The following is a 57,671-nucleotide window of genomic DNA, read 5'->3' as shown; positions in this document are numbered from 1 at the left end:
CGACCATGTCGACATCCCGCAGTTCACCGAGCTCGCGCAGCTCGAGCGGGGTGAACTTGACCTGCGCGGGTCCGCGGCGGCCGAAGACGTGGACGTCGGTCACGGGCGAGGCCTTGAGACCCTCGTAGACGTTCGCGGGAATCTCGGTGGGCAGCAGATCATCGGCGTGCTTGGCGAGGATGCGGGTGATGTCGAGCGCGACGTTGCCGTTGCCGACGACGGCTACCGACTGCGCGGTCAGCGGCCAGGTGCGGGGCACGTCGGGGTGCCCGTCGAACCAGCTCACGAAGTCGGCAGCACCGTAGGACCCCTCGGCGTCGATTCCCGGGATGTCGAGGGTCGCGTCGCGGACGGCGCCGGTGGCGAAGATGACGGCGTTGTAGTGGCGCTTGAGGTCGTCGAGGGTGATGTCGCGACCGAACTCGACGTTGCCGAAGATGCGGATGTCGCCCCTGTCGAGCACTTCGCGCAGGGCCGTGATGACGCCCTTGATGCGAGGGTGGTCGGGAGCTACGCCGTATCGGACGAGGCCGTACGGCGCAGGCAGCTGCTCGAACAGGTCGATCGACACGTCGAACGCGCGCTCCGCCTTCAGCAGGATGTCAGCAGCGTAGATGCCCGCCGGGCCTGCGCCGACGATGGCCAACCTCAGAGTGGTCATGTGTTCCTTTCGGGACGCGAGAGCACGGTGATTCGGCGCAAGAGCGCCGGGACGGCCTCAGCTCGAGCGGTCGGCGACGGCCTGCGCAAACCTCGTGAGGGCTTCGCGGACCGGGCCGTCAGGGATGGGATCGAGTGCCGCGATCGCATCACGCGACCAAGCGTTGGCGAGTTCCACAGTCTCGCGCGTTGACCTGTCAGACCGAAGCATCGCAAGAGGCTCGTCCAGCAACGCGGGGTCCTCGCCGTCAGCGATCCGGGCGACGCCCTCGTCGATCCGGTCGCGAAGAGCGCGAGCCTCGGGGTCGTCACGGCGCGCGAGAAGCAGATAGGGCATCGTCGGGACGCCAGCGCGGAGGTCCGTCCCCGGCACCTTGCCGGTCTCATCGGGATCTGCCGAGAGATCGATGACGTCATCCAGCAGCTGGAAAGCAACGCCGGCTGCCTCACCGAAGGTGCGTACCGGCTCTTCGTACTCGGTGGGAGCGTTGCTGAAGATGATGCCCGACTGCGCTGCCGCGGCAATCAGCGATCCGGTCTTGTCTGCGAGAACCTGCAGGTAGAACGCGACGCGGTCATCGGCATCCGTCGGCCCGACAGTCTCGTGCATCTGACCGAGGACGAGCCGCTCGAAGGTGTTCGCCTGCAGTCGGATGGCTCCCTCTCCCAGCCGCGCCATGATCTGGCTCGCACGAGCGAAGAGGAGGTCGCCGGTCAGGATGGCGATGTTGTTGCCCCACACCGAGTGAGCGCTCGGCACCCCGCGACGCTTGTCGGCATCATCCATCACGTCGTCGTGGTAAAGCGAACCGAGGTGGGTGAGCTCGAGCGCCGTGGCAGCCTCGACAACGTCCTCGGTGACGCCGTCACCGAGGTGTGCGGTCAGCAGAGCAAGCATCGGACGCACGCGCTTGCCGCCGGCATCGAACAGGTACCGGCTTGTCGCATCAGCCAGCGCGTCCGAGACGTGAAGCTCCCGCTCGAGATTTGCATCGACCCGATCCAGCCCGGCTTCGACACCGTCGATGAGACGGCGCGCACGAGGGCCCGCGAAGATCCGTTCCGCGAGACCCAGCTGGCTCGCGATTCGGGAACTTGACGCGGAGGGGGTCACACCACAAGCCTACCGGGGCTGGGAGCCACCATCCCCGACGGGCTTGCGCGCACGGTGCAGCGCCACGACGCCGAGCGTCAGATTTCGCCACGCCACATCCGTCCATCCCGCAGCCCGAATGCGCCCCGCAAGGGCCGGTTGATCCGACCACGCGCGGATTGATTCGTTGAGGTAGTCGTACGCGTCGCCGTTCGAACTGACCAGCCGCGCGACCGGGGGGAGGATGCGGTCGTTGTAGAACCGATACAGAGCGGAGATAGCCGGAGAGGTCGGGTGCGAGAACTCGCAGATCACCAGTCGCCCACCCGGTTTGGTCACCCGCAGCATTTCGCGCAGGCCGGCGTCGGCATCCTGGACGTTCCGAAGTCCGAACGAGATCGTGACGGCGTCGAACTCTTCGTCCTCGAACGGCAGTGCCGTTGCGTCTGCTTCCACGAAGCTCACGCCAGAGACGCCGGCGTGGCGACGGCGCCCCTCGGCGATCATGCCCGGGGAGAAGTCAGCGGCGACGACGTCGGCGCCCGTGCGCGCGATCGCGACGCTCGAGGTGCCGGTCCCTGCCGCGAGATCGAGGATGCGCTGCCCCGGGCGCGGTGACAGCGCACGGGTCGTCGCACGTCGCCACAGACGGTCGTTACCGACGCTCAGGATGGTGTTCGTCCGGTCGTAGCCTGCCGCGACCTCGTCGAACATTCCGCTGACGCGGGCCGGGTCCTTCTGGAGATCTGCGCGATGGGACTGGGTCACGCGTCGAGTCTAGGACGCCACGTGAGGGGCGAGTCCGGGGCGTTTCGACTCGCTGCGCTCGCTCAACGATCAAGACCCTGGGGGGCCAGTCCACGGGCGGCGAGGCGCTCAAGCCAGGCATCCGCCGTGGCGTCGTTGAAGGGAGCCTCCGCGGCGCGCACCCGCCGTTCCAGGTCGACAGCCAACGTTTCGAGCCGCTCGACCACGTCGCGCGGGTAGCCGTAGTGGACGCGGTGCTCGTCCCACTCGTCGCGGTCGTCGATCCAGATCCCGCGCTCGTCGAGGGCTCGCACGACATCCAGATCCATGTCGATGCCCTCCGCGACGCCGGGAGCGCTCTGCGACCAGCCGATGTCCCAGCCGAGGTCGATATAGATGCGGGTCCGCGACGGTGCTGCGTTCACCGTCATCGCGTACTCGCCGCTCGGGGGCATGAGGGTGACGTTGGGGCCGGCGGTCACGACGTTCCGGCCGGGACGGATGCTGCGCCATCCCGCCGGCTGCCCGAACCACTCGCCCCAGCTGTCGTGGCCGAGATAGACGCAGTCGTGCACCCAATGGACGCCGTCGTCCCACTTGCGCCACCGGAACTGGGTAACCGTGCCAGGCGCGGGGCGCCCGAGTCGATCCGCATCCACGCCGGAAGTCTAGGCTGGTGAGGTGACCCGTACTTCCCGTCTCCCACCGCTGGTGGTCGAGACCAGGGAGATCGAGCCGGTCGACGACCTGCTGTCGCTGACCGATCCGCATAATCCGCTGGCGTGGTTGCGTCGGGGTGAGGGCATCGTCGGCTCCGGCGCGGCGATCGTAACAATCGGCGGGCCGGGTTCGCCCCCGTTGTCCCGGCCGATTGCCGCAATCTGGCGCGACCTGGCGGCAAACGCTCGAGTGTCCGATCCCGTGCAACTGCCCGGCACCGGGCTGGTCGCGTTCGGCGCGCTCGGGTTCGACCCGGCCTCGACGGCGCTGCCGTTCCTGGTCGTTCCGCAGACCATCACCGGCGTGCACGGCGGTCGGGCGTGGGTCACAACGATCCGTCACGAGAGCGATCCTGAGCCGCCGCAGCCTACGTCCGTTCCCCACGGCCCCCACTGGTCCGCAACCCTCGGACCCGGCTCGCTCGACCCCGACGGTTACCAACACGCTGTGCGCTCCGGGATCGAGGCGATCACGGCGGGCGAGGTCGAGAAGGTCGTTCTCGCACGGGACCTCGTCGGGACGATTCCGGCGGGCGCAGATCTGCGTCGGCTGGTGCGCGCGCTTGCCACGAGCTACCCCGACACCTGGACCTTCGCCGTCGACGGCCTCATCGGCGCGAGTCCCGAAACCCTCATCACGGTGAACCAGGGCGCCGTGACCGCGCGCGTGCTCGCCGGAACCACGGCGCGCGGCGCCGATGCCGACGAGGACGTCGCCGCAGCGAAGGCACTCGGGACGAGCCGCAAAGACCTCGACGAACACCGGTTCGCGGTCACGAGCGTGGTTGACGCACTGGCACCGCTCACCCGTGACCTCGTCGCTCCCGGCGAGCCGCACCTGCTCGAGCTTCCGAATCTGTGGCACTTGGCAACCGATGTCTCCGGACGACTGTCGAACGGGGCTTCCGCGCTCGACCTCGTCACGGTGCTGCATCCGACGGCTGCGGTCGCGGGCACCCCGACGGATGCCGCACTCGACGTCATCCGTCGACTCGAGCCGTTCGACAGGGGCCGGTACGCCGGACCCGTCGGCTGGATCGACGCCAACGGCGACGGCGAGTGGGCGATCGCCCTGCGCTGCGCCCAGATCGGCGCCGAGCCGCAGCGGGACGCCGCCAGCTACAGCGACACGATTCCGGTCATCGCGCACGCCGGCGCCGGCATCGTGGCAGCAAGCGACCCCGAGGCCGAGCTTCTCGAGACGCGCGTGAAGTTCCGGCCCATCGTCGACGCCCTCGCCTGAGCCCTGCGGGCGGACTCAGCCCAACTGCAGGATCCAGGTCGCGACGGCGAAGTAGATGATAAGGCTCGTCGCGTCACAGAACGTCGAGATGAACGGCGTGCTGAACACCGCCGGATCTGCCCGCACCGCCATCGCAAGGATCGGCATGAGACCACCCACCGTCGCTGCGAGCGTGCAGATGAACAGCAGCGTCAGGCCGATCACGGCCCCCAGGGCGAGATCGAACACGAGGCTCGCCAAAGCGAAGCCGAGGATGCCCAGAAGGCCTCCGAGGAAGGCGCCGACCCGCACCTCGCGCCACATCACCGTGAGTGCATCCCGTTTTCGCACCTCCCCCATCGCGAGGGCACGGGTGACTGTCGTCGCCGCCTGAGAGCCGGTGTTACCCGCCGTGCCCGTCAGCAACGGGATGAACAGGGCGAGAGTGACGACCTGCTCAAGCGTCGCCTCGAAGATCCCGAGCACCTGAACCGTGAGCAGCGCCGAGACGGCGAGCACCAGGAGCCACACCACACGGGCACGCACGATGCGCAGCACTGGGGTCGTGAGATAGGGGCGACCGAGCGGCTCAGAGGCACCCTGGCGTGCGGCATCCGTGTCTTCTGCCTCCTCGAGGATGCGGGCCGCGTCGTCGACGGTGAGGATGCCGAGCAGGCGGTCTTCGCTGTCGACGATCGGCATGGCGAGCAGTCCGGAGTCGACCAGCGATCGCGCGGCGGTCTCTGCGGCATCCGTTGCCCGAGCAGTCCGCGCCTCGGTCATGAGCTCCTCGACCGTGACGTCGGAGCGCCCCATCACGAGCTCCCGCAAACCGACGACGCCCAGCAAGCGACGGTGCGGTGAGGTCACCGGGAGCATGTAGACGGTCTCGGCATCCACACCGCGGTGACGCACGTGGCTGAGCGCGTCCCCGACCGTGAGCTGGGGCGAAAGCCGGACATACTCCGTGCTCATGAAGCGGCCCACGCTGTTCTTCGGGTACCCGAGCATCGGGGCCGTCAGCTCGCGCTCGGCGGGTGAGAGGCCCCGCATGAGCTGCCGTGCGACGCCCGCCGGGAGTTCGTCGATCAGCTGCGCACGATCGTCGGGGTCGAGTTCCTCGAAGACCTTCGCGACGTCGTCCTCCCGCAGGCCGCCGATGAGCTCAGCCCGCATCCCCGGATCGAGCAGTTCGAAGGCCTCGAGCGCCTGGTCGCGGCGCAGCAGTCGATACAGCACCGCGCGGTCGCGCGCATCCTCCCGCTCCAGGAGCTGAGCGATATCGGCGGCATCCTGCTCGGCCAGCAACTCGCGCAGCTCATCGAGCCGGCGGTCCCGCAGAAGCGGAGTCACTGTCTCGAGGAATCCCTCAAACTCGTCATCCATGGAGCGCATCCTTGCAGACGGTGGGGGCGCGTCAGTTAACACTCACCGCGCGGTCGACGGGGAGGACAACTCGGCTGAACCAAGGACAACTCGGCTGAACCAAGGACAACTCGGCTGAACCAGGGACAACTCGGCTGAGGGAAGGACAACTCGGCGGAGGGGGTCAGGTTGCGGCGAGGCGTTCGCGTTCGAGGGCGACGTCGTAGCTGGCGGTGGGCCACTGGGGATCGATGCTCTCCAGCGCTTCCAGCAGCAGGTGCTGGATGGCCAGGCGGGCGTACCACTTGCGATTGGCGGGCACCACGTACCACGGTGCATGCTCGGTGGACGTCCGCTCGAAGACCGTCTGATACGCGGCCATGTAGTGCGGCCACCGCATCCGCTCGTCGACGTCACTGGGGGTGAACTTCCAGTGCTTCTCGGGACGATCCAGGCGCTCCATCAGACGCGCCTTCTGCTCGGCGTACGAGATGTGCAGCATGACCTTGATGATCCGCGTTCCGGATGCCGCGACCTGACGCTCGAACTCGTTGATCGCTCCATACCTGCGCTCGATCTCATCGGCATCCGCGAGCTCCCGGACCCGTCCGATCAGAACGTCCTCGTAGTGCGACCGGTCGAACACACCGATCCGGCCGGCGGCCGGCAGCTTGCGCTGGATGCGCCACAGGAAGTCTTGCGAGCGCTCCTCCTCGGTCGGCGCGCCGAAGGATGCGAGCGAAACACCCTGCGGGTCGACCGAGCCGACGACGTGACGCACGATCCCGCCCTTGCCCGACGAGTCCATCCCTTGCAGGACAAGTAGCACCGAAGCGTCCGTGGCGCCCACCCGGCTCTGGGCGAAAAGCTTCTCTTGCAAGAGGTCGAGCTCCGCAACGCCCGCAGCAAGGTCCTGCGCTGCCTGCTGCTTGTCGCTGCCATAGCCGGGTGTCGAGCCGGGGTCGACCCCCGAAAGGACGAAGCCCTCCCGGACTCGCAGCAGTTCGGCAACGTCGCCGGTCCAATAGGTCTGACTTCTCGCGGTCACCCGTCCATCATGGACCCGGCCCGTCGCTCAGCGCGGGAGCGGCACTTCGATCAGTTGCGGGCCCACCACCGGCGAGGTGAGCGCTTGGTCGAGCGCGGCTCGGGTCTCGATGCGCGCATAGGTCCAGCCGTAGGCGGTCGCCAGCGCCTCGAGATCGGCATCCTGGGGTGTGTAGAGCACGCGATCGCGCTGCTGCGAGGAGCCGAGCGCGGCGACCTCAAGGCCGTCGAAGATCGTGCCGCCGGAATCGTTCCCGACGATCACCTGGATCCGCGGCGCCGTCTCCCCCGGCGCGAGCAACAGGGCTCCGACGTCGTGCAGCAAGGCCAGATCACCCAGCAGCACGCGGGTCACTCCTGCAGCACCCTCGGCCTGGCTCGCGATGGCGACCCCGAAGGCCGTCGCCACTGTTCCGTCGATTCCAGCCAAACCCCGATTGGCGTGCACGGTCACCTTCTTGCCCGGCAGCACGGCGTCGGCCACCCGAACCAGGCGCGAAGAGCCGAACACGAGCCGGTCGTGTGGCCACGTCGCCCGCCACGCCGCATCGACGAGAGCCACGCGGTCGAGCTTCTCTCGCAGCACCGCAAGCTCCGCCGAGATCGCCCCCAGCCGCGTCTGCGGGTCGGCCGACGCGAGCGCCTCACCGTCGGGGGCCGGCACTGACAGGTCGACGGATGCCGCACGCGAGGCCCGCATCCATTCTCCGAGCCATGCGCGATCAGCCGCGATCGCCTCTGTCGTCGACGCGGCGGTTGGGGCCGGGGCCACGGCTGCAACGGCGACTGTCGCGCCGTTGAGGTTGACCGTCTCTCCGGGACCGCGCAGCGCAATCACCTCGACGTCGTCGCGGGAGAGAAGCGCGCTGGTCTCGCGCGCGAGCGTGGGGTGACCCAGCACGACGACGCGCTCGATCGGGTCGCTGAGCTCCGGCCGACGCAGCAGCTCCCGGTAGGAATGGACGAGCTGACGGCCGAAACGGGCGCCACTGACGATCTCAGCGACAAGCGGCCATCCGCCCTCCCACGCCAGCGCCTCGGCGCGTGGCCCCGCTCCTTCGCCTGCCAGAACGATCGTCCGGATGCCGCGAGGCAGCACGAGCGGCTCCTCGTCGGCTGCGAGAGCCTCGTCGGCATCACCGATGCCGCCCCCGCCCTGATACAGCGCGCCCGACTGGTCGTTCTCGAGCGGCGCATCGACCGTGTGGGCTCCCTCTCCGGCATCCGCGCCCCACCACGGCGGGAGCGATCCGGCCAGCGGCTCGCGAAACGGCAGGTTGAGATGGACGGGACCGGCCGGACGCACCGCGTCACCGAGCGCCGCGCTCACTGCCTGGTCGGCGATATCGCGCAGCATCACGGATTGGTCGCCCTCACCGGTGTCGTCGATCTCGGTCGGCGTCGGCACGTCGAGCTCGAACCGCGTGTTGGGGGCGAAGATGCCAGGTTGACGCGTCGTCTGGTTCGCCCCGACTCCCCGCAGCTCCGGGGGTCGGTCGGCGGTCAGCAGAAGCAGGGGCACCCCGGAGTGGTGGGCCTCAAGGACGGCGGGCGCGAGGTTTGCCACCGCAGTGCCGGAGGTGCAGACGATAGCTGCCGGCATCCGTGTCTCGCGACCGATTCCCAGGGCGGTGAACCCGGCGACCCGCTCGTCGATGCGCACGTGCAACCGCAGGAGGCCCCGTTCCTCGGCGTCGGCAACGGCGAGCGCCAGAGCCTGCGAGCGCGAACCCGGGCTGAGAACGACATCGCGCACTCCCCGCGCGATCAGCTGATCGAGCAGGGCCGCTGCAGCATCCGTCGCGGGCGAACGGGTGCCCCCACCGACCAGGTCGCTCACGGGATGCCCGTCAGGCGGCGCCGCGAGACCCGCGGGGCTCGTCGTCGTCATCGCGGGGCGCGGATGCCGCTTCGTGATCGGTCACGGTGTCAGCATCCGTCGGACCGTCCAACGCATCTTCGGCATCCAGCAGTGCGAGCTCTTCCTCGAGCCGGCGAATTCGTTCGTCTTGATCCGAGATCGTGCCGATGCGGCCCAGGAACTCGGGGTCATCATCCGGGGCGCGCGTGGCGTGAACCGCGGACCGTCGTGCGCGACCGACCAGCAACCACAGCACCCCGCCGATCACGGGAAGCACGAGGACGATGACGATCCACAGCGGCTTGCTCACGCCGCGGTGCCGCGTCGGCGGCTGCACAGCGCAATCGACGATGGTGTAGACCCAGAACGCGGTCGCCACCAACGCCAGAATCAACAGCACGCGGGGCACACCTCCATCCTAGGTCGGTTCGACACGCCGGGGCTGGTTGCGGGCGCTGACCGGGGCGGACGGCGGCAGGGCGCCCGACGCCTACGATGGAGGGGTGAACGCGCGCTCCTTCTGGCTCTATACGGTGCTGCGCATCCTGTTCTTCCTCGTCCCGTTCGGCATCCTGATGCTGTTGCCCATCGGCCGCGAGTTCTACTGGCTGTCGGCGATCTTCGCCGCGCTCATCGGACTGAGCCTCTCGGTGATCTTCCTGCGCCGCCCCCTCGATGAGGTGTCGGCATCGCTTGCCGAGCGCAGGGCGCGCCGTACTGACCCGACCGACGAGCAGGTTGAGGATGCCACCCTCGAAGACGCACCGGCTGCCGACGAAGCACCCGCGCCGTCAGCCGGCGAAGGCCCAGAAGAGGAAAGCTCCGAAAGCGAGCGACGTTCCTGACGTCAACGCCAGGGCGATGACGAGCTCGCGCGGCTGCCGGTAGGTCCACACGATGAGGATCGCGGGAAGCGCGAGCAGCAACGCCATCGCGGTCAACCACGCGATCGGGTAGAAGACCGCAAGGTAGCCCGCGATCCCGAACGGGACCAGCACGAACACGGTGTACAGCACCTGCGTGGCGCGGCGCCCGATCAGAACACTGAGCGTGCGCTTACCGGCGACGCGATCCTGATCGATGTCGCGCAGGTTGTTTGCGAGCAGCACGGCGCACGCGAGCAGGCCCGCCCCGACCGCACCGAACCAGGCCTCCTGCGGCAGCGCGAACACCTGCACCCACGTCGTGCCGAGCGTTGCTACGAGGCCGAAGAAGACGAACACGAACAGTTCACCGAGGCCCGCATAGCCATAGGGGCGCTTGCCGCCCGTGTAGAACCAAGCAGCGAGGATGCAGGCGGTACCGACCGCGAGGAACCACCACTGTTCGGTGCGGATCGTGATGGCGAGGCCCGCAAGACCGGCAATCGCGAAGTACACGAGCGCGACGATCAGCACCGTCCGGGGCTTCGCCTTGCCGGCTCCGGTCAGGCGAGCCGGCCCCACCCGGTAGGCATCCGTGCCGCGCACGCCATCGCTGTAGTCATTGGCGTAGTTCACCCCGATCTGCAGGCTCACCGACACCACGAGGCACGCCAGAGCGATGACCCAGTGCATCGGACGCTCGATCAGAAGTGCTGCTCCTGTGCCGATGAGGATCGGGGTGACTGCCAGCGGGAGCGTCCGCAGGCGGGCTGCACCGATCCAGTCACGCAGCGTCGCAGGCTTGGGGGCGGCGACGGGCGAACGGTGGTCGCGACGAGCGTGATTGGTCGAACCCGGATGCGGCTTCGTGCGAGACCGCGAGCGCTTCTTCTTGGAGGGTGCTGCCACGGGGAGCAATCCTAGAGCGTCGTGATCTGCTCGCGGAGCCGGACGCGGTCAGGCTTGCCCGAGGGCAGGAGCGGCATCCGTTCGACCCTGACGATGGCGCGGGGCCGCGCCGGGGCACCGATCTCGCACTCCACCCGCGTGCGTGCCTCGGCGAGCGCGTCATCCACGGCCGCGCCGCTCCCTTCGACGACGATGACGGAGGCCTGTCCCCAGCGGGCATCCGTCACGGGAACCACCACCGCAGCTTCGAGTCCCGGGACTGTGCGCACGACGCGCTCCACGCGGTCGAGCGACACGTTGATGCCACCGCTGACAATGACGTTGTCGCGGCGCCCGGTCACCCGGAGGGTGCCGTCGAACGTGCCCGTATCGCCGGTGCGGTACCAGCGGGTGCCGTCGGCATCCGTGACGAAGGCCTTCGCGGTTCGCTCGTCATCGTCGAGGTACCCGGACGCGAGAACCGGTCCCGCGATCTGCACCTCGCCGCCCTCGACACGTATGCTCACTCCGGCCAGCGGCACGCCGTCGTACACACATCCGCCGCTGGTCTCGCTGGAGCCGTACGTGCGCACGATCCGGATGCCGAGAGCGGCGCTACGCTGCAACTCCGCCGCTGGCAGCGCTTGGCCGCCGACGAGGATCGCTTCGAACCCGCGCAGGCAGTCTGCGACCGCGGGATCGCGGGCTGCGGCATCCAGGAGCCGGGTGAGTTGGGCGGGCACGAGCGACGTGTACCGGGGAGCGTCGAGTCCCGCGGCGGCCTCGAAGAACTGCTCGGGCGTGAACGAGGCAGGGATGACGGCCGGGTCGGTCCCCGCCAGGATGCTGCGCACGAGCACCTGGAGACCGGCGACATACGTCGGTTCGAGCGCGAGCACCCAGGACCCGGACCCGATCCGTTCTGCCGTCGCTGTGGCGCTGGCGCGCAGCGCGCCGATCGGAAGCACGACCGACTTGGGGTAGCCCGACGAGCCGGAGGTCTCGACGATCACCGCCGGCTCGAGATCTGACCCCGGAACCTCGGCGAGCGCGTCGCGCACTGTTTCCACGAGCGCCTGCGCGTCCCGATTGCAGGAGGAACTCAGCCGGATGAGCCGCCAGGGCGTCGGCTGCGGCGTGTCATCCTGCAATCGGTTCGTCACGACGGCGGTCCGGGCCCGGGTTCAGTAGTGCCAGGGATACGGCGACCAGTCGGGGTCACGCTTCTGCAGGAACGCGTCCTTGCCCTCGACGGCCTCATCGGTGCCGTATGCGAGCCGGGTCGCTTCCCCCGCGAACACCTGCTGGCCCACGAGCCCGTCATCGACGGCGTTGAACGCGAACTTCAGCATCCGGATCGCGGTCGGCGACTTGGTGAGGATCGTGCGGGCCATCGCGATGGCCTCGCGCTCGAGCTGCGCATGCTCGACGACGCGGTTGACCGCGCCCATCTCGTACGCCCGCTGCGCCGCGTACTCCTCCGCGAGGAAGAACACCTCGCGCGCGAACTTCTGGCCGATCTGGCGGGCGAAGTACGCCGAGCCGTAGCCCGCGTCGAAGGAGCCGACGTCGGCATCCGTCTGTTTGAACCTGCCGTGCTCGCGGCTCGCGATCGACAGGTCGCACACGACGTGCAGCGAGTGTCCGCCGCCCGCAGCCCAGCCCGGGATCACCGCGATCACGACCTTCGGCATGAACCGGATGAGCCGTTGCACCTCAAGGATGTGCAGGCGCCCCGAGCGGGCCGGGTCCGGTGCCGTCGCGTCGTCGGCCGCATAGGTGTAGCCATCGCGACCACGGATGCGCTGGTCGCCGCCGGAGCAGAACGCCCAGCCGCCGTCCTTCGGACTCGGGCCGTTGCCGGTCAGGAGCACGACGCCGATCTTCGAGTCCTGCCGTGCGATGTCGAGGGCGCGGTACAGCTCGTCGACGGTGTGTGGGCGGAACGCGTTGCGAACCTCGGGCCGGTCGAACGCGATCCGGGCGATCCGGCCGTCCGGCGAGACGTGGGAGGTGATGTCGGTGTACCCCTCAGCACCGGGGGCAAGAACCCAGGCATCCGGATCGAACAGCTCGGAAACGCTCACGGCACCAGCCTACGCGGGCGCTTAGCCCGTCTGGCGGGCCACACCTTCACGCGAGTTGTCCCTCCTTCACGCGAGTTGTCCTTGCCCGGCGCGAGTTGTCCTTGCCTAGCGCAAGGGACAACTCGACGCAGCAAGGGACAACTCAGCACAGCGAAGGACAACTCGGCGGGGAGAGGGACAACTCGGCGGGAGGAAGGACAACTCGGCGGAGAGAGGGACAACTCGGCGGAGAGAGGGACAACTCGGCGCGGGTAGCCTGGAGGAGAGGACAGGGAGATATACGGATGCAGATCAGGACATCGTCGGACTGGCGGGACGCGCTCCCGTTCGAGACCCCCGTCCTGGCCTCCGAGGCGATGCCCGGTGAGGCGAGTCGCTGCGCCCGATGCCCTGCAGACGAGCCGCTGAAAGAGCGGACCGAGCTGTGGGCGGTCAAGCACCGGCACCCGAACAACCACGCCGGGTTCGTGCGCCTCTACTGCCTCGAACACCGCCCGGCCGTCGCACCGCCCCCTCCGGTCTCGGCTCCCCCGGCTGCCCGGGCACGCAAGAGCACGACGCCCCGCGCACCCCGTACATCCCGCCCAACGCCGTCGAAGCCCGAGCGGGTCGCAGCGGTGTGCCCGAACTGCTTCGTCGAGGTCCCGACGAGCGGCATCTGCGGTGTCTGCGGCGAATCGGTCAGCTGACCGGTCCGCGCGCGACCATCACGCCGCGTTCTTGGCGTCGCGCCACGCCACCCACTGCTTGACGGCGTCGAAGTTCCAGTCGGGGCCATCGATCCCCAGCGTGAACAGCCGCACTCCCGCGCCATAGAGCGCCTCGACCTCGTCGACGTTTCGCGCCCCGATCTCGTTCGAGACCACGAGGTTCGACAGGTCCCGCTCTTCCTTCTGCGCCCACCGCTCGAGAACGTCGAGCTTGCTGGTGACGGCATCCGGCTTCACGAAGCTGTGCCAGATGTCGGCGTGGCGGGCAACCAGACGCAGGGTCTTCTGTTCGCCCGCGCCGCCGATCATGACGGGGATCTTGCGCGTCGGCGCCGGATTGAGCTGCTCCCACCGGGCCTCGACCCGGCGGAGCCCTTCGGCCAGGTCATCCAGCCGAGAACCCGCGGTACCGAACTCATAGCCGTATTCGACGTAGTCCTTCTCGAACCACCCCGAGCCGGTGCCGAAGATGAACCGGCCGGCAGCGCCGCCCTTGGCGCTGATGTGGTCGACCGTCCGCGCCATATCTGCCTGCAGGTCGGCGTTGCGGTAGCTGTTGCAGTTGACAAGAGCGCCGAACTCGATGCGCTCGGTCTGCTCAGCCCACGCGCCGAGCATCGTCCACGACTCGAAGTGCGCGCCATCCGGGTCACCGCTGAGCGGGTAGAAATGATCCCAGTTGAAGGCGATGTCGACGCCGAAGTCCTCGAGCCAGAGCACTGCCTCACGGATCTGGGGATAGCTCACGTGCTGGGGGCGCACCTGCACGCCGAGTCGGACGGGAGTATCGAGAAGAACCATGTCTTCAGCGTACGGACGTCCACACCCCCAGGGCCCGCGCGCCGGGATGCCGAGCGGCAGTGCGGCGGGCAGGATGAGAGCATGGTCGCCGCCTTGCACCTGCCGTCACTCCCGCCCCTGGACGAACTCCTCGAGAGCGCCCACGTTGTCGCACTACCGCTCGCAACACGGTTCCGCGGCATCGAGCACCGAGAAGCGATGCTGCTGCGCGGGCCCGCGGGATGGACGGAGTTCTCACCGTTCCTCGAGTACGACGACGCCGAGGCGAGCACCTGGCTTGCCGCAACCATCGACTTCGGCTGGCACAGCACCCCCGCGGCCCGTCGCAGCGAGATCCGCGTGAACGCGACAGTTCCCGCGGTTGCACCGGATGCCGTATCCGACGTGCTCGCCCGTTTCGATGGATGCCGCACGGTGAAGGTCAAGGTGGCAGAGTCCGGCGGGACACTCGCCGATGATGTGGCCCGCGTGCGAGCGGTCCGGGAGGCCATGGGGCCGCTCGGCCGCATCCGGGTCGACGCAAACGGAGCGTGGAACCTGGACGAGGCGGAGCACGCGGTGCGTGCGCTCGCCGAGTTCGATCTGGAGTACGTCGAACAACCCTGCGGAAGCCTGGAGGAGCTCCGGGAGCTGCGGCGCCGCATCCGGTACATGGGTGTTCCGGTTGCCGCCGACGAGAGTGTACGCAAGGCCGAAGACCCGCTCGCTGTGGCACGTTCCGGCGCCGCAGATCTGCTGGTGATCAAGGCGCAGCCCCTGGGCGGCGTCCACCGGGCCCTCGCGATCGTCGCCGAGGCGGGGCTGCCCGTCGTCGTCTCGAGCGCGCTTGACACTTCGGTGGGGCTGGCAATGGGCGCTTCGCTGGCCGCGGCCCTTCCCGATCTCGACTACGACTGCGGCCTGGGCACCGCTTCTTTGCTGGCTGCCGACGTCACGACGCAGCCGGTGCGGCCGGAGCACGGCACCATTCCTGTTCGCAGACCCGCGGTCGACGAGTCAGCGCTTGAATTCCAGGCAGCACCGCCGGACCGCAGACGGTGGTGGCGCGAGCGACTAACCAGGTGCCACGCCCTCCTGGCGGTGTCCCAGGGCTGAAACGGTCGCGCTGGGCCTAGCGCGCGATCAGGATGCCGCGTCGACGAGCGCGAGCGCGAGCTGTTGCGTCTGCGACTCTGCGCGTCGACGCAGCCCGTCGTCATCGATCCGCTCGATCGCTGCCGTGATGAGCGCGTCTTCCCAGACTGTCAAGACGAGGCGAGCTACGTCGCGGGCTGGGAGGCGCAGCCGCAGACCGTAGGAGGTGACAAGCGATTCGATCATCCGCTGCACCCGATCGATGAGGCTCGAAGCCCACGCAAGGTACGCCCGCGCCGTCTCGTCGTCGCGCATCGCACGCAATCGGATCTCGCTCATCAGCACAACGTCAAAGAGACCTTCTACGGTGCCATCGAGCACGCTCTGAACGAGCTCGTTCGGGGTCAGCGCGGCATCCTGGGCGCGCAAGCCATCCACCCGCTGGGAGACCGCTTCGAGCTTGCGATCGGTCACCGCGCGCACCAGCTCGAAGAACAGCTCTTCCTTTGTGGAGAAGTTGGAATAGAACGCACCGCGCGTGTATCCGGCACGTTCGCAGATCGCCTCGACCGAGGCTCCGTCGAGCCCGACTTCGGCAAACACCTCGTAGGCGGCGCGCATCAGCCGCGCTTTAGTGCGCTCGCGACCACGCGCCCCGTCAGGGGTGATGCCGTCGATCGCCTGCAGCACATGCCGGGTGGCGTCAGCGTCATCTGCCGACATCACGCCCTCCCCTCACCGGTGTTCACACCGAGCCTTCAGCCTGCTGGTCTCAGCAATCGTCTACGATACACATGCGTATCGGATACACCGGTGTATCGAGACTCCCCTTGACGACTCCCGGAGGAAGACCCGTGTCCACCGTTCTCTATGCCCTCGGACGATGGGCGTATCGGCACCCGTGGCGGGTGCTCGCGTCTTGGCTTCTCGTGCTGGTCCTCGCGGGCGGCGGAGCTGTGCTCTTCCAGCAGGGCACCGACAACACCTTCTCGATTCCCGGAACCGAGTCACAGGCGGGCCTCGAGGAGCTGCAGCGGACCTTTCCTGAAGTCTCGGGAACCAGTGCGCAGTTCATCGTCGTCGCCCCCGAGGGCATGACTGTTGAGGACGCACCGTTCCCTGAAGACATCGCCCAGACGATCGACGAGATCGAGGGCATTGACGGGGTCCTCGCCGTCAGCGACCCGTACGACGAGGCGATCTCGGGTCTCATCTCCGATGACGGATCGGCAGCCCTGGTGCGTTTCCAGTTCGAGGGACAGGCGTCGTCGGTCTCCGCGGAGACGAAGGATCAGCTCTTCGAGATCACCGACGCCCTGCAGGCTGAACTTCCGGCCGGCACCACCGTGGCCCTCGGCGGCGACCTCTTCTCCCAGTCACTGCCGACACTTTCGATCGTCGAGCTGTTCGGCGTGATCCTTGCCCTGGTCGTGCTGATCGTCACCTTCCGCTCATTCGTCGTCGCCGGGCTCCCCCTCATCACGGCGCTGCTGGGTGTCGGACTGTCGATGGCGCTCATCTTCATTTCCACGGCCTTCGCCACGATCTCGTCGACGACGCCGATGCTCGCCCTCATGCTGGGGCTTGCGGTCGGTATCGACTACGCCCTCTTCATCATTTCCCGCCAGCAGGATGCCGTCCGCGAAGGGGTGGACCCGGAGGAGGCCGCAGCCCGCGCCACCGGAACCGCGGGCTCCGCAGTCGTGTTCGCCGGCGCGACAGTGCTCATCGCGCTGATCGGCCTCTCGTTCGCGAACATCCCCTTCCTGACGACGATGGGCATCGCGGCATCCGTCGCCGTGGCGATAGCCGTTGCCATCGCCGTGACCCTCACTCCGGCCTTCCTCGGATTCGTCAAGGGCCGGGTTGCCGGGTGGCCCCGGCGCGCGCCGCGCGCCTCGCGGCGCCGACGCGGCACATCAGCCCGCGAGGATGCCGCGGCAGTTGCCACTGCCACTGCCACTGCCACTGCCACTGCCGAGGCAGCGTCAGCAGCCGATGCCGAACCCGCACCCACCATCACGCACGGAAAGAAGACGAATCCGTGGGTGAAGCTCGTGACCCGGCATCCGATCGTCACGACCGTCTCGGTGGTCGCGCTCCTCGGAGCGCTCGCGATACCGGCCGGCAGCCTCGCGCTCGCCCTTCCCAACGCCGGGATGCTGCCCGAAGACAACGAGGCGCGGCAGAGCTACGACCTTGTCGCCGAGCACTTCGGGGCCGGCGCCAACGGACCGCTCATCATGACCGGCACGATCGTCACCTCGACCGACCCGCTGACGCTCATGCAGGATCTCGGCGATGAGATCGCCACGATTCCCGGCGTGAAGGAGGTAGCGCTCGCGACCCCGAACCGCACCGCCGACACCGGGATCGTGCAGATCGTTCCCGAGACCGCACCGGATGACCCCGCCACGGCGGAGCTCGTGCGAGAGCTCAGGGCACAGCACGATCGGCTCTTGGACGAATACGGCGTCGACCTGAAGGTCACGGGCTTCACCGCGGTCGCCATCGACATCTCCGACAGACTCGGCGGGGCGCTCCTGCCCTTCGGCGTCTTCGTCGTGGGTCTCTCGCTCGTGCTGCTCACGATCGTCTTCCGATCGATCTGGGTTCCCCTCAAGGCAGCAGCGGGGTACCTCCTCTCGGTAGCTGCCGCGTTCGGTATCGTCGCGCTCGTCTTCGAGTGGGGGGTGTTCGCCGACGCCCTTCACGTGTCCAAGACCGGTCCCGTCATCAGCTTCATGCCGATCATCCTCATGGGGGTCCTTTTCGGCCTCGCAATGGATTACGAGGTCTTCCTCGTGTCGCGGATGCGCGAGGACTACGTCCACCTGCGGCGCGCTCGCGGTGGGCGAGCCGACCGCGCGACGGCGATCAGCGCCGTCCGGTCAGGATTCACGGCATCCGCCCGCGTGGTCACAGCCGCCGCGGTCATCATGTTCGCGGTGTTCGCCGCGTTCGTCCCCGAAGGCGACATCAACATCAAACCCATCGCGCTGGGCCTTGCCGCGGGTATCGCGATCGACGCGTTCCTCGTGCGCATGACCCTGGTTCCCGCGGTCATGGCGCTCCTCGGCGAAAAGGCGTGGTGGATGCCGCGATGGATGCATCGGGTGCTCCCCCACTTCGACATCGAAGGCGAAGCAGTGGAGCGGGAGCTCTCGCTGCGGGATTGGCCCGAACCGAGGACGACGGCGGCTGTCGTTGCCGAGGACCTGGCCGTGCACGCCTTCGGTTCACGACACGGAACCGACACCGACCTGTTCACCGGGGTCGGCATCCGTGTCGAATACGGCGACACCGTCGTCGTCACCGGTGACCCCCGCGCTGCCCGGGCATTCCTGATGACGATCGCGGGAAGGCTCGCGCCGACGGACGGGCGACTGCGAGTTGCCGGGCACCTGCTCCCCGAGCGCGCCGCGTGGGTGCGCTCGCACGTGGGTGTCGCGCTCCTCGCCGACACTGACGAACCCCTCACCGAACTCACACAGGCCCTGCGCGGATCGGCGCGGATCATCGTGATCGACGGCCTCGACCGACTGGAGGGAGAAGCCGTCCGAGACCAGGCGGCAGCTCTCCTGCGAGATGCGGCGCTTGTTCGCCGCGAGCGCGCCGGCGACGCGGACCCTCCCCTCACGATCCTGGCTTCGGCCCAGCACGAGGGACCGGCCCTGGGCCTGATGGCTGACGCCCACCGGCCCGACCTGCGCTCGATCACCGTGTCGACTCGATCCGATATGACAGTTTCCGCATCCGCGGAGGAGCACTCATGAGCATTCCCCTCGAACGCGCCCGCACTCGGCGGCCGATCACCTGGTTGACGATCCTCGGCGTCATCCTGCTTCCTGCCCTCATCGGCGGCATCCTTGTCGTTGCGCTCTACAACCCGACCACGCGCCTGGATGCCATGAACGCGGCCATCGTGAACGACGACGAGCCCGTCACGATCAATGGACAGACCGTGCCGCTCGGGCGGCAGCTCACGGCGGGCCTGGTCGAAGGCTCCGACGACACCGACAGCAACCTCACGTGGACGATCTCCAACGCCGAGGATGCCGCGGCAGGCCTTGCCGACGGCACCTACGCCGCGGTCGTGACGATCCCCGAGAACTTCTCGGCCGCCGCGACATCCACTCAACCTGGCGAGACGCCCGAGAAGGCAACGATCGAGGTCACCACACCCCCCGACAGCCGCATCGTGGATGACGCCATCACCGCACAGATCACCTCGACAGCGGCATCCTTGACCGGCGAGCAGATCTCGACCGCCTACCTCGAGAACGTCTTCCTCGGTTTCACGACCCTCGGTGAGCAGCTCGGTGAGGCCGCGGATGGCGCCGATCAGATCGCTGACGGGATCCAGCAGTCGGCCGACGGATCCGCCGAGCTCGCGAGCGGCATCGACCAACTCGCTTCTGGCGCGGGTGCGCTCGGTTCCGGTCTCGGGACGATCGCGAGCTCGACGTCGCAGGCGGCTGGGGGTGCAGCGCAGCTTGCTGCCGCGCAGAACCAGATCGCCGACGGGCTGGATGCGGCGCCGCTCCCTGCGGCCGCGAACACGATGTACGGCTACATGCAGTCGGCTGCCACAGGAACGGTCACTGTCGCGCAGGGCGCCGGCGCCCTCGCGCAAACACTCGGAACACTCGCCGCGACCTGTGACGGGTCGCCCTCCTACTGCCAGAGCGTTGCCTCTGCTGCCGACGCGGCCGCGACGGTCGCGCAGAATGCTGGATCCGCGGCCACCGCGGCAGGAACCGCAGCCGGCTACGGCGGGCAGGTCGTTCCGGGCATCTCGACCCTGATCTCGCAGACGAGCGGCGGCCTTCGTCAGGTCGCCGCGCAGACGCAGAGTCTCTCCGACGGTCTTACACAGCTCGCCCAGGGAACAACGCAGTCGCAGTCCGGTGCGCAGAGCCTGCAGAGCGGCGCCTCCCAGGCCGCAACCGGCGCGACAAGCCTCACCGACGGCCTGACCCAACTCGCGAGCGGAACGACCGACCTCGCCAACGGACTGCACACGGCTGTCGACCAGCTTCCGTCGTACACGGATGCCGAGGCCGCAAGCCTCGCGGAGGTCGTCGCCGATCCGGTGCAGGCCGAGGGCGTCGGATCCGACCTGTTCGGCGCCTCCGCGATTCCGCTGCTGACCGCGCTCGCGCTGTGGTTCGGCGCGCTCGGTACGTTCATCGCGCTGCGCGCGTTCCCCGCACGCACTCTCGCCTCCCGGTCGCCGTCGGCGCTTCTCGCCCTTCGCTCCTTGGCGCCGGCAGCAGCGATCGGGGCCATCCAAGGTCTGCTCGTGGCAGGGATCGTGCAGATCTCTGCGGGCTACGACTGGGGTGACTGGTCGATCTTCGCGGGTGTCAGCATCCTGGCCGGTGTCGCCTTCGCCGCCGTGAACCAGGCACTGGTTGCCGTATTCGGCGGCGCGGGCCGCTGGATCGCGGCGCTTATCGGTGTGCTCGCGGTCGCGGCCGGAATCGTGTCCACGGTGCCGGGGGTCCTCCTGGCGATCGACGGATTGATGCCGACCTCACCCGCGTATACCGCGATGCTCGGCGCGCTCACCGATTCCGGTGGTGTGGGTGCCGGGATCGCGGGCCTTGCGATCTGGGGAGGCCTCGGCCTGGTGGCGACCATCCTCGCGATAGCCAGGAAGCGAACGACATCAGCCCGCGCCATCCTCGCCTCCCCGGTCGTGAGCTAGCTAACCCACCCGCCATCACCGTTCGGTCGCGCGTTGGTGCGGGTCTCACGTCCCGACACCCGCGTCACGGCGCGACCGAAAGCTGACGAGCACCATGCGCAGCATCCGTGCGGCCTGTTCGGTCGCGCCGTGATGTGGGTCAGATCCGCGCACACCCGCGCGAAGGCGCGACCGAAGTACCTTGCCCGCCCCTGAGGGCCGCGAACGATCAGCTCAGTCGTGGCTTGGTGTGGGTCTCACGTCTCGGCACCCGGGTCAAGGCGCGACTGAAATGTCTGGCCAGCCCAGAACGAGCCGGCGCGGACTCAGCCACGGATGTCGCACCCACCCCCGGAGATCGGGAGAACCGAGCCTCAGCTCAGGCCGCTGTAGGCGTGCAGCCCCTTGAAGAACATGTTCACGATCGTGAAGTTGAAGATCACGGCAGTGAACCCGACGATCGACAGCCACGCCGATCGCGAACCGCGCCAACCGCGCGTCGCGCGGGCGTGGATGTAGCCGGCGTAGAGGACCCAGATCACGAAGGTCCACACTTCCTTCGTGTCAAAGCCCCAGTAGCGACCCCACGCGTCGTTCGCCCAGATCGATCCGGCGATCAGCGTGAACGTCCAGAACACGAAGCCCATGATCGCGAAGCGGTACGCGAGTGACTCGAGGGCCTCCGAGCCGGGAAGGGTCCGCAGGAACCCAGGGCCCGTGCGAACCGTCGCGCCGGTGCCGACCGCGGCGATCGCCCGCTGCTCGCGGCGCGCCTGCATCAGCTGTAGCACCGACAGACCGAAGGCGATGGCGAACAGCGCGGTTGCGAGCGACGCGACGAACACGTGGATGACGAGCCACACGCTCTTGAGGGGGTCAGCCAGGGGCACGACCTCGACGTAGAAGGTGAAGGGCAGCGATGCCCCACCGAGCATGAGCACAACCATGCCCGTGATGAGCGACCCGAGGAAGCGCAGGTCGTAGCGGAAGAGCACCCCGAGATAGACCGCGACGATGAGCACCGTGCCCGTCAGAGCGAACTCGTACATGTTCGACCACGGCACGTGGCCAGCGACGATCCCGCGGGTGATGACGCCGCCGACGTGGAAGAGAAACGCAAGCCACGTGAGGCTCGTCCCGATGCGCGCCCACAGCAGGCGGGTGCGACGGCCGGGCGCCGCGTTGAGGTTCTTCTCCGCTGCCAGCCCTTCGGCTCGCAACTCGTCCACGGCGGATGCAGCATCCGTTGTGGCATCCCCGGATGCCGCCCCTGCGCCGACCGAGACGAGCTCACGCTGCGCAGAGCGCTCGACGGCTACCGCGGAGCGACGGGAAAGATCGACGACGTAGGCGATGAACGCGAGCGCGTAAATCGAGATGGCGGTCCACACCAGGAGGAACGAGACCGACTCGAGGGACAACGCGGAATCGACGGGCATGGTGCCAGTTTACGTGGGCTGGCTGGCGCCGCGCCCCGCGAGGGAAGCGCCGTGTTCGCCGGCGAACCGCTCGACCGTGGCATCCAGCGTCGGGTCCTCGCCGCGCGCGAGTCCCGCGTACTCGAGCCGCACGGCAGAGCCCTGCACTGTCGCCTTCACCCACACCCGCCGGCGGGGTACGAACAGGGCAGCGAGCAGCCCCGCGACGGCGATCGAGGCGAACACCAGCACCCAGGTAGCCGCGACATCCCGGTGGATCGACAGTGAGACGAAGCGCTTGACCGGCTCTCCCGTGGGAGTGAGAGCCGAATCGTCTTCGAAGGTGATCGTGCCGCGGCCGCCCGGGATCTCGGCGGTCTCGCCCGGCAGCAACCGGATCGAGTCGACGCCGGTGTCCCCGCCCGTGAGCTGGGTCATGTCGGTCGTATCAAGCGCGTACACCGAGCGCGGGATGCCGCCATCGATACCCAGGTCTCCCTCGAACACGTTGAAGGTCAACTCCGGGTAGACCAGCGCCGGCCATCCCGAGGTCAAAGCACCGCTCTCGAGCTCCGCCACTGTCGGGTAGAAGAAGCCGACGAGTCCGAGCTGCTCGGGCAGCCCATCGGGGACCTTGACGACACCGAGCGAGGTGAGGTTGCGATCCTGTGGCAGGAACGGAACGGATGCCGAGTACACGACCTCGCCGTCGGGACCTCGAACCGTGATGGTCGGCGCGTATCCGTTGCCCATGAGGAAGATCCGATCGCCGGCGACATCCAACGGATGATTCACCCGCACCTCACCGACAGTCGGCTCCTCGCCCGCGCGTTGGGTGGTGAGGCGCGCGACGAAGTCTCCGGCCTGACCCGCCCCGCTCTCATCGGGCGCGACGTAGCTGACGCTGAACTCGTCGAGGGTCATCGCGTAGGGGACGAGAGAGTTCTCGTCGACGAAGCGCCCCGGATTGAACGAGGAGTAGTCCACGAGAGCGTTCGTGAAAGTGTCGCCCTGGATGATGACGGTCTGTCCGGTGTACGTGAATCCCCCGCCGACCCCCACGGCGATGAGCACACCCACGAGCGCCCCATGGAAGATGAGGTTCCCGGTCTCTTTCAGGTAGCCGCGCTCTGCCGAGACGCTGAAGCTCGGGGCGCCCCGACGCGCGGTGTCGTAGCGCTCGGTTCGGTAGCCGCCGCGGCGCAGTTGCTGCTCGGCGAGGGCGACAGCATCGCCTGCGTAGGCTGCGGGATCGACATCCTCCGTTTCGACCAGCGTTTCGCGGTGGGTCGAGAGCCGCTCAAGCCTGGCGGGAGTGCGCGGGGGCCTGGCGCGCAGCGCCTTCCAGTGGTGTTGGGTGCGCGGGATGACGCAGCCGATGAGCGAGATGAACAGCAGGATGTAGATGGCCGAGAACCAGGCCGACGTGTAGACATCGAACAGCTGGAGTCCGTCGAGGATCGGCGCGAGGTCCGGGTTGTCGGTGAAGTACTGACTCACGCCGTTGGGGTCGGCGCTGCGCTGAGGAACCAACGACCCGGGGATTGCCGCGATGGCCAAGAGCAGGAGCAGCAGTAGTGCCGTGCGCATGCTCGTCAGCTGGCGCCATCCCCACCGCGCCCATCCCACGGGCCCGAGCGCCGGAGATGTCACGGCATCGTCCGAAGACGGCCGACCGGCATCCGTGCTGTCTGCTGACGTATCGGCGTAGTCAGCTGGTCTGAGCGGATCGACTGTGACGTCGTCAGAGCGGGAGGGGGACACTGGCGAGCACCCCCTGGAGCGAAATCATGAGCGTCGTCCAGACGCCGGTGAGCATAAGGACCCCCAGCAGCACCAGAAGGATGCCGCCGGCGATGTTGATGACGCGAATGTGGCGCCGCAGGAAGGTGACGGCGCTGGTCGCCCAGCCGAGGCCGAGCGCGAGCAGGACGAACGGGATGCCGAGTCCGAGCGAGTAGGTGAGGCCGAGGATGGCCGCACGCCCGGGGTCGCCGAGATTCCACGACAACGAGGTGATCGCTGCGAGGGTGGGGCCGATACAGGGAGCCCACCCGAGACCGAGCGCCAGTCCCAGAAGCGGTGCCCCGATGAGGCCGATGTTGCCCCGGACCTGCGGCTTGACCGTGCGCTGCGCAAAGCCGAACAGGCCGATGAAAACAAGGCCGAGGAAGATGATCACGCCGCCGAGGATCCGGGTGATGAGATCTCCATAGCGGACGAAGAACTGGCCGAGCGCACCACCGAGGATGGTGATCGCCAAGAACACGACGGTGAAGCCTGCAATGAACAGCGCCACGCCACCCAGCAGCCTGCCGCGGCTCGGAACCGGAACGCCGTCGGCGTTGCGGGCCGACGTCACCGAGCCACCGATGAACCCGAGGTAGCCGGGCACCAGAGGCAGCACGCACGGCGAGAGGAACGACAGGAGGCCGGCCGCCAACGCGATCGGGACGGCAACCCAGAGGGCTCCCCCTCCGATCAGGTCGGTGACGTTCATCCGTTCTCCGCGAGCGTTTCCTTCACGAGAGTCGTGAGGATGGACGAGCTCGAGAGCGCGCCGATGACCCGAGCAGCGACGCGGCCTTCGGGGTCGATGACAAGCGTGACGGGGGTCGCGTTCAAGGGGGTCGCGTCCGCGAACGCGAGCTTGAGTTCGCGGTCGCCGACCGAGATGAGGCTCGGATAGCTGACGCCGTTGTCTTCGGCGAACGATCGCGCCGTCGGCGCCTCGTCGGCAGTGTTCAGACCGAGGAACGCGACATCGGCCCCGCCGACCTCCTCGTAGGCGGCCTCGAGTTCGGGCGCCTCGACGATGCACGGCGCGCATGCGGCGTACCAGAAGTTCACCACGAGCACCTGACCGCGGTAGTCATCGCTCGTCACCGTCTCGCCGGTATCGGTGACGCCCGAGAAGTTCAGCGGCGCGGAGCGTTGGTCGATGGGAATCGCGACGGCTTCCATTCCGTTCTGCGCGATGAAGCCCTTGTTGTCACCCGCCCGGTACTGGTCGGCGAGCGGATCGGCGGTGCACCCGGCGAGCACTCCGCCCACCGCGAGGGCGCCAACCAGCGCGAGAGCGACGGATGCCGACCTGCGTCCACGGCGAATCGTCACGTCACACCGCCCCGACGTCGATGGCGCCCGATGTCGCTGCGGGCTCGACATAGTCGACCTCGACCCACCCGTCGGCTGACCGCTCGAAACTCGTCACGCTCGACAGCGCGCACCGGCGGTGCCGCGGATCGTGCTGCGTCGGAAGCCCGGCAACTGCAAGGTGGGTCACCCAGATAGGGAGCTGATGGGAGACCACGACCACGTCGCCGTCGTCTGCCTCACCCCAGGCATCCGTCATCGCGGCATCCATGCGGGCGACGACCTGCGCGTAGGGCTCACCCCAGCTGGGCACCGCGGGGCGAGCGAGGTACCGCCAGTTCAGCGGGTTCATCAGGGCGCGCTTCATGCGCTTTCCCTCGAAGACGTTGGTCGGCTCGATGACGCGCTCGTCGGTGGTGGCCCGGAGGCCGAACCTGTCGATGAAGGGCTGGGCCGACTCCTGCGCCCGCTGCAGCGGGGACACGATGAGGGATGCCAGCGGGCGCTCGAGCCCGCCGATCCAGGCCGCAGCCTGCTCGGCCATCTGGCGCCCGTCGTCGCTCAGCCCGTACCCGGGGAGACGTCCGTACAGGACCCGATTCGGGTTGAAGACCTCCCCGTGACGCACGAGATGGACACGGCCAGCGGGCACTCCCCCAGTCTACGTGGGGGTTCGCTTTGCGCGGGCTGAGAGCGCTCGCTGCTCTGCGACCGAGGGCTCAGTCCGCGGAGGGCTTGGGATCCCCTGCGCGCCGGTCGGCCACAAGCGTACGGATGCGAACGACGAGGAACCACGCAATCCCGACCACTACGGCGGCGATGACGACGTACTGGAGGATGTCGGCGTACCGCTCGATCACGGGCCAGGCCTCGCCGAGGAGGAAACCGGCAAGCACGAAGATGGTGTTCCACAAGGCACTGCCTGCGACGGTCAACAGGCCGAACTTCCACAGCGGCATGCGGGTCACGCCCGCCGGGATCGAGATCAGACTGCGGAAGATCGGCACCATCCGCCCGAAGAAGACCGCCTTGCCACCGTGACGGTGAAACCACGCGACAGTGCGATCAATGTCATCCGGACGCAGTAGCGGGACCTTGGCCGCGATCGTGCGCAGTCTGTCCACGCCGAGCCAGGCGCCGATCCCGTAGAGCAGGAAGGCCCCCACTACCGAGCCGAGGGTCGTCCAGATCAGGGCCTCCGCAAGAGAGAACGACCCGCGGCTGGCCGAGAGACCCGCCATCGGCAGGATCACCTCGCTCGGCAGCGGCGGGAAGATGTTCTCGAGCGCGATCGCAAGACCTGCACCTGCGGGCCCGATGATCTCCATGAGCGAGACCGACCAGTCGATGAGGTGCGTCATCCAGGAGCCGTCTGGTGTCGCGGTGTGCACCCCACCACGGTACGGCCGCGAGGTTACAGCGGGCTGGACGCCGCCTGTGTAGGGCGGCTCGGGTCAGGTGCCCGCCCAGACCAGAACGGCACCGATCAGCCACAGCGCAACGATCAGGACGAACGCCGTGATCGGAATCCAGAACGAGATCCGGCGCAGCACGATCATGACGATCGAGCCGGCGAGCGCGACGAGGAAGACGACCCACGGGGAGAGCACCGCGACCCAGATACCGATGGTCATGACGTTGAAGTTGCACCCGGTCGCCGAGCACGAGTCCGACGCAAAGGTCAGGAACGCCCCGAAAATGGATGCCGTCACCGCCGCTGCAGCCAAGAGAAGAAACAGCACGATCGAGACGATCAGATCCGCCCAGCGCAGGGGGCGGCGCGGCTTACGCGGGCGAGGGGCGACCGGCGCCTCGGACTCTGCCGCGTCGCCCTCCGGCGCCTCGGCTGCGGCATCCGTCTCACTCGGCACGTCGGCGTGCTCGGCCCGCGGGGGATCCTGCACGCGGAACGTGCTCGGATCCATGCGGAAGACGGGCTCTTTCGGGTCGCTCACGGGCCCATCCTAGGGCGCAGGCGGTTCGCAGCGCACCGGCCCGTAGACTGGGCGCTCGTGAGTGAACGCGTCCTGGTGAACCAGCTGAAGCAACTGCCCGCGGGCTCCGTCTCCGTTTCCGGATGGGTCGAGACGGTGCGCGACCAGAAGAAGGTGCAGTTCGTCATCCTGCGCGATGAGACAGGCGCCGTCCAGTTGGTCAATCCCGCGACCCGCGAACTTCCCGAGGATGCCGACGATACGGCTCACGCGGCACTTGCGTTGACGGAGACCATCTCGGCTCTGTCGACCGGCACCTTCCTCACGGTGACCGGAGAACTCAAGCACGACGAGCGCGTCAAGCTCGGAGGTGTCGAGATCAAGATCCACACTCTCGAGATCGCCGCGGCATCCGACCCCGAGACACCCATCGCCGCCGACAGCGGGCTCGACAAGCGCATGGACTGGCGCTTCATCGATCTGCGTCAGGCCCGCAACAACCTGATCTTCCGCGTGCAGACCACCCTCGAGCACGCGATGCGCAGCTACTGGATCGAGCGCGACTACATCGAGATCCACTCCCCCAAGCTCATGTCGAGCCCCGCCGAATCGCGTGCGGAGCTGTTCCAGCTGGAGTACTTCGGAGACCAGACCGCCTACCTCGCGCAGAGCCCCCAACACTTCAAGCAGATGGCGCAGGCCGCGGGCTTTGGCAAGGTGTTCGAGATCGCCGACGCCTTCCGCGCGGACCCCAGCTTCACGAGCCGCCACGCCACCGAGTTCACCTCCATCGACGCGGAGATCAGCTGGGTCGAGTCCCACGAAGACGTCGCGCGGATGCAAGAAGAGCTGCTTCAGACCGCGATCGCCGCCGTCAAAGAGAAGCACGGCGCCGAGATCGAGGAGCTCTTCGGACTCGAGGTCACGGTTCCGACCCTGCCGTTCCCACGCATTCCGCTTGCCGAGGCCCGGTCGATCGTCGCATCCCGCGGCTACGAGATCCCCCGCGCTGACGGCGACCTCGACCCCGAGGGCGAACGCCAGCTGTCGGCGTACGTGAAGGAAACGTACGACCACGACTTCGTGTTCGTCACCGACTACCACCCCGAGATCCGGCCGTTCTACCACATGCGCGATCCCAGGACCGGGATGACCAAGAGCTACGACCTGCTCTACCGCGGCACCGAGATCACCACCGGCGCGCAGCGCGAGCACCGCGTCGAGGTCCTCGAGGCGCAGGCCACCGAGAAGGGCCTGGATGTCGCGGGGCTCGAGCACTATCTCGACTTCTTCCGCTACGGCGTTCCCCCGCACGGTGGTTTCGGGATGGGGCTCGCGCGCCTTCTCATGCTGCTGCTGGGCGAATCCTCCATCCGCGAAGTGACCTTCCTCTTCCGCGGCCCCACGCGCCTCGCGCCCTGAGCCGGTCACCGGTCACGCCTACGCTGGAGACATGACCGCGGCTTCGGCATCCGAGCTCACTCCCTCGAGCCCCGAGGGGACCCACAACTTTCGCGACGTCGGCGGTCTGCCCGTCGTGTCGGGCGATCGTACGCGCGTCGGGGTTCTCTACAGGTCGGATGCCCTGAGCGACCTGACGCCTCGCGGCCTGGATCAACTGGCCGCGAGCGACATCGAGGTCGTCATCGACTTCCGTACCGACACCGAGAGGCAGATGGCGCCCGACCGGCTTCCCGCATCGCCGCCGCCGCGCGTTGTGCAACTGGGCGTGCTCGAAGGCGCAATGGCCGGGATGGCTCAAGAGGTCATGAAGTCCGCCTCGCAAGCGAGCGACCCGGAGGCGGTATCCCGCATCATCGAACGAGCGCTAGCCCAGATCCCCTCGCTGCCGGAACTGTACGTCTCGATGCTGCAACACGGCGCGAGCGCTTTCGCCGAGACTGCCCGGGCGGTAGCGCAGTCTGAGGCAGCAGTCCTCGTCCACTGCACCGCCGGCAAGGATCGCACCGGCGTCGCGATCGCGCTGATCCTCGAGGCGGTCGGAGTCGAGCGCCCGGCGATCGTCGAGGACTATGCGTCGTCGGAGCGTAACCTCGCCGGCCCCTGGACCGAGCGCATGTTCGGGATGCTGCAGGCGATGGGCATTCCGCGCACGCCGGCTCTCGACGATCTCGTCGCCGCGACACCGCCCGCAGCGATCGTCACCGCCCTGGAGTGGGTGGATTCCACCCATGGCGGCGCGGCAGGCTACCTACGCTCAGGGGGGCTGACTGATGCCGAACTCGACGCCCTGCGGCGGCGCCTGGTCTGAGGCCGTGAGCGCCGCGCCTAGATGACGAAGTCGACGGCGTGGCGGGAAGCCACGACGCTGCGGATGTAGGCTGCCACCTCCTGGTGCGCCGGATGCACCTGGTAGGCCTCGAGTGAGTCGAGATCATCGACATCCATGATGAGCACGACGTCCGCGTTGACGTCCGGATACTCGCTGTTGGCACCGGCCGATAGCGAGCGGATCTCGGGAACGACACCGACTAGGGCGCTCAGCCGCCGCGCGACCTCGCCGGCGTGCTCGGCGCGCGTGGCAGCGTCGCCTGCAGCCATCGTCCACATGACCACGTGGCGCAGGGTCATCGTGACACCTCCTGGGCTCGCGATGCGGCATCCGCATCGCGCAGCGCGGCGGACAGCCGTGCAGCGTCCAGACGCCAATGCGCGTGCAGGTCGCCGTCGATGAGCACGACCGGGATCTTCTCCCACCACAGCTCTGAGAGGGCCGGATCGTCTTGGATCGAGAGCTCCTCGACAGTTACCGCGTCGGCCTGGTCGTCGGGGAGGTTGGCGAGGACGTGGTCGATGACGCCACGCGCGACATCGCACAGGTGGCACCCGTCGCGGCCGATGAGAGTCACTGTCGTCACGGTGCCATCGTACGGGGGCGGGATCCTCCGAGGCTCCTGTGCGCTTCGCTCCCGGTTTGCGGGCGCACCCGGTGCTCCCCGTAGCGTGGAGGAAGGCCCCGGAGGGAGAACGGATGCTTGACCTACGCCCGCACGACTGGCGGCGCGCGACGGACGTTGTCGATGCGACGACAGCGACCCTTGGACCGTGGATGACATTCGCGATCGCCGTGGTCGTCGCGGTCGTGTCAGCCCTGGTGCTGACCACGATCGTTTCGGGGATCGTCAAGCTCGCGCTTCGGCGGCGCTCATGGGGTCAGAGTTTCGTTCGCCATGCGCGGCGGCCGTTTCGCACCATCGTCCTGATCATCGCCCTGTGGATCGCGATCGATAGATTCTCCCCGCTGGGACTTGCCGGCGGGGACGCGGCAACCAACACAGCCTGGGATGCCGTCATCGACCGCGTCGCGGCGATCGGTTCTATCGCGGCTGCAGCATGGCTGCTGATCGAACTCGTGCGATTCGCCACCGAGATGGCGCTCGGCCACTACCGGATCGATGTGCCCGACAACCGCATCGCTCGACGCATCCGCACCCAGGTGCTGATCCTGCGCCGCGTGGCCGTGGTGATCATCGTGATCATCGCCATCGGTGCGGCGCTGCTCACCTTCCCCGCGATCCAGGCGTTCGGAGCCAGCGTGCTGGCATCCGCCGGGATCGCCTCCATCGTCGCCGGTCTTGCCGCACAGTCCGTGCTCGCGAACATGTTCGCCGGCATCCAGTTGGTCTTCAGCGAGGCCCTGCGGGTCGATGATGTCGTCGTCGCCGAGGGCCAGTGGGGCCGCGTCGGCGAGATCACCCTGAGCTACGTCGTGCTCGACCTGTGGGATGATCGCCGCCTCGTGCTGCCGTGCACGTACTTCACCACGACGCCGTTCGAGAACTGGACACGCAAGGGCAGCGAGCTGCTGGGAGCTGTCGAGCTCGACGTGGACTGGCGCATCTCCACCGCCCGCATGCGCGAGCACCTGCAGCGCGTCGTCGGCGAGACCGAGTTGTGGGACGGGCGCACGGCAGTGCTTCAGGTGACAGAAGCCACCGGCGGAATGGTGCGGGTCCGCATCCTGGTCACCGCTGCGAACGCGGGAACGCTCTTCGACCTGCGGTGCCTGGTGCGCGAAGAGATGGTCGCCTGGGTGCGCCGCACGAATCCCGACGCCCTTCCGGTGAAGCGCGTCTTGGTCACGCAGCCTGCCGAGGAGACCGAAGCCGAGGGAACGAACACCGGCGCCGTGGAAGGTCTGTTCTCGGGGAGCGCGCAGGGAGAGGCCCGTGCCGCCCAGTACACCAACGCGATTCCGGTGCAGGATGACGGTCCCGACGAGGACTCGGAGGACGCCCGCAGCGGGTCGCCGAAGTAGGAGAAATCAGCAAGGTAGGACGATTCAGCCGCGAATCGGCCGACCTCGACGAAAAGTCCTACCTCGGTGCGGTCCTCAGCGCGGGCGTGCGCGGGCGAACGGATGCCGTCAGCGGCGTGAGCACAAACACGAAGCGCCCGTCCAGTGGACAGGCGCTTGGTGTGGCTGCCGCAACTTACTTCTTGTTGCGGCGCTGGTGGCGAGTCTTGCGAAGCAGCTTGCGGTGCTTCTTCTTCGCCATGCGCTTGCGGCGCTTCTTGATGACAGAACCCACGGAAAACCTCACAATGTCGGGGTCTGGGCGTCGAACGCGGCGTGCGTTCTCGCCCGGGAACGGGCATGAATGGAAAAATGCCTCGGATCAGTCTAGCCGACGTCGGCGATGGGCCGCTGAAGGGCGGCTGTCACCGCGGACTCCGGCACGCGATAGCTGCGTCCGAACCGAACAGCCGGCAGCTCGCCACTGTGCACCAGCCGGTAGACGGTCATCTTCGATACCCGCATCAGGTCGGCGACTTCCGCGACCGTCAGGAAGCGCACGTCTGGCAGCTCTGCCATGGCCTCCCCTTCCAATGCCCAGCCCGCCGGCATCACAAACCGGCGGTAGCGAACACTCTAGAGCCTGCGCGAGACGCGTGTAAACCGGTGTGACCCGTGTGACGTGAGTGGTTACCGGCCAGGAAGCTTCCGCCAGGCGTTGGTGACGGCGTACCGGGCGGATGCCGCGGCGCGGCCCACCGCCTCGGCCGCGTGCGCCGCCGACTCCGACAGCGCCGCCGGCAGCTCGATCTCGAGGTCATCTTCGGTCGTCAGGAACGGCACCAGCCAATCGTCGACTTCGTCGAGGGGTTCGGGTGACAGGCTGTAGTAGCGGTGCTGCCCTTCCTCCCGAACCGACACGAGGTGGGCATCCCGCAGCACCTTGAGGTGCTTGGAGACCGTGGGTTGGCTGACCCCGAGCTCGCTCACGATCTGGGACACACTCGTGCCCGAGTCGGACTCGGACTCGCGGTCGAGCAACAGCCGCAGGATGTCGCGCCGAGTACCGTCTGCGATCACGTCGAAGATGTCCGCCATGTGTTCAGGGTAGTCGCGTGCGCGCCCGGCAGTAGCATGAGGGAGCGATCCGGCCGACAGGGCCGCCGGGATAGCCACCGAGCGAGACACCAGGGAGGGTGGGGATGTCCGAAGGCGTACGTGCGACGCCGCACCCCCTGCGCACCCTCGGGCACCGCCTGTTCGAGCTGTTTCGCACCGTCGCACAGAACTCGCCGTCGCGGTTCGCGATCTTCGTGTTCGTGGGCCTGATCCTCATCTTCACGGGGCTCTTCTCGCTGCCGATCGCCTCGGCGACAGGTGAGGTCACAGCGTTCGCTGACGCCCTGTTCACAGCGGTCTCCACGATCTGCGTGACCGGGCTTTCCACAGTGAACATGGCCACACAGTGGTCTCCGTTCGGACACGTGGTGATCTTCATCGGCGTTCAGATCGGCGCGATGGGAGTCCTCACCCTGGCCTCGATCCTCGGGCTCGTGATCTCGCGGCGGCTCGGACTGCGCGCGAAACTGCTCGCCGCCGGTGACACGAACCCACTCCGCAGCCACGGCGGACCGGTCAACGAGAGCCAAACGGTGCGGCTGGGCGAGATCGGATCGCTGCTGCGGGTTGTCGCGCTGTCGACCCTGGTCATCGAACTCGTCGTCGCCATCCTGCTCTATCCCGGGATGCTTGCATCGGGCATCGAATGGAACGTTGCGCTCTGGGAGGCTCCGTTCTACGCGGCCATGGCGTTCACGAACACCGGCTTCACCCCCAACGTCGAGGGTGTCGGCGCATTCGCCGACAACTACTGGGTCCTCACCGTCCTGATGGGTGGGGTCTTCCTCGGATCGATCGGGTTTCCGGTCATCTTCGCGCTGCGCCGCGAGCTCTGGCACATCCGCCGGTGGCCCCTGCACACCAAGCTCACGCTGATCACGACGACGACGCTCTTCTTTCTGGGCGGATTCGTGTTCCTCGGCCTGGAGTTCAACAACCCGGCGACGCTCGGAAGCCTGGATGCCGCTGATACGACGATGCAGTCGTTCTTCCTCTCGGCCATGACCCGTTCAGGCGGGTTCGCGGTTCTCGACATGTCGGAGCTGAACGGCTCGAGCCAGATCGTGGCGATGATGCTGATGTTCGTCGGCGGCGGCTCCGCCTCCACGGCAGGCGGGATCAAGGTGACCACGCTGGCGGTCATTGCGCTGGCCGTGTGGTCGGAAGCCAAGGGCCGCAGTTCGACCCAGGTGTTCCGCCGCCGCATCCCGAGCGACGTGCTGCGGGTCGCGCTGTCGGTTCTCGCGTGGGGATCGACGATCGTCGCCCTCTCGACGGTGATCATCCTGCAGATCACGAAGGCTGACGTCGCCTCCGTGCTCTTCGACGTCATCTCGGGCTTTGCAACGGTCGGCCTGTCGACCGGACTCACCGAACAGCTGCCCGACTCCGCGAAATACGTGTTGGCCGTGACGATCGTCATGGGGCGCGTTGGTACAGTGACACTCGCCGCGGCCGTGGCCGCGACATCCCGTTCGCAGCTGTATTCGCTGCCCGTGGAAAGGCCCATCGTTGGTTGAGCGCATCCGAAGCGACTCCCCCGTCCTCGTCATCGGGCTCGGACGGTTCGGCGCCGCCTGCGCCGGCGAGCTCGACCGTCTCGAGCGCGAGGTCCTCGCGATCGACGAGAGCCTCGAGCTCGTCCAGAAGTGGTCGGAGCGGGTCACACACACCGTGCAGGCAGATGCGCGCAACATCGACGCACTCAAGCAGATCGGCGCCCAGGAGTTTCAGGTGGCGGTCGTCGCCGTGGGTTCCTCGATCGAGGCGTCAGTGCTCATCACCGCTAACCTCGTCGACCTGAAGGTGCCGCAGATCTGGGCGAAAGCGGTATCCCAGTCGCACGGCAAGATCCTCGCTCGTGTGGGAGCGAACCACGTCATCTATCCCGAGCGGGAGGCCGGCGAGCGCGTCGCCCACCTCGTGAGCGGACGGATGCTGGACTTCATCCGTTTCGACGACGATTTCGTGCTCGCCAAGATGTACCCGCCGAAGTTCATCCGCGGCGTAGGTCTCAACGAGTCGGGAGTGCGCTCGAAGTACAACGTCACGGTGGTCGGCGTGAAGAGCCCCGGCAAGCCCTTCCGTTACGCGGAGGCGAACACGGTGGTGACCAACCACGACCTCATCATCGTGTCGGGCACGAACAGCGACATCGAGCGCTTCGCCGCCCTCGACCGCTAGACCTGCGCATCCGCACCAGAACACTGCGCGCCCGAGGACTTAGCGCAGCTGGGCGAAGGCCTCGACCCGGTCGGTCGGTCCGACGATCAGGATGCTGTCTCCGTGAGCGAGCACCGTCTCGTTGTCGGCGTTGAGCCACGTTTCCCCGGCGTGCTTGAAGGCGGTCACGGTTACGCCGTGCTTGCGACGAAGAACTGTCTGGCCGAGCGGGATGCCCACGATCAGATCGGGCGTCGTGATCTTGGCGAGTGAATAGCCCGGCTCGATTTCGAGGTAGTCCTTGGCGGCTCCGCGAACGAGGTGGGCCACGCGCCTGCCCATGTCCTTTTCGGGATAGATGACCCGGTGCACGCCGAGTTGCTCCAGGATGCGGCCGTGCTGGTCGTCAACGGCCTTGGCCCAGATCACCGGGACCTTGAGCTGGATGAGTAGGGATGCCGTGAGGATGGATGCCTTGAGGTCCTGACCGATCGCGATCACAACGCGATCGAACTCGTCGACGGCAAGCTGGCGCAGCACCTCCTCTTTGGTCGAGTCAGCACGCACGACCTGGGTGAGCTCACCGTTGTGGGATTGGACGAGATCCTCATCCGTGTCGATGCCGAGTACCTCGGTTCCGGCCGCCATCAGTTCCTTCGCGAGCGAGCTGCCGAAACGACCGAGGCCGATGACCGCCACCGAGTCTGCCTCGGCGATGCGGCGGGACGAATCGGCGAACAGAGCGAACCTAGCCAATTGCAGGCCTTTCCTTGGGGAGTTCGTACAGGATGCGCCGCTCGCGCAGCGCGAGCGCCGATCCGAGGGTGAGCGGGCCGAGGCGACCGAGGAACATGAGGATGATGAGGACGATATCGCCGCCGGGCGGGAGGTCGGCGGTGATCCCGGTACTGAGCCCCACCGTGGCGAAAGCGGAGATCGATTCGAAGAGGACCTCATCGAGGCCGTCGCCCGTCATGATCATGAGGGTGATGGTGCCGGTCATGACAGCACCGAGCGCGACGAGCACCACCGTGATCGCCTGCCGGTGCACGGCGCGCGAGAGGCGCTTGCCGAAGATGTTGACTGCCGCCTCGCCGCGCAGCTCGGTCCACATGATGAAGAACAACACCGCGAAGGTCGTCACCTTGATGCCACCCGCGGTGCCGGCAGGCCCGCCTCCGATGAACATCAAGACGTCCATCCCGAGCCAGGTCTCATCGTGCATCTGGCCGATGTCCACGGAGTTGAATCCGGCGGTGCGGGTTTGAACGGCGTGGAAGAACCCCATGAGGATGCGATCGGCCGGCGGGTAGGTGCCGAAGGTTCGGTCGTTGGACCATTCCAGCGCGGTGATGTAGACGGTCCCCGCCACGAGAAGGACGACGGTGCCCCACAGCATGATCCGCGTGTTCATGCTCCAGTGCAGGGGCTTTCGGAATTCCTTGCGCAGCTGCAGCAGAACGGGGAAGCCGAGACCCCCCAGGATCACGGCGCCGCAGATCGGCAGCACGATGAAAGGGTCAGCGGCGAACGGGATCAGATTGTCACTGTAGAGGGCGAATCCGGCGTTGTTGAACGATGAGACCGAGTGGAAAAGGGCGTGCCAGGCTGCCTCCCCGATTCCGTAGTCGTACTCGAACAGAAACCGCGGGAACAGGAACGCGAACACAACGGCTTCGATCGTCAGGGACATGAGCACGATCCCGCGGACCAGCCCCTTCACGTCCCGGGTCGAGAGGGCTCGCGCTTCGACCGCCGCCGTCATCCGCGCGCGCATGCTGAATCTCCGCGCGATGAGCAGTCCGACGAGCGAGGCGAAGATCATGATCCCGAGGCCACCCAGCTGGATGAGCAGCATGATCACGGCGAGGCCGAAGCCGCTCCAATGTGTGGCGGTGTCGAGGACGGTGAGTCCGGTCACACACACCGCTGAGGTGGCGGTGAACAGGGCGTCGACGATGCCCGTGGACCGGCCGTCAGCCGCCGAGAACGGCAGAAGCAGCAGAGCCGTGCCGGCAAGGATCGCACCGGCAAAGCCGAACACGATCGCTTGGGCCGGATGGGGTCGCCGCCAGCCTCGTCGCGTCGACGACGTCAACGCCGCGCGGGAAGTCACGAACGAGAAGCATACGCCGGTGCCACACCCGCCGCGCGGGATTGCCCCGGTACACCCGTTCTTGTCGGGACCGCCGTGTCAGGAAGCTCCGGCGGCGAGTTCCCGCGAGCGCACGAGCGCGGCATCCGTCGCCCGTCCGAAGAGCGCACCCAGGTCGGCATCCTGGAGCACGGCGATCGCCCGCTCTGTCGTGCCCTTCGGGCTGGTCACCTGGCGCCGCAACTCCCTCGGGTCCTCGCCGGATGCCTCCAGCAGCGCGCACGCGCCGATGAAGGTCTGTTCAACGAGCAGCCGCGCCTGGTCGGAAGAGAAGCCCTTGCTCTCGGCTGCACGGGCGAGTTCCTCGATGAGGAGGTACACGTACGCCGGCCCCGACCCTGAGATGGTGCCCAGCGCATCGATCTGCTCCTCGTCGAGGTCTACGACGACGCCGACGGTTTCGAACAGGGCACGCACTGTCGCGCGGTCCGCGTCGCTCGCGCGCGAGCCGACTGCGAGTCCCGTGACGGCCTGACCCACCAGTGCCGGCGTGTTCGGCATGGATCGCAGCACAGCAACCCCTTCGGGAAGAAGCGCCTCGTAGGTCGCTGTCGTCACCCCTGCCGCCAGACTCACGACGATCGCCCCGGGGCGCAGCGAGGGAGCGATCTCGCGGAGCAGGTCGGGGACCATCGCGGGCTTGACGCCGATGAGGATCACGTCGGCTTCGGCGGCCGACAGGCGGTTGCGCTCCGGGTACTCATCAAGCGCGTAGCTGCGGATACCCGGGATGTCGGAGAGGAGGGCGGCTTTCTGCCCCGAGCGGTTGGTCGCGATGACGCCTGCTGTGCCGGATGCGGCGACGCCGCGCGCGACCGCACCCCCCATCGAACCAGCTCCGAGGACGGCGACGACGAGAGAAGGTGTAGAGGAGGCCATGGCGTCATCCTAGGCGCGCACGTTCTGCCAATTTTCACGCTCGGCGTATCCCTCCCCGTGGTGAGAGCGAGCTATCGTCGGAGGAGTCGGCGCAACGTCCGCGTCCCACCGGCCTGGGTCACTCCCGAACCAGAGTCACTCGAGAACCAAGGATCCGATATGACCCTTTTCGACGGCATCGTCTCCCGCACGATCGAGACTCCCCGACTCGCCGTGAACATCCTGGAACGCAGCGGGGACGACCCCGCGACACCCACCGATCGAACCGTCGTGTTCGTGCACGGCAATGTGTCTTCGGCCCTGTTCTGGCAGGAGATCATGCAGGATCTGCCGTCTGACCTCCGCGTCATCGCCATCGATCTGCGCGGCTTCGGGGGCACCGAGAACCTGCCGGTGGATGCCACCCGCGGCGTCCGCGATTTCAGCGACGACGTCTTCGCGACGATGGAGGCTCTGGGTCTTCCGACCGCACACTTCGTGGGCTGGTCGATGGGCGGCGGGGTCGTGATGCAATACGCGCTAGACCACCCTGTCCTCAGTCTCACGCTGCAGGCCCCGGTCTCGCCCTACGGCTTCGGCGGCACCCGCCGCGATGGCAGCCGCCTGACCGACGACGACGCCGGCACCGGCGGCGGAGGGGGCAACCCGGACTTCGTCGAGCGGCTCAACGCGGGCGACACGAGCGACGAGGCACAGACCTCGCCCCGCAGCGTCTTCCGCTCGGGCTACGTCGCCCCCGGGTACAGCAGCGAGAACGAGGATGTCTGGGTTGCCTCGATGCTCACGACATCCACGGCATCCGGCAACTACCCCGGCGACGGCGTGCCGAGCGAGAACTGGCCCGGCTTCGCCGCTGGAACCGTGGGCGTTCTCAACACGATGGCACCGAAGTACTTCAACACCGCGTCGATCGTGGAGCTCGAACCCAAACCGCCGATCCTCTGGGTGCACGGCACCGCTGACGCCATCGTGTCGGATGCCTCGTTCTACGACCTCAACCACCTCGGCGCTCTCGGCATCATCCCGGGATGGCCCGGGGAGGATGTCGCCCCCGCCCAACAGATGGTCTCGCAGACCCGGGACGTGCTCGAGGCTTACGCCGCAGCCGGCGGCCACGTCGAAGAGCTGAGCCTGGAGGGCGTGGGCCACTCGCCCCACCTGGAGCGTCCGGTGGAGTTCCGCCATGCACTGCTGCAGGTCATCGGCTACATCGGGCAGCCCCCGACCTCGCTCCCTGCAACCGAGACGATCATCCTGCGCTCGGCCGACTGAGCCGCGCTAACCCGACACCGAGCGGGCCTAGACTCCCGCTCATGAGTGCATCGGGCGGCAATCGCGCCATCATTGCGGCGTTCCTCGCGAACATGGGGATCGCCCTGTCGAAGTTCGCGGCGTGGTTCTTCTCGGGATCGGCCTCGATGCTCGCCGAAGCGATCCACTCGGTAGCCGATTCGGGCAACCAACTCTTGCTCCTGCTCGGGGGTCGCCAGTCCCGACGAGCAGCCGACGCCGAGCATCCGTTCGGCTACGGCCGCGAGCGCTACGTGTACGCCTTCGTCGTCTCGATCATCCTGTTCTCGGTCGGTGGACTCTTCTCGATCTACGAAGGCGTCGACAAGCTCACGCATCCCCACGAACTCGAGAACGTCTGGCTGCCCGTTCTCGTTCTGTTCATCGCAATCGGCCTCGAGTCGTACTCGCTGCGCACGGCGATTCACGAGAGCAACCTCGTGCGCACCAAGGGGCAGTCCTGGGTCTCGTTCGTTCGCCATGCGAAGGCTCCGGAGCTGCCGGTCGTGCTGCTCGAGGACGTGGCGGCATTGACCGGCCTCGTCTTCGCCCTCTTCGGAGTCGGGATGTCATGGCTGACCGGCAATCCGGTCTACGACGCCATCGGCACGCTCATGATCGGCACGCTCCTGATCCTGGTCGCTGTCACGCTCGGCATCGAGACGAAGAGCCTGCTCGTCGGCGAAGGCGCCACGCGCGCGGATCGAGACCGCATCGTCACCGCGATCGAGGGCGGCGACGAGATCGAACGGCTCATCCACCTGAAAACCCTCTACCTCGGCCCCGATGAACTCATGGTCGCGGGCAAGCTCGGGTTCGCCTCCGACAAGACGCTCGGCGAGGTAACTGCCGACATCGACGCTATTGAGGCTCGGATCCGCGACGTCGTCCCGATCGCTCGGGTGATCTACCTCGAGCCCGACATCTACCATGCCCCGACCGAAACCGACACGGATGCCGGGACGGCAGGGGTGTCCGCATCCGACGCGAACGACGCCCGCCGTTGAGAAAGGACACCATGGAGTACTGCGTCTTCACCGAACCACAACAGGGCTTCTCGTATGCGCAGCAGCTGGCGAGCGCCCAGGCCACAGAGCGGCTCGGATTCGCCGGGTGGTTCCGCTCCGACCACTACCTCGCGATGGGCGCCGGCGACCCGCTTCCCGGCCCGACGGATGCCTGGACTACCCTTGCTGGGCTCGCTCGGGAGACCGAGAGGGTACGCCTGGGCACGCTCGTCTCGCCGGTGACCTTCCGTCACCCCGGCATCCTCGCCATTCAGGTCGCACAGGTCGACGAGATGTCGGGAGGCCGCGCCGAGCTCGGACTCGGAGCCGGATGGTTCGAGCGCGAGCACGAGGCCTACGGCATCCCGTTCCCACCGAGGCGCTTCGACCTGTTCGAAGAGCAACTCGAGGTGATGACCGGCCTGTGGGCAACAGCCGAGGGGCAGACGTTCGACCACCAGGGCACCGCCTACCGTCTGACCCAGTCGCCGGCACTTCCCAAGCCCGTGCAACCGCAGGTGCCCGTGATCATCGGCGGTGGCGGGCAACGGCGCACCCCCGCCCTGGCCGCACGGTTCGCCACCGAGTTCAACATCGGTTTCCAACCCGAGGATAAGGTTGCCGACGCGTTCGAACGCGTGCGTCAGGCGTGCGTCGACGCCGGGCGGCAGCCGGATTCACTCAAGCTCTCGGTGGCACTTCCCACCGTGGTCGGCCGCGACGACGCCACTCTCGACCGACGTCTGGCCGCGATCGGCCGGGAGAGGGACGGCAACGAGGGCGCGGCGATGTTCTTCGGCGGTGCGGAAGAGATCATCCCGAAAGTCGAGCGCCTTGCCGCACTGGGGGCAAGCCGCATCTACTTCCAGCAGGTCGATCTGACCGACCTCGACCAGCTCGACGAGCTCGGAACCGAGATCCTCCCTCACCTGCCCCGCTAGCCTCGCCCGCGCCCACCGTCGCGAACTCCTCAAAGAACGGTCTGCTTCGGGCGAGCCCGACCAAAATTGAGGAGTTAGCGACGCCGAAGCCGGGTCAGGAGTCGCGGCGAACGGCGAAGAAGTCGCGCAGCACGGATGCCGCCGCATCAGCCTCGACCCCCGCGACCACTTCAGCGCGCACCGGCAGCCGGCGATCCCGCACGACGTCGTAGAGCGAGCCGGCAGCTCCCGCCTTGTCGTCCCATGCGCCGAAGACCAGCCGGGAGACATGCGCCTGGAGCAGGGCTCCAGCACACATGAGACACGGCTCGAGCGTCACCACGAGGGTGCATCCCTCGAGGTTCCAGGACCCGCGTGCCCGGGCTGCAGCGCGCAACGCGACGACCTCGGCATGAGCTGTCGGATCGGTCGTCGCCTCGCGGCGATTTCGACCCTCCCCGATGATCGCCCCGGTCTCATCGATGACCACCGCACCGACCGGAACCTCGCCCGTGTGCCCGGCCTCCCGGGCCAGCTCGAGCGCGCGGCCCATCGCGGAGCGGTCGGTGTCAGCGTGGGTCACGCCACGAGCCTAGGACTACTCTGAGGCGTATGCGCTTGCACGTCGCCGATCACCCGCTCATCACGCACAAGCTCACCGTCCTCCGGGACGAGCGCACCCCCTCCCCGGTCTTCCGGCAATTGACCGAAGAGCTTGTGACTCTGCTGGCCTACGAAGCGACCCGCAACGTCCGGGTGTCCGAGATCAGCATCCGAACCCCCGTGACCGAGACGACCGGTGTGAAGATCAGCGAGCCGCGCCCGATCGTCGTTCCGATCCTGCGCGCGGGCCTGGGGATGCTCGACGGGATGGTGAAGCTCCTCCCCACCGCTGAAGTCGGGTTCCTCGGCATGGTGCGCAACGAAGAGACCCTGGAGCCCACGACATACGCCGAGCGCCTGCCGGCTGATCTGAGCGACCGGCAGTGCTTCGTGCTGGACCCGATGCTCGCGACCGGCGGCTCCCTGGGGATGGCTATCGATTTCCTCTTCGACCGCGGCGCCCAGGACGTCACCGCGATCTGCCTGCTCGGAGCCCCTGAAGGGGTGGCAGCGATCGAGAAGCAGGTCGACGGTCGAGATGTGACGCTTGTGCTCGGCGCCGTGGACGAGCGTCTCAACGAGCGCGGTTACATCGTGCCGGGCCTCGGCGACGCCGGCGACCGCCTCTACGGCACGGTCTGATAGCCCCGGACAGTACCGTGGTGGGCGGGGCGATGCGCCCCTAAAGCCACTTGCGCGCGCGGAAGATCGCGTACAGACCGCCCGCAAAGGCGAGCATCATCCCGATCGCCATGGGGTAACCCCACGGCCAGTGAAGCTCGGGCATGTCGTCGAAGTTCATCCCGTAGATGCCGGCGATAAGACTCGGCGCGAAGATGATCGCCGCCCATCCCGAGATCTTCTTGACCTGCTCGTCCTGACGCATCGATACTTCGGTGTGGTGACGGGCGACGAGCGCCGAGTGAACCGTCAGTGCCTTGTCGAGCAGCGCTTGCGACGCCTGCACCCGCTCGCTCACCCGGGTGACATTGTCGAGGACGTCCCGCATATGGCGTCGCAGTTCCAGATCGACGTCGAACTTCTCGTAGCCCCGCCGCAGGCGCTCGATCATTCCGATCAGCGGGTGGACCGCTCGGCCGAACGCGGCGGCCTCACCGTATAGCTCGTAGATGCGCCGGGAGAGAAACTCGTCGTTGGCGTCTCCGAAGAGCTGGTCTTCGATCTCATCGATGTCGTTCTCGATTCCCGCGATGACCGGCTCATAGTCATCGACGACCCGGTCGAGGACCGCGTAGAGAACCGCCTCTGACCCAAGCCGTAGCAGCTCGGGTGTGCTCTCGAGGCGCTGCCGCACTGCGGCAAGGTCGGGAGACTCGGCGAGGCGGATGCTGATCACGAAGCCGTGTCCCACGAAGAGGTGAACCTCGCCGAACTCCACCCGTTCTCGAGCATCGTCGTAGCGGGCGGGCCGCAGCACGACGAACAGCGTGCGGTCGTATCGTTCCACTTTCGCCCGCTGGTGCCCTGTCGAGCCGTCCTCCACCGCGAGCGGGTGGAGGTCGAACTCTCGCGACACCGAGTCCCACTCTTCGGGCGTGGGGCGGTACAGCCCGATCCAGGCGAAGCCATGGAGCTCTTGCCGCAGCCGGTATGCCTCCTCCAGCGATGTCGGGCTCTCGACCCGAACCCCGTCGACATAGATGGCATTGTCGATGACCGGCATGATGTACTCCCGAGATCCGAGGCGCGAGCGAGCCTCGGCCGGATACTAGCCGACGGGGGTATCCCCGCCGGGAACCACCGCACTCATCGCACGGACCGCCGAACCGGCATCCGTCGTTCTGCCCGGCTCGGCGGGTACGGCGCCGACCAAGCGCGCGAATCCGCTGAGGCGGGCCACCCCGTCGGGCGTGCGCGGAAGGTCATCGAGCAGCCCCGGCGAGTAGACGATGTAGGCGGTGTGCATCGCCCGCGAGATGGCGACGTTCAGGCGGTTGCGCAGCAGCAGGAACTCCAGTCCTCGAGGCGCGTCTCGACCCGAGGATGCCGCGAGCGACACGATCGCGACAGCCGCCTCCTGGCCCTGAAAGCGGTCGACCGTCCCGACCGGAACCTCGGGAAAGCCTGCGGCCGAGAGCGCTGACTCCACGAGAACCTGCTGCGCGTTGTAGGGCGTCACGACGATGATGTCGGAAGCCTGCAGCGGCCGGGTTGTCGCGCTGGTTGCCGAGCCGTCGCTGTCGTCAACAACGACATCCGTCCACGAGCGCCCGACGAGATCGCGCACGAGCGCGACGACGGCATCTGCCTCTTCAGGCGACTGGGTAGCCCGGCCGTGATGACGGACCGGGAGAGGAATGACGCCGGCTTCCACACCCTCGAGGCGCCGGAGCGCGGTACTGGGGTGAGCGCGCAGCGCGCCACGGTACGACAGGTCAGAGACGGGGGCCGTGACCGCCGGATGCATCCGCCGCGACGCCGCGAGGAAGCGCCCGAAGCTCGGCGGGATGACGTCTTCGCCGTCCATGATCCACCCGAGAGCCGACGTGTCGACCGGCTCCGGATGCGTCCCCTGACTCACCTGCGGAAGCTGCTGGGGGTCGCCGATGAGCAGCAGCCGGGGCGCTGCGAGCGCGACAGCGATCGTCGAGGCGAGCGAAAACTGACCGGCCTCGTCGATCACGAGCAGGTCGAGGCTCCCCCGCGGCACCCGCCCTTCGTGGCTGAAGTCCCACGCCGTCCCGCCGACGACGAATCCCGTTGCAGCGTTCTCGGCCGCGAACGCCGCAACGCCGTTCTTGGGGATCACTGTGAACGGCACCTCGGCGTCAGCGTCCTTCGGCGCCTTGCCGACGCGGGAAGCGGGCACCCCCGCCGCAATGACACGACCGAGCATGTGCTCGACCACCGCGTGCGATTGGGCGACGACTCCCACGCGGAACCCGTGATCGGTGACGAGCCGCTGAATCACGTGCGAACCGACGTAGGTCTTTCCGGTACCCGGCGGACCCTGCACCGACAGCGCACTGTGGTCGAGCCGCAGCACGGCATCGACGAGCGCCTCAACGTCGTCCGAGTTCTCAGCGGTTGCAACCGGTTCGCTCGCAAGCAACCGAGCGGGGCGCCGCCGCAGAATGTCGGATGCCGGGTCCTTCGGGAGATCCGGATGGGCCTCGATGACCCCAGCCGCCCACGCGTCGATGGCGGTCTGCTGGCTTGCGGCGCGGGGCGGGGCGGCGGGCGTCAACGCGATCGGCAGCTCCTGCCATGTGAAGCCTTCGACCGCTCGCTCTTCGATGACCACGCCGTCCTCGAGCTCCTCGATCACGGTGACCCGATGATCGGCGTGGATCCATCGCGGGGAAGCGTCGAACGGGAAGGGCGCGGGCAGTTCGTAGATCGCGAAGGGATCCGCGCCGGGGCGCAGTCGCGTGCCGGGAGCGAGCTCACCCCGCACCTCGACGACGCGTCGATCGGCTCGGGAGCCCTCGGGCCTGTGCCAGTCCTCACGGATGCGCGAACGCGCCGGATCCACCGCGATGACGTCTCGCGTGTCTTCCCAGAGAGACATCGGCTCACGAAGCCGCAGATAGTGAGTGGCCCAGAACGACTTCGCCTCACGCGGGTAATAGTCGATCGCGGCGGCGGCCAGGCGCAGCGCCTGCGCGTCGGCAGCATCGGGCGTCTCGCCGGCAAGGCGCAGCAGAGTCGTCGCCTGCGGCGAGGGTTCATAGCCGGTTTCGCTCGGTTCCGGATTCGCTGCCGGGCGCCGACCCGTCTCGCGGGCGCGGTCCACGAGCCAGTCACGCAGGCGCCGGGTCGAGACGCAGTCGTAGCGGTTGTAGTCGGCGATGTCATCGAGGATGAGCTGTGCGGCATCCGCGTCACCGTCTTCGGCGAGCGCCCGCGCCTCGACGTAACGCACGATCGAGTCATCGCCGCGCTGCACGTCACTCGTGCGGACCTCGTCGCCCATGTAGAGCGGCTCGAGCTTCTTGATCGAATAGGACCGCGACCCTACCCGCAGGGCGCGCCTGACCACGGGGTAAAGGTCAACGAAGACGCCGTCGCGCAGCAGGCGGTCGACCTCCGCCTCACGCACGCCGTACCGCGCGGCCATTTGCAACAGGTGGGTGGGCTCATAGGGCGCGTAGTGGTAGATGTGCATCCCAGGGTGGGCCCGCCGGCGTACCGCGACCATGTCGAGAAAGGTCTCGAGGGCAGCGCGCTCGTCGGCAAAGGAGTGGGCCCACAGCGCGTTGTACTGTTCGCGGTCATCGACCCAGCCGAATAGATAATCCAAGCCCCACGAGATCGTCTGTTCGCGCCCGCTCGCGTCGCCAGCGACCGACTCGGTGTAGAGCGGGTCGCCCTCGAAGTCGAAGAACAGGTCACCGTGGTCGGGCCTCGGCAGAGCGGCCAGGGCAGCCGGTGCGACGACCTCGAACGGCGGTGGCTGTGGCGCGGCAGGGGCACCGGGTACGGCATCCACCGCGGCCGACGAGTCGAAGGCGCCCACCCCGGCGGCCGTTCGCAGCTGCAGTCTCGCCTGGGTCTGCAACATCGCGAAGGTATCGGGGTTCATCCCCGCCGGTGTCGCGCTCGCGCCGACCAGATCATCGATTGTGCGGACGCCGGCTGCCTGCATCCGCTCGCGCTGGACGGGACGGATGCCTGCTACCAGCAGCAGATCCCGGGTCGCGACGACCTCGATCTCGCACGTCGGGCACCTGCCGCACGCGACGACGCCAAGCTCGCCGCGCGGGTCATCCCACGCGATCGGCACGGATGCCGAGAGCCGGTCTTCCAGAAGCGCACGCAGCCGCTGGCGGCGCAGGGCATAGACCGGAAGGAGGTCGTCGACGCGGTGAGTGCTGGTCGATCCATCGCCGAGCAGCAGCTGGACCTCGTCCGCCCGGGGCACTCCGAGCTGGTCGAGGCGATCGACGTATGCCGCCAGCTGCATGAGGGCGGTGACACGCGCGTGACGGGCGAGCTTCGTGTCCTGAACGATCCAGCGCCCGTCCGAATCCCGCAGAAGGAAGTCCGCGAAGCCCACGAACTCGTCGTCGGCGAAGCTGGCCTGATAGATCACGACCGCGTCAGCCGACAGCAGTGCTTGGTTGGTGAGCGCGACGGCACGGGCAAGGGCTTCGGCATCCGAGGAGGCGGTCTCGGGAATCTCGACGACCGCGCCGCCGAAGCGTTCGCGGTAAGCCTCGAGAGTTCGGCGTTCGTGCACGCCACCCAAGCGTCCGGCACGTTCCAGGGTGAGATCTACCGGATCCTCGACCGGATCGATACGACCGAGCTTCGCGTCGATGGCGCGCACCCAGGCGAACTCGCACTCGGCGGCGGCCTTGAGGTCGCTCGCACTCCAGACGAACCGACGCTCGCTCTCGATGTATCGCATGATGCCTTTCCGCTCCCGACGATAGCCGGGGCATCCGACACGACCCAGCCGGGATGCGCGGTTATCGCCGATACCTCGACGAGACCGCATCGTGCCCGCGAGCCTGCGTCTGCTTCGCGCTGCCTCCCGGGCACGATGCAGTCTCGGACTTCTCGGCGTGCGCACACGCGAAGTGCGAGACTGGAGGCGTGAGCATGAGCCTGCCGTTCGAAAGCGCCTACCGTCACGGGTTCGCGCGCGTCGCGGCGTGCACGATCCCCGTCGCGGTAGCCGACCCCGCCACGAACGCCGAAGCGGTCCTCGCGGCAGCGCGCGAATGCGATGCGGATGCCGTCGCTATCGCCGTGTTCCCCGAGCTCTGCCTGTCGGGCTACGCCATCGATGACCTCGTCATGCAGGACGCGCTTTTGGACGGTGTGGCCAGCGCGATCGAGCGGATCGTGGCAGCATCCGTCGACCTCTTCCCCGTGCTCGTGGTCGGCGCCCCGCTGCACCACCGCAACCGGCTCTACAACTGCGCGGTCGTCATCCACCGTGGTGAGGTGCTCGGCGTCGTGCCGAAGGCGTACCTGCCCACCTACCGCGAATTCTACGAGCGGCGCTGGTATGCACCGGGCGAGGCGTGGTCGGGCGAGGCGATCCGGATCGGCGCGCTCGAGACCGTCATCGGCACGAACCTGCTCTTCGAGGCGCGCGATGTCGAGGGCCTCACCCTGCACGTCGAGGTGTGCGAGGACATGTGGGTGCCCGTCCCGCCGTCGTCCCGAGCAGCGCTGGCCGGCGCGAGCGTGATCGCGAACCTCTCGGGAAGTCCGATCACCATTGCGCGCGCCGACGATCGCCGCATCCTCGTGCAATCCCAGTCGCTGCGGTGCCTGAGCGCATACGTCTACGCGGCAGCGGGCCTCGGCGAATCGACCAACGATGTGTCGTGGGACGGCCAGACGATGATCTACGAGGCCGGCACCCTGCTGGCCGAGACCGAACGGTTCCCCGACGGCCCCCGCCGCAGCATCGCCGATGTCGATCTCGATCGGCTGCGGCAAGACCGGATCCGTCAGGGGACGTTCGACGACAACCGCGGCGCGCTCGGAGGAGAGGACTTCCTCACTATCGAGTTCGTCCTGGATCCGCCGGCCACGGACATCGGTCTTCGCCGGCACCTCGATCGGTTCCCGTTCGTGCCCGACGACCCCGCCCGCCTCGCTCAGGACTGCTACGAGGCTTTCAACATCCAGGTCGAGGGCCTCGTGCAGCGGATGCGGGCGATCGGCGACCCGAAACCCGTCATCGGCGTCAGCGGCGGGCTGGACTCGACGCACGCCCTGCTGGTCGTCGCACGGGCAATGGACAGGATGGGGCGGCCGCGCTCCGACATCCTGGCGTACACCCTCCCCGGCTTCGCGACCAGCGACCACACGAAGTCGAACGCGGTAGCCCTGGCGACAGCGATCGGCGCCTCGATCGAGACGATCGACATCCGCGCCACGGCATCCGAGATCCTCCGCAGCATCGGACACGCGTTCAGCCAGGGCCAGCCGATCTACGACGTGACGTTCGAGAACGTGCAGGCGGGGGTGCGCACCGATCTGCTGTTCCGTCTCGCGAACCAGAACGGCGGCATCGTCATCGGAACCTCCGACATGTCGGAGCTCGCGCTCGGCTGGGCGACCTACGGCGTCGGCGACCACATGAGCCACTACGCCGTGAACACCGGGGTTCCCAAGACCCTCATTCAGCACCTCATCCGGTGGGTCATCGCGCACGGCGAGGATCAGGGAGCCGCTGCCCTCACATCCGAAGCGAACACCGTGCTGCAGTCGGTGCTCGACACCGAGATCAGCCCCGAGCTGGTTCCCGCCGACGAGGACGGCAAGATCCAATCGACGCAGGATCGGATCGGACCCTACGCGCTGCACGACTTCACCCTCTTCCACGTGCTGCGCTACGGCATCCGTCCCTCGAAGATCGCCTTCCTCGCCGAGCGGGCGTGGCGAGAAGCTGACGCCGGCGCGTGGCCCCCCGGATTCCCCCTCGATGAGCGCTACGCGTACGACCGCGAGACCGTCGTGCGCTGGCTGCGGGTATTCCTGCAGCGCTTCTTCGGGTTCGCACAGTTCAAGCGGTCTGCCATCCCGAACGGTCCCAAGGTGTCTCCGGCGGGGTCCCTCTCGCCGCGCGGAGACTGGCGCGCGCCATCCGATGGCAACGCCAGGGCCTGGCTCGCCGAGCTGGATGCCGCGCTCAGCCCGGCATCCGACGCCTGATCCGTCTCACGGGGTCAGCGTCACACCGGCGTGCGGGCGTCTTCGGCGTCAGCGAAGGCAAGCGTCACGACGAAGCCGTCGCGGGAGAGGTCGAGGATCGTGTACTGCGCCCTGCGATCAGGCACCCACCCGCGCTGCCGGGTCGCGTCGAGTTTGACCACGTCCGGCACGACGCGCGCCCCGCGACCGTCGGCTTCGCGCACGGCCTGCACGCGGGTCCAGTGGTCGATGAGGTTCAGGATGTTGGTCTCATCGAACAGGTGCGAGTGACGCTGCATCTCGTGGATCGTTGCGTCATCGGGATGCAGGTCGCGGATGTCGAGCCCGATCGTGTACGGCCGATCGGTCAGCGCCACGACGGTTGCCGCGCGGAAGCTCGCATTGCGGATCTGCAACGAGAGCTCCTTTCCATCGACGCTGGCGAACAGCTGCGTGTGGAACCCGAATTGCGCGGGAGCCTCGCGCTCGACCCTGACGTCTTTCGGGTCGAGCTTGAGCTTGGCGGCGACGAGTTCCTTGGCCAGTACCCGCTTCCGGTCGTGCTCGCTCATCGACGGGTCCCAGCCGAGTCTCACGTCGATCCCGTCGGGCGTCTCCAGCACCACAGACTTCACTCACGTCCTCCTGTCGTCGCCTCCATCTTCGCCGCTCAGCACGAAAGCTTCCACCTGGCGACGCCGGGCAAAATGAAGGCATGAGACTTCTCGTTGCTGCCCTCGACCGCGAGCTCGTTGCCTTTCCCGACGATCTCCCGGGTTTCGACCGTCTCGTCACGGGCCCCGGCAAGCTCCAGGCGACTCATGCACTGACCCGCGCCCTCGAACGCAGCAGCTACGACGAGATCGTTGTTGTCGGAACCGCCGGTGCCATCCACGAGGATGTCGAGGCCACCGTGCACGAAGTCACTGCCGCGATCCAGCACGACGTCACCGACCTCGACAACGTCGTGGGGCAGCACGTATCGCTGCCGGCGATGCTCTCCTTTGGCGGGAGCGGCCACACGATCGCTACCGGCGACCACTTCGTCGACGACGCAGACGTCGCCGCAGGCATCCGTGACCTCTGCGCAACCCTCGTCGACATGGAGGTGTACGCCTACGTGTGGGTAGCGCAGCAGTACGACGTTCCCATTCGCGTTCTCAAGGCGGTCTCGGATCGGGCGCAGGACGGTGCCCTCAGCGACTGGGGCGAGGCGACGGATGCCTGCAGCGTGCTGCTCTTGGAACGCGTGCGCAGCGACTACGGTCTGTAGCTAGCCGGACTGGACAACTCGGCTGAACGAAGGACAACTCGGCGCGAGAAAGGACAACTCGGCTGAAGCAGGGACAACTCGGCTGAAGCAGGGACAACTCGGCTGAAGCAGGGACAACTCGCGTGAAAGGCGGGTCAGGTGGGGCCGGCGCGATGCTCGTCGGACTCGTCGGATTCGGCATCGCGCGCTGCGGCCCGGCGCCGCGAAAGGTCGACGATCGACACGATGAACGACAGCGCGATGAACACGGCAACCGACGACATCCCGATCAGATAGGCGTCGTGGTAGACGACGAGCGAATCTCGGCTGCCGGTTTCGCGATAGATCGTGGCGTAGAACAGGGCAAGAGCTACCGCCGTCCCGACAGCCGTGCCGATTCGTTGACCGAGCTGGCCGACCGACCCCGCAAGACCGCCTTCTGACACCGGCACATCCGCAAGGGCGAGGGTCTGGTTCGGCGAGATCACCAGCCCGCCACCCAGGCCTCCGAGGATCATGACGGTTCCCATCAACCACGGGGTCAGCTCCGGGCTCGCGAAGACGGCGACGATCACGAGACCGACCGCCGACACCAGGACCATGATGAGTCCACCGACGACCAGCGGGCGGCCAATGCGGGTCACGAGGTTGCCGCCGACCCACGAGGCCAGCGCGCTGGGGAGCGCGAAGCCGATGGTGACCATACCGGCGAAAACCGGCTCGAGCTCGAGCCCCGTCTGCAGGTACAGGGTGGTCAGCAGGAACAGCGCCGGCAGTGCGGCGAAATACGAGGTAGCCAACAGGGTGCCGTTGCGGTACGACGCGATCCGAAACAGCGTGAACGGGATCAGCGGCGCGTGCCCGCGGGCAGCGTACCGCCGCTCCCAGGCGACGAACAGCGCTGCGAACACGAGGAAGACGGTCAGCAGCCACCACCGGCGCGGGTCATCGTCGGGCGAACCGGTGGTGAACAGGAACGGCCACATCAACGCGAGCACCGTGATACCGAAAAGGACCACGCCGACCGGATCGAGCGCGATGCGACGCCCGGTTGGGACGCGAGTGGTGGGCAGCACCCAGACCGCCGCGGCGATGGCGGCGATTCCCAACGGAACGTTCATCCAGAAGATCCAGCGCCAGCCGTCATTCGGACCGCCCAGGGCGATCATGAGCCCTCCGAGCGTCGGGCCGAATGCCGTTGCCAGCCCGATCGTCGCTCCGAACAAGCCGAACGCACGCCCGCGTTCTGCTCCCTGGAAGATCTGCTGAATCAGGCCGAGCACCTGCGGCATCTGGATGCCGGCAGCCACTCCCTGCAACAGCCGGAAGACCATGAGCACGATGATGTTTGGGGCCAGCGCGCATGCGAAGCTCGAGAGCGTGAACAGGATCAGGCCCACGAGGAACAGTGCACGACGCGATCGCTGGTCGCCGAGGCGCCCCATGGGAACCAGGAACAGACCGAAGGTCAGGACGTAGCCCGAGACGATCAGCTGAAGCTCGGTGGAACCGGCGCCCAGAGCCTGTTCGATCGAAGGCAGTGCAACGTTGACCTTCGATAAGTCGAGGATCGTGATGGCGGCGACGCCGGCAGCGACAGCGAACGCTCGCCACCGGGCGGCATTGGTGAGGGGGATGTCGGTGGTGCGCGGCTGGGACGAAGCTGTCGAATCCGCACTCACTCTGCCAGCGTATGCCCGGGCGGTGGGGCGAGGGCCCGCTCGGGTCAGCAGGATCTCGATCAGAGCAGGCTGGGCGCGGCCTCCGTGATCACCCTTGAGCCGTGCGGCGACGCTTCGACAAGGATGCCGATCGGCAGCTGCTCTTTCATCGCCTCGACGTGGCTGATGACGCCGATCGTGCGGCCACCCGAGCGCAGGTCGTCGAGGGTCCGCAGCGCGAGCTCGAGGGTCTCGGCATCCAGCGATCCGAACCCCTCATCGATGAACAGCGTGTCAAGCCGGATGCCGCCCGCGCGGCTCGTGACGACCTCTGCCAGGCCCAGGGCAAGAGCGAGTGAGGCAAGGAAGGTCTCGCCACCGGAGAGTGACTGGGGCGGACGCGATCGTCCCGTGTACGCGTCGTGGACGTGTAGCCCGAGGCCCGAAGCTGCACCTCGCCGCGCAAGTGCGTCGGTGTGCTCCAGGCGATAGCGCCCGTCGGACATATCGGCGAGGCGCAGGTTCGCGGCTGCGACGATCTCTTCGAGTTCGGCGGCGAGCACGAACGTCTCGAGCGTCATGCGCATGGTGTTCGGGGCGCGCCCGGCGAGTGTGTCGGCCAGACGGACGAGCATCCGGTGCCGCTCGCGCCGCTGCTCGCCGTCCTGGTTGAGCCTCTCGATTGCCGCGCGCACGTCGCCGAAACGTGCAACGCGTTCGCGGACCGCTGCCAGTTCGGCGACGGCACGCTGCCACGTCTCCCGGGCTGCCGTTGCCTCGCGGAGCGACGCGTCAGTGTCGATGAGGTCATCGGGGGCATCGGCGAGCTGCAGTTCGAGCTCGAGCAGGCGCTCCTTCGCGATGCGCTTGGCGGCGTCGTGATCGCTCAGCCGCGACGAAAGGTCTTCGAGCTGCATCGGTGTGAGCAGCGCGGCACGTGCTGACGGCGCATCAGGGAACGAGGACGCCGCGACTCCCGCGTCGAGCTCGCGATCGGCATCCCGTACCCGTTCGAGCGCGAGCTCGTGGGCACGGCGAGCCTCCGCGAGCGACTGCGCCATTCGTCGCCGAGCCTCGGCGTCGGCGATCCGTGCGTGAACGCTGGGGAAAGGACCGCGCGCAGTAGCGACGGCTTCCTCGGCCTCCGTGATCCGCCCGCCCAGTACGGTGCGGGCCGTGTCGAGTTCTGTCAGGCGAGCGGCAGCCTCGTCCAGCTCTCGCCGCAGTTCGTTCTCGCGTGCCTCGAGTTCGCCTCGCAGACAACGGGCGCGATCGAGCGCCTCGGTTGCGCGCTCGGCGAGCTCGAGCCGGGACTGGCTCTCGCGTTGACGCGCATGAAGTTCGTCGACCGAACCTCGCGCCCGAGCACGCGCGGCGTCGACGCGCGCGGTGACCGCGGTGTGACGTGCGGCGCTCTCGCGATCCGCCGCCAGGGCGCGGTCGCGATCCTCTTCGGCGGCCGCGAGGACGGCATCCGTGACGGGATCGTGGTTGCTCGGAGCGGGCTCGGGGTGATCCAGCGACCCGCACACGGGGCAGGGATCGTCATCCGTGAGCCCGTCGGCAAGCTCCGCGGCGAACCCGGCCAGGCGCCGACGCATCAGCTGTCCCCACGCTGCCACAGCTTCCTCGACGGCACGCGACGCCGTGAGCCGGTCAGCGCTCGCGTCGACAAGCTCACCTGCCGCGGTTTCAGCCTCTCGCGCGGCGACCAGGCGCATGGCTAGGTCTTCGCTCTCGGCGCGGGCGGCATCGAGTCCAGCCGCAGCGATGGACAGTTTTTCGATCTCGTCGCCGAGCCGCGCCCGCTCCTGCTCAGCCACGGTGAGCGCGTCGCGTGTCACCGCAAGAACCGCCCGAACCGCCTCCGCTTGGGTGGTTGCGCGGTTCAGATCGGCGCGGTACATAGCGAGCTGCTGCTCGGCATCTTCGGCATCCTGCCATCGCGCGATGTCGCCCGTAAGAGCCTGAGCCGCGGCGAACAACTCGTCGACAGTGAGGGCGGTGTCTACCCCCGCGACAGCGTCAGCGAGTATCGACGCCTCGCTCTTGCCCGTCGCCTCGACGTCGGCGTGAGCACGGCCCGCCTCTTCGATCGCGGCGCGCAGCGGCTCCGCAGCGCGGGCTCTCTCGAGGAGCACTCGATCCGGCCCGAGTCTCTCGGATTCGATCTCGATCGCTGCCAGATGCTCGCGCGCGGCGTTGCGCTGTTGTTGCTGCTCGCGCAACTGGCGCACGCGGGTGTGCTCGCCCTCCGCGGCGGCGAGAGCCTCCTCGGCCCGGTCAACGGCGTCGGCGCGGGTTTGCAGGTCGTACCCGGCGCGGGCGGCCAGCCGCTCGAGGTCGACCGTCTCGTCGGGAACGAGCCATCCGGCCTCTCGTGCGAGCGTTTCGATGTCACTCTGCAGGCTTTGCAGGTGCCCGGTGTCGCGCTCCTGTTCGCGCTCGGACTCGCGGCGGCGTTCGTCGAGCCGCTTCTCGTAGTCCTCGTAGATCTGGGTGCCGAACAGCGTTCGGAGCACCCGCTGCCGGTCGGTGTTTCCGGCCAGCAGGAACTGCGAGAAACGGTTCTGGGCGAGCAGGATCACCTGCAGGAACTGCTGGTGGGAAAGGCCGACGACCTCGTCGATCGCGTGGCCCACGTCGCGCGGACCCGCCGCATAACCTACCCACCGCTCGCCGCCATCCGCGTCCGTCTCCAGCCGCTCCAGCAGCGCGTCGGCGGCGACGACTGTCATGCCGGTGCCGCGGCGCTTGGGGCGTTCGTAGTCCGGCGACCGCGAGATGCGCCACCGGTCACTTCCGGTGCTGAACTCCAGCGTGACCTGCGTCGGATCGTCGGGGCCGCAGTGATCGCTGCGCAGGCGACGATCGACGCCGTCATAGCGCGGGACCGTGCCGTAGAGGGCGAAGCAGATCGCATCGAGGATGCTGGACTTGCCCGCTCCGGTGCGACCGGCGATCACGAACACCCCCGACGGGGCCAGTGCGTCGAGGTCGACATCCTGCCGTTCGCGGAACGGACCGAACCCCTCGATCTGGACCCTGTGGATCCTCACGCGAGGGCCTCCGCGACCGCGCGATCGGCGAGCACGTCAGCGATGAGCGCGGCCTCGGCTTCGCTCGCTCCCTCGCCCTCGCGGACGTGGGCAAGGAACGCATCGATCAGTTCGACGTGGGTCTGGGCTGTCCGGACGCGGCCCGCGTAGGTCTGCTCGTCACGGTCGTGCCGGCTCTCGGGAGCGTGCACGACGGCGGCGCAGAAGGGGAAGCGCGCTTGCAGGCGGCGCAGCGGATCCCGTTGCGGCGTCGCATCCGTGTATTCGGCCCGCACCCACGCATTCGCGGCGTGCTCGTGGTCGGCGCCGGAGCACAGGTCATCGAGCGTCCCGCGAATTGTGACGAGGCGGCGGGGTATCGGCAGATCGAGCCAGGCGACAGAGGCCTCGCCGGTTGCCGAGAGATCGACAAGCCAGGAGCCGCGCGGCTTGTCGGCCTCACCGAAGCTGTAGTGCAACGGTGCTCCCGCGTACCGCACCGCGGGGGCCAGCTGCTGACGACCGTGGATGTGTCCGAGTGCGACGTAGTCGATGCCCTCGAATTCGGCGAGGGGGACGACGTCGAGTCCGCCCTGCTGGATGTCTCGTTCGAGGCCGGGTGTGGGATCGACCCCCGCGGCGAAACAGTGCGACACGACGATCGAGCGACCACCCCGCGTAGCACGGTCTGCGCGAATGAGTCCCATCGCGTGAGCGATGGCGTCGTGCTGCGTGCGGAGCTTCTCGCCGGGCCAGGTCCGGCGCAGCAGTGCCGGTTCGAGGTAGGGGATGCCGTAGACGTGGACGGGCCCGTGCGCGTCGGTCAGCGTGATCGGCGCGTCGAGCGTCGCCGGGTCGGTCAGAACGTGAATCCCCGACCGCAAAAGGCCGGATTGGAATCCCAGGCGGGCCGCCGAATCGTGGTTGCCGCTGGTCACGACCACGGCAGCACCGGCGTCAGCGAGCCCCGAGAGCGTGTCGGTGAGCAGCGTGTAGCACTCGGCCGGCGGCGTCGATGAGTCGAAGACATCGCCCGCGACGATCACGAGATCGACGGAGTTGTCTCGAACCTGGTCGGTGAGCGCATCGAGCACCTCCCGCAGCGCTGGCAGCGTCGAGTGGCCGTGGAACGACCTCCCGATGTGCCAGTCGGAGGTGTGGAGGATGCGCATGCCCTCACGCTACGGCGGGCTCCCGACATCGGGTCCGAGGCTCACGGAGATACTGCAGCCTCGCGCGATGGGGATGCCGCCGAGCGGCGCCCGGCACCCGTCGGCGCGCCTCCGGGGCCCGCCACCGACTCGCGCATGCGCAGCGGCATCGGTACCCGCCGGACAGTCCCCCAGTCCGGGGCGTCGTCTTCCAGCAGCACCTGCAGCGCGAGCGCCCCCAACTCGTAGTGGGGCAGCGCGAAGGTCGTCAGACGCGGCCGCAACCAGCTCGCGAGCTGATGATCGTCGAACGACACGATCGAGAAGTCGCCCGGGATCGACAGTCCCGCCTCCTGGATCGCCTGATACGCACCGAACGCGAGACGATCGTTGAACGTGATGATGGCCTCACCGCGCACGCCGGTCTCCAACAGCGAGCGTGCCGCCGCCCATCCGTCCTCGGGCAGCCACACCGAGCACAGCCGCGCGCTGGCTGGCTCGAGTCCGTCTTCTGCCAGGGCGTCGAGGATGCCGCGCAGTCGCTCGGACCCCGCGACGGTCTGGACCGGGACATCGTCGGGCCCGGGACCGGCACCGAGGAGGTGGATGCGGGAGTGCCCCGCGGCACGGAGCACTTCGACCGCCGCGCGCCCCGCGGAGTACTCATCGGGCACGATCGAGGGTACGGTTCCGACCGCACTGTCTTCGGGGAGCGCGTTCAGCAGCACGACGCTGCGAGGATCGATTCCCGCGGGCACCGCACGCACACGCGTGAACATCGACGCGATGATGAGCCCGTCGACCTGGCGGTCGATCATGCCCTGCACGAGGCGCCGCTCTTCGTCGGGGGCACCTTCGGTCTCACCGATGAAGAGCATGTACCCGTTGCGATGTGCGTGTTCGAGGGCACCCTTGATGAGGTCTCCGGCCAGCTGCGAGGTCGCCACCGTGTCGGAGACGAAACCGATCGTCCGGCTCGATCCGCGGCGCAACGCTGACGAGAGGATGTTCGGGCGATACGCGAGTTCGGCGGCCACGCGACGCACGCGTTGCTGCGCCGCCTCCGAGATCCGCAGCTCGTCGCCTCGATCCGAGAGCACGAGTGAGGCGGTCGTCCGCGAGACACCGGCGGCAGCGGCGACATCGGCGAGGGTTACGCGCTTCGACTTCACGGCGTTCCTCCTTCGTTCGCAGCATCCTAGAGCGCGCCCGTTACGGACGCTTCGCCGCGGCGTTGCAAGCAAACTGCCGAATACTGCCGCGTTCGTCGAAAAAGAT

Annotated in this window: 53 protein-coding genes (1 of these 53 running past the window's edge); 17 read left to right on the top strand and 36 right to left on the bottom strand. The window is 67.7% G+C overall.

All coding sequences use genetic code 11. The features are described 5' to 3' along the window. The 4 genes from B4F19_RS11635 to B4F19_RS11620 all read right to left on the bottom strand — a co-directional run. Window positions 1-661: the beginning of an FAD-dependent oxidoreductase gene (locus tag B4F19_RS11635; RefSeq protein WP_228177885.1), read on the bottom strand. Its footprint begins 713 nt before the window's first position; 661 of the gene's 1,374 nt are visible here — the first part of the coding sequence; its start codon is at window positions 659-661; its stop codon lies beyond the left edge, outside the window. A gap of 57 nt (window positions 662-718) precedes the next feature. Further along, on the bottom strand, window positions 719-1,774 hold the full coding sequence (locus tag B4F19_RS11630) for a polyprenyl synthetase family protein (RefSeq protein ID WP_228177884.1): 1,056 nt from the start codon (window positions 1,772-1,774) through the stop codon (window positions 719-721). A 9-nt stretch (window positions 1,775-1,783) separates the two neighbouring features. Further along, complete coding sequence (locus tag B4F19_RS11625; RefSeq protein WP_228177883.1) at window positions 1,784-2,521, bottom strand: demethylmenaquinone methyltransferase; 738 nt, start codon at window positions 2,519-2,521, stop codon at window positions 1,784-1,786. Window positions 2,522-2,583: 62 nt separating this feature from the next. After that, complete coding sequence (locus B4F19_RS11620) at window positions 2,584-3,159, bottom strand: DUF402 domain-containing protein (protein WP_292735085.1); 576 nt, start codon at window positions 3,157-3,159, stop codon at window positions 2,584-2,586. A gap of 22 nt (window positions 3,160-3,181) precedes the next feature. On the opposite strand from B4F19_RS11620, the gene B4F19_RS11615 reads away from it, so the two are divergent. After that, window positions 3,182-4,462: an isochorismate synthase gene (locus B4F19_RS11615; protein ID WP_292735082.1), complete on the top strand. Its 1,281-nt coding sequence runs from the start codon at window positions 3,182-3,184 to the stop codon at window positions 4,460-4,462. A gap of 15 nt (window positions 4,463-4,477) precedes the next feature. On the opposite strand, the gene mgtE is transcribed toward B4F19_RS11615, so the two are convergent. The 4 genes from mgtE to B4F19_RS11595 all read right to left on the bottom strand — a co-directional run bounded on the left by mgtE (window position 4,478) and on the right by B4F19_RS11595 (window position 9,123). Beyond that, the gene (gene mgtE, locus B4F19_RS11610; protein ID WP_292727034.1) at window positions 4,478-5,827 is read right to left on the bottom strand and encodes a magnesium transporter; all 1,350 of its coding nucleotides are present in this window, start codon (window positions 5,825-5,827) and stop codon (window positions 4,478-4,480) included. 163 nt (window positions 5,828-5,990) lie between these two features. Further along, window positions 5,991-6,854, bottom strand: a complete 864-nt coding sequence (locus B4F19_RS11605) for a polyphosphate kinase 2 family protein (protein WP_292735080.1) — start codon at window positions 6,852-6,854, stop codon at window positions 5,991-5,993. 27 nt (window positions 6,855-6,881) lie between these two features. Continuing rightward, window positions 6,882-8,744: a 2-succinyl-5-enolpyruvyl-6-hydroxy-3-cyclohexene-1-carboxylic-acid synthase gene (gene menD, locus B4F19_RS11600; RefSeq protein WP_292735077.1), complete on the bottom strand. Its 1,863-nt coding sequence runs from the start codon at window positions 8,742-8,744 to the stop codon at window positions 6,882-6,884. Next, entirely contained in the window at window positions 8,704-9,123 is a 420-nt protein-coding gene (locus B4F19_RS11595) for a PLD nuclease N-terminal domain-containing protein (protein WP_228177877.1), read from the bottom strand. Before B4F19_RS11595 ends, menD begins: the two co-directional genes overlap by 41 nt. A gap of 94 nt (window positions 9,124-9,217) precedes the next feature. On the opposite strand from B4F19_RS11595, the gene B4F19_RS11590 reads away from it, so the two are divergent. After that, the gene (locus B4F19_RS11590; RefSeq protein ID WP_228177876.1) at window positions 9,218-9,559 is read left to right on the top strand and encodes a DUF4229 domain-containing protein; all 342 of its coding nucleotides are present in this window, start codon (window positions 9,218-9,220) and stop codon (window positions 9,557-9,559) included. Here B4F19_RS11590 and B4F19_RS11585 read toward each other — a convergent pair. From B4F19_RS11585 to B4F19_RS11575, 3 genes are read right to left on the bottom strand one after another with little or no spacing between them, the layout of a single operon-like run. Further along, window positions 9,506-10,486, bottom strand: coding sequence for a 1,4-dihydroxy-2-naphthoate polyprenyltransferase (locus B4F19_RS11585; RefSeq protein ID WP_374198010.1), 981 nt, complete (start codon window positions 10,484-10,486; stop codon window positions 9,506-9,508). The two genes, B4F19_RS11590 and B4F19_RS11585, sit on opposite strands and share 54 nt — an antisense overlap. Window positions 10,487-10,497: 11 nt before the next feature. Then, on the bottom strand, window positions 10,498-11,628 hold the full coding sequence (locus B4F19_RS11580) for an AMP-binding protein (RefSeq protein ID WP_292735074.1): 1,131 nt from the start codon (window positions 11,626-11,628) through the stop codon (window positions 10,498-10,500). Between the two features lie 21 nt (window positions 11,629-11,649). Continuing rightward, window positions 11,650-12,552, bottom strand: coding sequence for a 1,4-dihydroxy-2-naphthoyl-CoA synthase (locus B4F19_RS11575; RefSeq protein ID WP_228177875.1), 903 nt, complete (start codon window positions 12,550-12,552; stop codon window positions 11,650-11,652). 284 nt (window positions 12,553-12,836) lie between these two features. Between B4F19_RS11575 and B4F19_RS11570 the strand changes: the two genes are divergently transcribed. Beyond that, window positions 12,837-13,241, top strand: coding sequence for a glucose-6-phosphate dehydrogenase (locus B4F19_RS11570; protein WP_292735071.1), 405 nt, complete (start codon window positions 12,837-12,839; stop codon window positions 13,239-13,241). An 18-nt stretch (window positions 13,242-13,259) separates the two neighbouring features. On the opposite strand, the gene B4F19_RS11565 is transcribed toward B4F19_RS11570, so the two are convergent. Continuing rightward, the gene (locus tag B4F19_RS11565) at window positions 13,260-14,063 is read right to left on the bottom strand and encodes an LLM class F420-dependent oxidoreductase (protein WP_228177874.1); all 804 of its coding nucleotides are present in this window, start codon (window positions 14,061-14,063) and stop codon (window positions 13,260-13,262) included. A gap of 81 nt (window positions 14,064-14,144) precedes the next feature. Here B4F19_RS11565 and B4F19_RS11560 point away from each other — a divergent pair, with 81 nt between their 5' ends. Next, window positions 14,145-15,158 carry an o-succinylbenzoate synthase gene (locus tag B4F19_RS11560; protein ID WP_292735068.1) on the top strand — a complete coding sequence of 338 codons (1,014 nt, stop codon included), beginning with the start codon at window positions 14,145-14,147 and terminating at the stop codon, window positions 15,156-15,158. Between the two features lie 27 nt (window positions 15,159-15,185). Here the strand turns inward: B4F19_RS11560 and B4F19_RS11555 are convergent, their stop codons facing one another. Beyond that, window positions 15,186-15,860 (bottom strand): TetR/AcrR family transcriptional regulator, encoded by a 675-nt coding sequence (locus tag B4F19_RS11555; RefSeq protein WP_292735066.1) that lies wholly within the window; start codon window positions 15,858-15,860, stop codon window positions 15,186-15,188. 131 nt (window positions 15,861-15,991) lie between these two features. Between B4F19_RS11555 and B4F19_RS11550 the strand changes: the two genes are divergently transcribed. Together B4F19_RS11550 and B4F19_RS11545 are read left to right on the top strand one after the other, a co-directional pair. After that, entirely contained in the window at window positions 15,992-18,913 is a 2,922-nt protein-coding gene (locus tag B4F19_RS11550; protein WP_292735064.1) for an MMPL family transporter, read from the top strand. Beyond that, window positions 18,910-20,850, top strand: a complete 1,941-nt coding sequence (locus B4F19_RS11545) for a YhgE/Pip domain-containing protein (RefSeq protein ID WP_292735062.1) — start codon at window positions 18,910-18,912, stop codon at window positions 20,848-20,850. Before B4F19_RS11550 ends, B4F19_RS11545 begins: the two co-directional genes overlap by 4 nt. Window positions 20,851-21,203: 353 nt before the next feature. On the opposite strand, the gene ccsB is transcribed toward B4F19_RS11545, so the two are convergent. The 7 genes from ccsB to B4F19_RS11510 all read right to left on the bottom strand — a co-directional run bounded on the left by ccsB (window position 21,204) and on the right by B4F19_RS11510 (window position 27,298). After that, on the bottom strand, window positions 21,204-22,268 hold the full coding sequence (gene ccsB, locus B4F19_RS11540) for a c-type cytochrome biogenesis protein CcsB (RefSeq protein WP_292735059.1): 1,065 nt from the start codon (window positions 22,266-22,268) through the stop codon (window positions 21,204-21,206). A gap of 9 nt (window positions 22,269-22,277) precedes the next feature. Continuing rightward, a complete protein-coding gene (gene resB / locus B4F19_RS11535) occupies window positions 22,278-24,011 on the bottom strand; it encodes a cytochrome c biogenesis protein ResB (protein WP_292735056.1) in 1,734 nt (577 codons plus the stop codon). After that, window positions 23,992-24,747 (bottom strand): cytochrome c biogenesis CcdA family protein, encoded by a 756-nt coding sequence (locus tag B4F19_RS11530; protein ID WP_292735054.1) that lies wholly within the window; start codon window positions 24,745-24,747, stop codon window positions 23,992-23,994. Before B4F19_RS11530 ends, resB begins: the two co-directional genes overlap by 20 nt. Next, the gene (locus tag B4F19_RS11525) at window positions 24,744-25,364 is read right to left on the bottom strand and encodes a TlpA family protein disulfide reductase (RefSeq protein WP_228177866.1); all 621 of its coding nucleotides are present in this window, start codon (window positions 25,362-25,364) and stop codon (window positions 24,744-24,746) included. Before B4F19_RS11525 ends, B4F19_RS11530 begins: the two co-directional genes overlap by 4 nt. A gap of 1 nt (window position 25,365) precedes the next feature. Continuing rightward, window positions 25,366-25,995, bottom strand: a complete 630-nt coding sequence (locus tag B4F19_RS11520) for a histidine phosphatase family protein (RefSeq protein ID WP_292735051.1) — start codon at window positions 25,993-25,995, stop codon at window positions 25,366-25,368. 67 nt (window positions 25,996-26,062) lie between these two features. After that, window positions 26,063-26,671, bottom strand: coding sequence for a DedA family protein (locus B4F19_RS11515; RefSeq protein ID WP_375237333.1), 609 nt, complete (start codon window positions 26,669-26,671; stop codon window positions 26,063-26,065). A 126-nt stretch (window positions 26,672-26,797) separates the two neighbouring features. Further along, complete coding sequence (locus B4F19_RS11510) at window positions 26,798-27,298, bottom strand: DUF6264 family protein (protein WP_292735048.1); 501 nt, start codon at window positions 27,296-27,298, stop codon at window positions 26,798-26,800. Between the two features lie 57 nt (window positions 27,299-27,355). Here B4F19_RS11510 and aspS point away from each other — a divergent pair, with 57 nt between their 5' ends. After that, a complete protein-coding gene (gene aspS, locus B4F19_RS11505; RefSeq protein WP_292727561.1) occupies window positions 27,356-28,699 on the top strand; it encodes an aspartate--tRNA(Asn) ligase in 1,344 nt (447 codons plus the stop codon). A gap of 31 nt (window positions 28,700-28,730) precedes the next feature. Further along, window positions 28,731-29,549: a tyrosine-protein phosphatase gene (locus tag B4F19_RS11500; RefSeq protein ID WP_228177862.1), complete on the top strand. Its 819-nt coding sequence runs from the start codon at window positions 28,731-28,733 to the stop codon at window positions 29,547-29,549. A 17-nt stretch (window positions 29,550-29,566) separates the two neighbouring features. Here B4F19_RS11500 and B4F19_RS11495 read toward each other — a convergent pair whose 3' ends face one another. Continuing rightward, complete coding sequence (locus tag B4F19_RS11495) at window positions 29,567-29,869, bottom strand: Dabb family protein (RefSeq protein ID WP_228177861.1); 303 nt, start codon at window positions 29,867-29,869, stop codon at window positions 29,567-29,569. Beyond that, window positions 29,866-30,156, bottom strand: a complete 291-nt coding sequence (locus tag B4F19_RS11490) for a glutaredoxin family protein (RefSeq protein WP_292735045.1) — start codon at window positions 30,154-30,156, stop codon at window positions 29,866-29,868. The genes B4F19_RS11495 and B4F19_RS11490 overlap by 4 nt, the downstream gene beginning before the upstream one ends. Before the next feature lie 113 nt (window positions 30,157-30,269). Between B4F19_RS11490 and B4F19_RS11485 the strand changes: the two genes are divergently transcribed. Then, window positions 30,270-31,556, top strand: coding sequence for a mechanosensitive ion channel family protein (locus tag B4F19_RS11485; RefSeq protein WP_292735042.1), 1,287 nt, complete (start codon window positions 30,270-30,272; stop codon window positions 31,554-31,556). Window positions 31,557-31,731: 175 nt separating this feature from the next. On the opposite strand, the gene B4F19_RS11480 is transcribed toward B4F19_RS11485, so the two are convergent. The 3 genes from B4F19_RS11480 to B4F19_RS11470 form a co-directional block, all read right to left on the bottom strand. Continuing rightward, entirely contained in the window at window positions 31,732-31,830 is a 99-nt protein-coding gene (locus B4F19_RS11480; RefSeq protein ID WP_003792170.1) for a 30S ribosomal protein bS22, read from the bottom strand. Window positions 31,831-31,922: 92 nt separating this feature from the next. Further along, entirely contained in the window at window positions 31,923-32,114 is a 192-nt protein-coding gene (locus tag B4F19_RS11475; protein ID WP_195692293.1) for a helix-turn-helix domain-containing protein, read from the bottom strand. A 111-nt stretch (window positions 32,115-32,225) separates the two neighbouring features. Further along, window positions 32,226-32,633, bottom strand: a complete 408-nt coding sequence (locus B4F19_RS11470; RefSeq protein ID WP_228177858.1) for an ArsR/SmtB family transcription factor — start codon at window positions 32,631-32,633, stop codon at window positions 32,226-32,228. 104 nt (window positions 32,634-32,737) lie between these two features. Between B4F19_RS11470 and B4F19_RS11465 the strand changes: the two genes are divergently transcribed. After that, entirely contained in the window at window positions 32,738-34,174 is a 1,437-nt protein-coding gene (locus tag B4F19_RS11465; RefSeq protein ID WP_228177857.1) for a TrkH family potassium uptake protein, read from the top strand. Beyond that, window positions 34,167-34,838, top strand: a complete 672-nt coding sequence (locus B4F19_RS11460) for a potassium channel family protein (RefSeq protein ID WP_195692296.1) — start codon at window positions 34,167-34,169, stop codon at window positions 34,836-34,838. The genes B4F19_RS11465 and B4F19_RS11460 overlap by 8 nt, the downstream gene beginning before the upstream one ends. 39 nt (window positions 34,839-34,877) lie before the next feature. Here the strand turns inward: B4F19_RS11460 and B4F19_RS11455 are convergent, their stop codons facing one another. From B4F19_RS11455 to proC, 3 genes are all read right to left on the bottom strand, one after another. Further along, the gene (locus tag B4F19_RS11455; RefSeq protein ID WP_228177856.1) at window positions 34,878-35,573 is read right to left on the bottom strand and encodes a potassium channel family protein; all 696 of its coding nucleotides are present in this window, start codon (window positions 35,571-35,573) and stop codon (window positions 34,878-34,880) included. After that, entirely contained in the window at window positions 35,566-36,933 is a 1,368-nt protein-coding gene (locus tag B4F19_RS11450) for a TrkH family potassium uptake protein (RefSeq protein WP_292727340.1), read from the bottom strand. The genes B4F19_RS11455 and B4F19_RS11450 overlap by 8 nt, the downstream gene beginning before the upstream one ends. Window positions 36,934-37,011: 78 nt before the next feature. Continuing rightward, a complete protein-coding gene (gene proC / locus B4F19_RS11445; RefSeq protein WP_292727338.1) occupies window positions 37,012-37,851 on the bottom strand; it encodes a pyrroline-5-carboxylate reductase in 840 nt (279 codons plus the stop codon). A gap of 159 nt (window positions 37,852-38,010) precedes the next feature. Here proC and B4F19_RS11440 point away from each other — a divergent pair, with 159 nt between their 5' ends. From B4F19_RS11440 to B4F19_RS11430, 3 genes are read left to right on the top strand one after another with little or no spacing between them, the layout of a single operon-like run. Then, window positions 38,011-39,123: an alpha/beta fold hydrolase gene (locus B4F19_RS11440; RefSeq protein ID WP_228177851.1), complete on the top strand. Its 1,113-nt coding sequence runs from the start codon at window positions 38,011-38,013 to the stop codon at window positions 39,121-39,123. Between the two features lie 41 nt (window positions 39,124-39,164). Beyond that, window positions 39,165-40,148: a cation diffusion facilitator family transporter gene (locus B4F19_RS11435; RefSeq protein ID WP_228177850.1), complete on the top strand. Its 984-nt coding sequence runs from the start codon at window positions 39,165-39,167 to the stop codon at window positions 40,146-40,148. Between the two features lie 11 nt (window positions 40,149-40,159). Next, window positions 40,160-41,089, top strand: a complete 930-nt coding sequence (locus B4F19_RS11430) for an LLM class F420-dependent oxidoreductase (protein ID WP_228177849.1) — start codon at window positions 40,160-40,162, stop codon at window positions 41,087-41,089. Between the two features lie 94 nt (window positions 41,090-41,183). Here the strand turns inward: B4F19_RS11430 and B4F19_RS11425 are convergent, their stop codons facing one another. Then, a complete protein-coding gene (locus B4F19_RS11425) occupies window positions 41,184-41,651 on the bottom strand; it encodes a nucleoside deaminase (protein WP_292735039.1) in 468 nt (155 codons plus the stop codon). 29 nt (window positions 41,652-41,680) lie between these two features. Between B4F19_RS11425 and upp the strand changes: the two genes are divergently transcribed. Further along, the gene (gene upp, locus B4F19_RS11420) at window positions 41,681-42,313 is read left to right on the top strand and encodes a uracil phosphoribosyltransferase (RefSeq protein WP_228177848.1); all 633 of its coding nucleotides are present in this window, start codon (window positions 41,681-41,683) and stop codon (window positions 42,311-42,313) included. A gap of 40 nt (window positions 42,314-42,353) precedes the next feature. Here the strand turns inward: upp and B4F19_RS11415 are convergent, their stop codons facing one another. Together B4F19_RS11415 and B4F19_RS11410 are read right to left on the bottom strand one after the other, a co-directional pair. Next, window positions 42,354-43,355: a magnesium and cobalt transport protein CorA gene (locus B4F19_RS11415; RefSeq protein ID WP_228177847.1), complete on the bottom strand. Its 1,002-nt coding sequence runs from the start codon at window positions 43,353-43,355 to the stop codon at window positions 42,354-42,356. A 45-nt stretch (window positions 43,356-43,400) separates the two neighbouring features. Then, complete coding sequence (locus B4F19_RS11410; RefSeq protein ID WP_292735036.1) at window positions 43,401-47,045, bottom strand: TM0106 family RecB-like putative nuclease; 3,645 nt, start codon at window positions 47,043-47,045, stop codon at window positions 43,401-43,403. A 194-nt stretch (window positions 47,046-47,239) separates the two neighbouring features. On the opposite strand from B4F19_RS11410, the gene B4F19_RS11405 reads away from it, so the two are divergent. Then, window positions 47,240-49,312, top strand: coding sequence for an NAD(+) synthase (locus B4F19_RS11405; RefSeq protein ID WP_292735113.1), 2,073 nt, complete (start codon window positions 47,240-47,242; stop codon window positions 49,310-49,312). Between the two features lie 20 nt (window positions 49,313-49,332). On the opposite strand, the gene B4F19_RS11400 is transcribed toward B4F19_RS11405, so the two are convergent. Continuing rightward, complete coding sequence (locus B4F19_RS11400) at window positions 49,333-49,926, bottom strand: hypothetical protein (protein WP_292735034.1); 594 nt, start codon at window positions 49,924-49,926, stop codon at window positions 49,333-49,335. Between the two features lie 80 nt (window positions 49,927-50,006). On the opposite strand from B4F19_RS11400, the gene B4F19_RS11395 reads away from it, so the two are divergent. After that, window positions 50,007-50,564 (top strand): nucleoside phosphorylase, encoded by a 558-nt coding sequence (locus B4F19_RS11395; RefSeq protein WP_292735032.1) that lies wholly within the window; start codon window positions 50,007-50,009, stop codon window positions 50,562-50,564. 134 nt (window positions 50,565-50,698) lie between these two features. On the opposite strand, the gene B4F19_RS11390 is transcribed toward B4F19_RS11395, so the two are convergent. From B4F19_RS11390 to B4F19_RS11375, 4 genes are read right to left on the bottom strand one after another with little or no spacing between them, the layout of a single operon-like run. Further along, window positions 50,699-52,225: an MFS transporter gene (locus B4F19_RS11390; RefSeq protein ID WP_414683161.1), complete on the bottom strand. Its 1,527-nt coding sequence runs from the start codon at window positions 52,223-52,225 to the stop codon at window positions 50,699-50,701. 59 nt (window positions 52,226-52,284) lie between these two features. Then, on the bottom strand, window positions 52,285-55,263 hold the full coding sequence (locus B4F19_RS11385) for an AAA family ATPase (RefSeq protein WP_292735029.1): 2,979 nt from the start codon (window positions 55,261-55,263) through the stop codon (window positions 52,285-52,287). Further along, a complete protein-coding gene (locus tag B4F19_RS11380; protein ID WP_292735026.1) occupies window positions 55,260-56,414 on the bottom strand; it encodes an exonuclease SbcCD subunit D in 1,155 nt (384 codons plus the stop codon). Before B4F19_RS11380 ends, B4F19_RS11385 begins: the two co-directional genes overlap by 4 nt. A 41-nt stretch (window positions 56,415-56,455) precedes the next feature. Then, complete coding sequence (locus tag B4F19_RS11375) at window positions 56,456-57,565, bottom strand: LacI family DNA-binding transcriptional regulator (protein WP_292727324.1); 1,110 nt, start codon at window positions 57,563-57,565, stop codon at window positions 56,456-56,458. Between the last annotated feature and the right edge of the window lie 106 nt (window positions 57,566-57,671).

The organism is Microbacterium sp. UBA1097 (assembly GCF_002313585.1).
In the GTDB taxonomy this organism is placed as follows: Bacteria; Actinomycetota; Actinomycetes; order Actinomycetales; family Microbacteriaceae; genus Microbacterium.
This window is presented reverse-complemented; position numbering and strand designations above follow the sequence as displayed.

Coding starts and splice junctions, on each gene's coding strand:
- mgtE (WP_292727034.1), bottom strand. CDS start 5,827: ATGGATGACGAGTTTGAGGGATTCCTCGAGACAGTGACTCCGCTTCTG.
- menD (WP_292735077.1), bottom strand. CDS start 8,744: ATGACGACGACGAGCCCCGCGGGTCTCGCGGCGCCGCCTGACGGGCAT.
- B4F19_RS11570 (WP_292735071.1), top strand. CDS start 12,837: ATGCAGATCAGGACATCGTCGGACTGGCGGGACGCGCTCCCGTTCGAG.
- B4F19_RS11565 (WP_228177874.1), bottom strand. CDS start 14,063: ATGGTTCTTCTCGATACTCCCGTCCGACTCGGCGTGCAGGTGCGCCCC.
- B4F19_RS11560 (WP_292735068.1), top strand. CDS start 14,145: ATGGTCGCCGCCTTGCACCTGCCGTCACTCCCGCCCCTGGACGAACTC.
- B4F19_RS11555 (WP_292735066.1), bottom strand. CDS start 15,860: ATGTCGGCAGATGACGCTGACGCCACCCGGCATGTGCTGCAGGCGATC.
- B4F19_RS11545 (WP_292735062.1), top strand. CDS start 18,910: ATGAGCATTCCCCTCGAACGCGCCCGCACTCGGCGGCCGATCACCTGG.
- ccsB (WP_292735059.1), bottom strand. CDS start 22,268: ATGCCCGTCGATTCCGCGTTGTCCCTCGAGTCGGTCTCGTTCCTCCTG.
- B4F19_RS11530 (WP_292735054.1), bottom strand. CDS start 24,747: ATGAACGTCACCGACCTGATCGGAGGGGGAGCCCTCTGGGTTGCCGTC.
- B4F19_RS11515 (WP_375237333.1), bottom strand. CDS start 26,671: ATGGAGATCATCGGGCCCGCAGGTGCAGGTCTTGCGATCGCGCTCGAG.
- B4F19_RS11500 (WP_228177862.1), top strand. CDS start 28,731: ATGACCGCGGCTTCGGCATCCGAGCTCACTCCCTCGAGCCCCGAGGGG.
- B4F19_RS11495 (WP_228177861.1), bottom strand. CDS start 29,869: ATGACCCTGCGCCACGTGGTCATGTGGACGATGGCTGCAGGCGACGCT.
- B4F19_RS11485 (WP_292735042.1), top strand. CDS start 30,270: ATGCTTGACCTACGCCCGCACGACTGGCGGCGCGCGACGGACGTTGTC.
- B4F19_RS11475 (WP_195692293.1), bottom strand. CDS start 32,114: ATGGCAGAGCTGCCAGACGTGCGCTTCCTGACGGTCGCGGAAGTCGCC.
- B4F19_RS11470 (WP_228177858.1), bottom strand. CDS start 32,633: ATGGCGGACATCTTCGACGTGATCGCAGACGGTACTCGGCGCGACATC.
- B4F19_RS11465 (WP_228177857.1), top strand. CDS start 32,738: ATGTCCGAAGGCGTACGTGCGACGCCGCACCCCCTGCGCACCCTCGGG.
- proC (WP_292727338.1), bottom strand. CDS start 37,851: ATGGCCTCCTCTACACCTTCTCTCGTCGTCGCCGTCCTCGGAGCTGGT.
- B4F19_RS11440 (WP_228177851.1), top strand. CDS start 38,011: ATGACCCTTTTCGACGGCATCGTCTCCCGCACGATCGAGACTCCCCGA.
- B4F19_RS11435 (WP_228177850.1), top strand. CDS start 39,165: ATGAGTGCATCGGGCGGCAATCGCGCCATCATTGCGGCGTTCCTCGCG.
- B4F19_RS11430 (WP_228177849.1), top strand. CDS start 40,160: ATGGAGTACTGCGTCTTCACCGAACCACAACAGGGCTTCTCGTATGCG.
- upp (WP_228177848.1), top strand. CDS start 41,681: ATGCGCTTGCACGTCGCCGATCACCCGCTCATCACGCACAAGCTCACC.
- B4F19_RS11415 (WP_228177847.1), bottom strand. CDS start 43,355: ATGCCGGTCATCGACAATGCCATCTATGTCGACGGGGTTCGGGTCGAG.
- B4F19_RS11410 (WP_292735036.1), bottom strand. CDS start 47,045: ATGCGATACATCGAGAGCGAGCGTCGGTTCGTCTGGAGTGCGAGCGAC.
- B4F19_RS11405 (WP_292735113.1), top strand. CDS start 47,240: ATGAGCCTGCCGTTCGAAAGCGCCTACCGTCACGGGTTCGCGCGCGTC.
- B4F19_RS11395 (WP_292735032.1), top strand. CDS start 50,007: ATGAGACTTCTCGTTGCTGCCCTCGACCGCGAGCTCGTTGCCTTTCCC.
- B4F19_RS11380 (WP_292735026.1), bottom strand. CDS start 56,414: ATGCGCATCCTCCACACCTCCGACTGGCACATCGGGAGGTCGTTCCAC.